42 protein-coding genes are annotated in these 50985 nt (G+C 36.4%); 15 read left to right on the top strand and 27 right to left on the bottom strand.

Annotated features, from left to right (window positions below):
• Window positions 1-597: 597 nt before the first annotated feature.
• From F6K27_RS15315 to F6K27_RS33660, 4 genes are all read left to right on the top strand, one after another.
• Window positions 598-921: a hypothetical protein gene (locus F6K27_RS15315; RefSeq protein WP_287277211.1), complete on the top strand. Its 324-nt coding sequence runs from the start codon at window positions 598-600 to the stop codon at window positions 919-921.
• A gap of 630 nt (window positions 922-1551) precedes the next feature.
• Window positions 1552-2670, top strand: a complete 1119-nt coding sequence (locus tag F6K27_RS15310; RefSeq protein WP_287277210.1) for an LLM class flavin-dependent oxidoreductase — start codon at window positions 1552-1554, stop codon at window positions 2668-2670.
• Window positions 2667-3440 (top strand): DUF120 domain-containing protein, encoded by a 774-nt coding sequence (locus F6K27_RS15305; protein ID WP_287277209.1) that lies wholly within the window; start codon window positions 2667-2669, stop codon window positions 3438-3440. The genes F6K27_RS15310 and F6K27_RS15305 overlap by 4 nt, the downstream gene beginning before the upstream one ends.
• Window positions 3441-3653: 213 nt before the next feature.
• Window positions 3654-3932 carry a flavoprotein gene (locus F6K27_RS33660; protein ID WP_353735989.1) on the top strand — a complete coding sequence of 93 codons (279 nt, stop codon included), beginning with the start codon at window positions 3654-3656 and terminating at the stop codon, window positions 3930-3932.
• Here F6K27_RS33660 and F6K27_RS15300 read toward each other — a convergent pair.
• From F6K27_RS15300 to F6K27_RS15230, 15 genes are all read right to left on the bottom strand, one after another.
• Window positions 3904-4371: a transposase gene (locus F6K27_RS15300; protein WP_287277207.1), complete on the bottom strand. Its 468-nt coding sequence runs from the start codon at window positions 4369-4371 to the stop codon at window positions 3904-3906. The two genes, F6K27_RS33660 and F6K27_RS15300, sit on opposite strands and share 29 nt — an antisense overlap.
• A gap of 143 nt (window positions 4372-4514) precedes the next feature.
• Window positions 4515-4751 (bottom strand): four helix bundle protein, encoded by a 237-nt coding sequence (locus F6K27_RS15295; RefSeq protein WP_287277204.1) that lies wholly within the window; start codon window positions 4749-4751, stop codon window positions 4515-4517.
• 90 nt (window positions 4752-4841) lie between these two features.
• Entirely contained in the window at window positions 4842-5504 is a 663-nt protein-coding gene (locus F6K27_RS15290; protein ID WP_287277203.1) for a Na(+)/H(+) antiporter subunit B, read from the bottom strand.
• Window positions 5504-6064 (bottom strand): DUF4040 domain-containing protein, encoded by a 561-nt coding sequence (locus tag F6K27_RS15285; RefSeq protein WP_287277201.1) that lies wholly within the window; start codon window positions 6062-6064, stop codon window positions 5504-5506. Before F6K27_RS15285 ends, F6K27_RS15290 begins: the two co-directional genes overlap by 1 nt.
• Window positions 6057-6335, bottom strand: a complete 279-nt coding sequence (locus F6K27_RS15280; protein ID WP_287277199.1) for a monovalent cation/H(+) antiporter subunit G — start codon at window positions 6333-6335, stop codon at window positions 6057-6059. The genes F6K27_RS15285 and F6K27_RS15280 overlap by 8 nt, the downstream gene beginning before the upstream one ends.
• On the bottom strand, window positions 6332-6583 hold the full coding sequence (locus tag F6K27_RS15275) for a hypothetical protein (RefSeq protein ID WP_287277197.1): 252 nt from the start codon (window positions 6581-6583) through the stop codon (window positions 6332-6334). Before F6K27_RS15275 ends, F6K27_RS15280 begins: the two co-directional genes overlap by 4 nt.
• On the bottom strand, window positions 6580-6975 hold the full coding sequence (locus F6K27_RS15270) for a Na+/H+ antiporter subunit E (RefSeq protein WP_287277195.1): 396 nt from the start codon (window positions 6973-6975) through the stop codon (window positions 6580-6582). Before F6K27_RS15270 ends, F6K27_RS15275 begins: the two co-directional genes overlap by 4 nt.
• Window positions 6976-7287: 312 nt before the next feature.
• Entirely contained in the window at window positions 7288-8025 is a 738-nt protein-coding gene (locus F6K27_RS15265; protein WP_287277192.1) for a class I SAM-dependent methyltransferase, read from the bottom strand.
• Window positions 8026-8035: 10 nt separating this feature from the next.
• On the bottom strand, window positions 8036-9244 hold the full coding sequence (locus F6K27_RS15260) for a DUF3419 family protein (protein ID WP_287277191.1): 1209 nt from the start codon (window positions 9242-9244) through the stop codon (window positions 8036-8038).
• Between the two features lie 42 nt (window positions 9245-9286).
• Window positions 9287-9901 (bottom strand): hypothetical protein, encoded by a 615-nt coding sequence (locus tag F6K27_RS15255; RefSeq protein ID WP_287277190.1) that lies wholly within the window; start codon window positions 9899-9901, stop codon window positions 9287-9289.
• 229 nt (window positions 9902-10130) lie between these two features.
• Window positions 10131-11585 carry a cation:proton antiporter gene (locus tag F6K27_RS15250; protein WP_287277188.1) on the bottom strand — a complete coding sequence of 485 codons (1455 nt, stop codon included), beginning with the start codon at window positions 11583-11585 and terminating at the stop codon, window positions 10131-10133.
• Entirely contained in the window at window positions 11582-13018 is a 1437-nt protein-coding gene (locus F6K27_RS15245; RefSeq protein WP_287277186.1) for a cation:proton antiporter, read from the bottom strand. Before F6K27_RS15245 ends, F6K27_RS15250 begins: the two co-directional genes overlap by 4 nt.
• A gap of 321 nt (window positions 13019-13339) precedes the next feature.
• On the bottom strand, window positions 13340-13678 hold the full coding sequence (locus F6K27_RS15240; protein WP_287277185.1) for a cation:proton antiporter subunit C: 339 nt from the start codon (window positions 13676-13678) through the stop codon (window positions 13340-13342).
• A 950-nt stretch (window positions 13679-14628) separates the two neighbouring features.
• Window positions 14629-14835, bottom strand: coding sequence for a hypothetical protein (locus F6K27_RS15235; RefSeq protein WP_161564332.1), 207 nt, complete (start codon window positions 14833-14835; stop codon window positions 14629-14631).
• Window positions 14810-15124 (bottom strand): VOC family protein, encoded by a 315-nt coding sequence (locus F6K27_RS15230; RefSeq protein WP_287277183.1) that lies wholly within the window; start codon window positions 15122-15124, stop codon window positions 14810-14812. The genes F6K27_RS15235 and F6K27_RS15230 overlap by 26 nt, the downstream gene beginning before the upstream one ends.
• A 1151-nt stretch (window positions 15125-16275) precedes the next feature.
• Here F6K27_RS15230 and F6K27_RS15225 point away from each other — a divergent pair.
• From F6K27_RS15225 to F6K27_RS15215, 3 genes are all read left to right on the top strand, one after another.
• Window positions 16276-16482 carry a hypothetical protein gene (locus F6K27_RS15225; protein ID WP_375339685.1) on the top strand — a complete coding sequence of 69 codons (207 nt, stop codon included), beginning with the start codon at window positions 16276-16278 and terminating at the stop codon, window positions 16480-16482.
• A 691-nt stretch (window positions 16483-17173) separates the two neighbouring features.
• Window positions 17174-18415 carry a serine hydrolase gene (locus F6K27_RS15220; RefSeq protein ID WP_287277181.1) on the top strand — a complete coding sequence of 414 codons (1242 nt, stop codon included), beginning with the start codon at window positions 17174-17176 and terminating at the stop codon, window positions 18413-18415.
• A 1048-nt stretch (window positions 18416-19463) separates the two neighbouring features.
• Window positions 19464-19682 carry a DUF4327 family protein gene (locus F6K27_RS15215; RefSeq protein ID WP_287277180.1) on the top strand — a complete coding sequence of 73 codons (219 nt, stop codon included), beginning with the start codon at window positions 19464-19466 and terminating at the stop codon, window positions 19680-19682.
• A 936-nt stretch (window positions 19683-20618) separates the two neighbouring features.
• Here F6K27_RS15215 and F6K27_RS15210 read toward each other — a convergent pair.
• The 10 genes from F6K27_RS15210 to F6K27_RS15165 form a co-directional block, all read right to left on the bottom strand.
• Complete coding sequence (locus tag F6K27_RS15210; protein WP_287277178.1) at window positions 20619-21839, bottom strand: FHA domain-containing serine/threonine-protein kinase; 1221 nt, start codon at window positions 21837-21839, stop codon at window positions 20619-20621.
• A gap of 586 nt (window positions 21840-22425) precedes the next feature.
• Complete coding sequence (locus tag F6K27_RS15205; protein ID WP_287277176.1) at window positions 22426-24690, bottom strand: serine/threonine phosphatase; 2265 nt, start codon at window positions 24688-24690, stop codon at window positions 22426-22428.
• A 488-nt stretch (window positions 24691-25178) separates the two neighbouring features.
• Entirely contained in the window at window positions 25179-25310 is a 132-nt protein-coding gene (locus F6K27_RS15200) for a hypothetical protein (RefSeq protein ID WP_287277174.1), read from the bottom strand.
• A gap of 202 nt (window positions 25311-25512) precedes the next feature.
• Window positions 25513-27894: a single-stranded-DNA-specific exonuclease RecJ gene (recJ, locus tag F6K27_RS15195; protein ID WP_287277173.1), complete on the bottom strand. Its 2382-nt coding sequence runs from the start codon at window positions 27892-27894 to the stop codon at window positions 25513-25515.
• A gap of 951 nt (window positions 27895-28845) precedes the next feature.
• Window positions 28846-30042, bottom strand: coding sequence for an ATP-binding protein (locus F6K27_RS15190; protein WP_287277171.1), 1197 nt, complete (start codon window positions 30040-30042; stop codon window positions 28846-28848).
• Between the two features lie 649 nt (window positions 30043-30691).
• Window positions 30692-31513 (bottom strand): PD-(D/E)XK nuclease family protein, encoded by an 822-nt coding sequence (locus tag F6K27_RS15185; protein ID WP_287277170.1) that lies wholly within the window; start codon window positions 31511-31513, stop codon window positions 30692-30694.
• A gap of 2227 nt (window positions 31514-33740) precedes the next feature.
• Entirely contained in the window at window positions 33741-35540 is a 1800-nt protein-coding gene (locus tag F6K27_RS15180; protein ID WP_287277169.1) for a DUF3685 domain-containing protein, read from the bottom strand.
• A 449-nt stretch (window positions 35541-35989) separates the two neighbouring features.
• Entirely contained in the window at window positions 35990-38158 is a 2169-nt protein-coding gene (locus tag F6K27_RS15175) for a hypothetical protein (protein WP_287284391.1), read from the bottom strand.
• A gap of 500 nt (window positions 38159-38658) precedes the next feature.
• Entirely contained in the window at window positions 38659-39102 is a 444-nt protein-coding gene (locus tag F6K27_RS15170) for a Fur family transcriptional regulator (protein WP_287277165.1), read from the bottom strand.
• 104 nt (window positions 39103-39206) lie between these two features.
• Entirely contained in the window at window positions 39207-39368 is a 162-nt protein-coding gene (locus F6K27_RS15165) for a hypothetical protein (protein WP_161564461.1), read from the bottom strand.
• Window positions 39369-39572: 204 nt separating this feature from the next.
• Between F6K27_RS15165 and F6K27_RS15160 the strand changes: the two genes are divergently transcribed.
• On the top strand, window positions 39573-40058 hold the full coding sequence (locus tag F6K27_RS15160; protein ID WP_287277163.1) for a CRR6 family NdhI maturation factor: 486 nt from the start codon (window positions 39573-39575) through the stop codon (window positions 40056-40058).
• A gap of 101 nt (window positions 40059-40159) precedes the next feature.
• Window positions 40160-41077 (top strand): RNA-guided endonuclease TnpB family protein, encoded by a 918-nt coding sequence (locus F6K27_RS15155; protein ID WP_287277161.1) that lies wholly within the window; start codon window positions 40160-40162, stop codon window positions 41075-41077.
• Here the strand turns inward: F6K27_RS15155 and F6K27_RS15150 are convergent.
• Window positions 41048-42013, bottom strand: a complete 966-nt coding sequence (locus tag F6K27_RS15150) for a glycosyltransferase family 9 protein (protein ID WP_287277159.1) — start codon at window positions 42011-42013, stop codon at window positions 41048-41050. The genes F6K27_RS15155 and F6K27_RS15150 overlap by 30 nt on opposite strands.
• A gap of 188 nt (window positions 42014-42201) precedes the next feature.
• Here F6K27_RS15150 and ispD point away from each other — a divergent pair, with 188 nt between their 5' ends.
• The 6 genes from ispD to F6K27_RS15120 all read left to right on the top strand — a co-directional run bounded on the left by ispD (window position 42202) and on the right by F6K27_RS15120 (window position 49708).
• Entirely contained in the window at window positions 42202-42921 is a 720-nt protein-coding gene (ispD, locus tag F6K27_RS15145; RefSeq protein ID WP_287277157.1) for a 2-C-methyl-D-erythritol 4-phosphate cytidylyltransferase, read from the top strand.
• Window positions 42922-43803: 882 nt separating this feature from the next.
• Window positions 43804-45117 carry a nucleoside recognition domain-containing protein gene (locus tag F6K27_RS15140; protein WP_287277156.1) on the top strand — a complete coding sequence of 438 codons (1314 nt, stop codon included), beginning with the start codon at window positions 43804-43806 and terminating at the stop codon, window positions 45115-45117.
• Between the two features lie 1186 nt (window positions 45118-46303).
• Window positions 46304-47266: an NAD(P)-dependent alcohol dehydrogenase gene (locus F6K27_RS15135; protein ID WP_287277155.1), complete on the top strand. Its 963-nt coding sequence runs from the start codon at window positions 46304-46306 to the stop codon at window positions 47264-47266.
• A gap of 236 nt (window positions 47267-47502) precedes the next feature.
• Window positions 47503-47952: a secondary thiamine-phosphate synthase enzyme YjbQ gene (locus tag F6K27_RS15130; protein WP_287277154.1), complete on the top strand. Its 450-nt coding sequence runs from the start codon at window positions 47503-47505 to the stop codon at window positions 47950-47952.
• Between the two features lie 540 nt (window positions 47953-48492).
• Window positions 48493-48639, top strand: coding sequence for a hypothetical protein (locus tag F6K27_RS15125; protein WP_287277153.1), 147 nt, complete (start codon window positions 48493-48495; stop codon window positions 48637-48639).
• 235 nt (window positions 48640-48874) lie between these two features.
• A complete protein-coding gene (locus tag F6K27_RS15120; RefSeq protein WP_287277152.1) occupies window positions 48875-49708 on the top strand; it encodes an urease accessory protein UreD in 834 nt (277 codons plus the stop codon).
• A 778-nt stretch (window positions 49709-50486) separates the two neighbouring features.
• On the opposite strand, the gene nadE is transcribed toward F6K27_RS15120, so the two are convergent.
• On the bottom strand, window positions 50487-50985 hold a 499-nt coding region (gene nadE / locus F6K27_RS15115; RefSeq protein ID WP_287277151.1), incomplete at its 5' end, for an NAD(+) synthase.

Below are 50985 nucleotides of genomic sequence, written 5' to 3'. Positions count from 1 at the left end.
GTAAACAATTTCAAGCTATAAACTGTAAATTATCAATACCATTACAGACATCCTTAAAACTTTAAGGTTTAGCGATCGCCTAATTTATGAAAAATACAGCTCATACAGTTACTTTTATATTACATTGCAAATATCTATGTAACATGTAAAGATGCCAGCGCTCATTGCTATAATTATACTTAAACAAGTGACAGATGAAACTAGACAAGAAATAGCAAGATTTCTGGCAAGGTAACTGGCAGCAAGGACAGTAATTCCCCAAAGAAGATCGGGAAAAGGTTTTAGGAGGTTTAGTCAGTTCAAAAGAGTTATTGGTACGGCGGGCAATCAACTAGCTTGGCATCATCTTGTCGGACAAACTATTTAAAATTTACAGACTTTTGGTGCGGAAGCAATTCATAATACGGGGAATTTAGTTTGCTTAGAACATGGTTCTGGATCTATTCACCAAGAAATAACCAATTTCTATAATTCGATTCAACCAGAGCTAACTGATTCAGAAAGGATGAAGGTGAGAGAATGGATCGGCAAACAATCTTTTGAAGAACAACAAGATTTTGGTGTCAGAGTAGTTAGAGCTTTCGGAGGTACAATTTCATGCTGACTTTAGATGTAGAAGCAGTTTTAAATTCCATTCCTAATGAGGTTGCTTGGGAAGATGTGGTGCAGTTCCATCAACTTGACGATCGCGTTGCTATAGCTAATGATTTTTGTCCTAATATCATTGGTGTTAATGATGGCTCTATTGAGTGGTGTCCGAATGAGGAACCGCCAAACTATTTGGAAAAGTTGGTTTGGTTGTGGGTGGTTCGTCCAGATATGGGGGCAGCGTTCGCGGAGCGTTGCGGATGCAACATCGCTCTGGAAACTCCATTGGAACTAAAAAAGATTATTGGTAATTATATTCTGGTGGGTGATTGAGGCCGATCGTCTTTCTGTTTCAAGCCAAGGATTTCAATCCTTGGGTAATAGCTTAAGTCATCTTTAGATGACTGAATTACCTATAGAACCCATTTGTTATCTTTTAGGAAAAGACTATACTAATGAGCGATATAGCTGCCGCTAGGCTCCGCCAACGCTTGCTTAGGATGAAAAAATGCCATATTCAAGCAGCTTAACAGATAAACAATAGGAGATTATCGAACCACTACTAGCCAAGAAATAGAAAGAGCAAAAGACCTACCTAAAATCTTAAGAATTGCTGAAAAAACAGTGGAATTTCTTAGGTCTAGAGTAGTGTATATACATTCAAATGTATTTTTTAAGATAAAAATAGCTTGATGGTGTATCTACACAAAGATATGACTATAGAGATAGACCTTAACATTTAAGTTTAAGAGTTATTTGAATTCTCAGTCAGAAGCAGATGCTCCCATCAGGATTCCTGTACTTAGAAGTAAAAATTTTAACATAACTTTATTCCTTAGTTTTCTTCCTGAAAGAACATTATTGATATGAGTATTACTTCAAGAGTAAGACCATGTACACTCCCCATTTTATGTCCGTTATTTCTAATGCTTGTCTTCCATATCTTTAGTGAGGTAAATTGAGATGAAATTTGGTAGTCTCTTGATGCCGTCCCACCCACCGGAAGTTACAATCAGGGAAGGACAAAATGCAGACCTCGCTGAACTCGAACGCCTGGACGCTATCGGTTTTGACGAAGCATGGATTGGAGAGCATTTTACTGCTCAATGGGAGCCATGCCCTTCGCCAGATCTGCTAATTGCGCAAGGGCTATTGCGCACACAGAATATTCGTCTCGGGCCTCTTGGCCATCTGCTGCCTTATCACAACCCAGTTGAACTTGCTCACCGAGTTTCCTACCTTGACCATATGGCTGCAGGTCGCTACCAGCTTGGTGTAGGCATTAGCGCTCTTCCTTCAGATCGGGCACTTTTCAATGTTCCGTCTGGCGGTGGGCAAAATCGCCGCATGACCTTTGAATCTCTGGAAATGATGACCAAACTCTGGACTGAAGGTCCTAGCGATTTCACAGGGGAGTTCTGGTCGATGGGCAAAGCCGAAAGTACGCTGCCAGAACTTGGCTATCACCTCGCCCCCTATCAAACCCCACACCCACCAATTGCCATCGCTGGCCTCACTGCCGGTTCTGCCAATCACAAGCTGGCTGGTGAGAAAGGATATTTACCAGTCAGTCTGAGTGTCGATCCCGATGCATCGATAACTGCTCAACATTGGGACGCGGTTATGGAGGGGGCAAAGCACGTCAATCGGCAACCCGACCGCAATGACTGGCGCATTATCCGCGATGTGTATGTGGCACCGACTGATGCAGAAGCTCGTGAACTCGCTATCAATGGTGCAATGGGTCGTTGCTGGCGCGAATTTTTGCTGCCAATTTACCTTGGCCTTGGCCTCGGACCCATCCTTAAAACCGATCCAGATATGCCAGATGCGGCAATTGATCTTAATTATCTTGCCGACAATCTTTGGCTAGTGGGCTCGCCAGACACTGTAGCAGAACGCATCAAAAGACTTCAGGAAAAAACAGGTGGTTTCGGATATCTTCTGATTATCTCTTACAATGCTACCAATGAGATTGACTCCTGGGAGCGTAGCCTTCGCCTTTTGATTGAAGAGGTAGGACCTCTTGTCCGAACAAATTTAGGAGTAGAGGCTGTTGCTGCCTCTATGGCTGGACAATGAGTTATGTTGCGATCGCTACTGAGCAGTTCGATACTGTTGTGGCCTTCTATGGCGATCAGCTTGGTTTCCCAGTTGTGGAACAGTGGGACCGTCCAAATGGCCGTGGAATACGTTTTGACTTGGGTGGTATGCGGCTCGAAATTCTTGATAATCAACGGGAACGATCAGCACTATCTCTAGGCCAACCAGGCGATAGCTTCCATATCGTGATCGAGGTCGATGACATTGAGGCTACTCAGCGTCAACTTGCCATTGATACCCCTGAGCCACAGTCTACTTCTTGGGGTGCCAGGCTATTCCAACTTCGAGACCCTGACGGAGTGCCTGTTACCTTTCTAGAGTGGGTTGATGCCACAGGGGCAATGCAAGAAATTCGCGGTCAGTTGGCCAGTGGTGTTGGTCGGGGGTCTCATTTCACTCGCTTGGACTGGGTGCGTACACAGTTCATAGATTCCGTTAGTATTGACCCTTTTCCAGGGACTGCTAATGTCATCGTCAAAGATCCAACATCACTAAGTAGATGGAACCGCCTACGGTGCCAGCCCGGTATCAAAATTGTCAACCCCAACTCAGGACCAAACGATTGTAATGCCCGGTGCTTTCCTGTCGTTGTTGACGGCATAGTTGACGCAGCAATTGTATTACCTGATGTTGAGGGTTATGCAAAAGATCAGATTGAAATTATTGCGTCGGTCAACTTACGAGATACACTCGGCAAAAGCGACGGGGATATTATCGTCCTTCGGATAAAGGAACCGGATGTCAGTTGAGATGACTCATATAAAATCCGGATAATTACTATACCTAAGTCATTGCGACGGTCACTGCGTGGAAGGAAGCAATCTCCTAAACTTCTGCGATTGCTTCCTCTCGTCGCAATAACGACTGTTCAACCGGATTCTATATCAGCAGCCCAGAATTACGATCCCTGGTTATATGAGATAGAGCATAGTTTGTGCAGACAAAACGTATGAAAAGGCGAAATGTATCAAAAGGTTAAACGTATGAAAAGGCTAATAGTTGGTATTTCTGGTGCTAGTCGTGTCATCTATGGTATCCGGCTCCTTGAGCTGTTGCGCGAAACGAGTGAGTTCGAGCTTCATCTCGTTATGAGTCGCTTTGCACGGGTAAACATTGAGATCGAAACTGATCTCTCACCCAAATATGTTGAGAGCCTAGCTGACGAGGTACACAGTAACAATAATCAAGCAGCCACAATTTCAAGCGGGTCATTTAAAACTGAAGGGATGATTTTTGGTTGAGTTGATAGTAGTTTAAATCGTAAGTACCTTTCAATTTTAAAGTACCTATATTTTTCTTGTCTGAGAAAGTAATTGCTTTTCTATTCTCTGACAGTTTCCAGCCAGAAGTTTTATATTCTACAGAGCGACAATGTTTTTTAAATTTAGGATAACCCTTTTTTCCTTTAATTTTTTTCTGGCAGTTGTCATAAAATCTAGATATTGCAGACCAAGCTCTTTCCGCAGCCGATTGTCGAGCCATTGAATTTAGTTCCGAGGCAAAACTAAATTCTTGAGCTAATACTTTGCAATATTTATTTAGGTCATATTTGCTGACACCTTTGTTATCCATCCAATATCTTAAACACTTATTTTGGATGAATTGAGATGTTTTAATGGCCTCATCTATTGCTTTGTATTGCTCTGGTTTAGCTTTGACTTTGAACTCGTAAATTATCATTTTTGCTCGACCTACCTTTTGATCTTTATGCTATCATAAAAACCCTAATTAGCGGAGAAAATGTCAAGGGGAAATTAGATATTTTTACAGGCGACTAAAGTCGCGCGTGAGCTAAACGTCCACGCACTAAAGCGACGTGGTTTTCAAGCTCTCATCCCAATAGATAAAAATAAACCTTTATAACGTCTTCTCCTCCATGCTTCTGCTAAATTAGCACATACAGAACGGGAGGAACCCCTAATTTGGTCAGTTAAAGAATATGTTTCTTCTTGGGGAAAAATTTTAGAAATTTCTAAAATTTTCATAGCAGTATTAAAAGCAATTTGATACACCTCTAAATCTTCATGATTATTAATTAAATTTTCGCGACTTTCAGTCATATATTTTTCCCACTACAACAACAATATCCAATCCCGCCATCTCCCCATCTCCCCATCTCCCCATCTCCCCATCTCCCCATCTCCCTACTCTCACAACAACCCGCGATAACGAATAAACAATAAAATAACTGCCCAGGAACCTAACGCTACTTTTATTGCCACTAAAATATTAAGTATCGGCAAAATTCCCCCACTAACAAGAGTACCTAACTCTCCTTTAGGTAATTCCAATCCCATCAGAGTTATAGCTGCCAATACAATGAATATTAAAACCGAAACCTTTTCCCAAGTAGCAGCATTCCATGTTTTATAGATTTTCTCCATATACTCAGATGATGAAGTAATGGCAATCAAACCAATAGCAGTTCCTCCAGCAACCCCTGCCGCAAACCCACCACCTGGACTTAGATGTCCCCTAATTGCTAGCTCAATACTCACCAACGCCGTAATAGTAGCTCCCAAACGCGCTAGCACAATTGAAGGTTGATCGCTAAATTGATAAACTTTTTCGGTGGGTTTTTCATTTGCGAGGAGAAAATTCACGCCCAAAATAGCTATCGTAAATACCACCACTTCAAAAATTGTGTCGTAGAGTCGATTTCTAAAAATGATGCCAGAAACTGCATTTGGTACTCCACTATCATCTACGATCGCTCTCACAATAGAAATTTCCTCCCATTCTGCTTGTGGGTTGGGCATAATTAGCACTTTGACTAACAATGCTATTCCAGCTATAATATAAATCCATTTCATTAATGTTTGCCCTCCAAGTTTGGTATAGTAATGTATGTCACAATTGTTTTTGCTGAAGTTAGTTCGGTTTCCATAATCTCAAAAAGACGATGCACTCTAATGCTAGTTTGATAAGTGGGTTCGTTTTCTGGTTCTAATTGTTCTGATTTACTACAGATAGCGTGAACCTCTTTACCTATCAATGCCCATTCTAAAGCTTGTTTGTTGGGATATTCAACTAATTCAAGACGCAAATGATATTTATTAATGGTTTGTCTGATCTTAGATATTAATTTGGTAAAATCACTGTCTGCTTCTACCTCTACCCCTTTAACTATTCCCAGACGCATGACTAAAGAGGAACGAACTGCTACAACATAAAGAGTAATAGCTAACATTGTACCTACTAAAGCTTCAGTTAAAGCTACATCCGCAGCTCCTAAAACTGCATATACCAAAGCTGCTACTGCTCCTAAAATAGCTCGGATAATCAAAGCATCATAAGGATTAACTTGAAATAACAGTATAAAAGCTGCTAAGGGTAGCAGGGCAATGATCACATAAATATAACTATCAATCATTTTTTTCTCCACTACTAGAGCAATATGCTAAAACATACCCCAAAACCGTATTCCAAATTGCCAAAGTAATCAGTGCTAGGAGCAATAACGGCCATTCAAAAGGAATTTTCAGTAGTAAACCGACAACAATACTCATCGATCCAAGGGTATCAGCTACCGAAAGACTATGGAGTTTAAATAAAACCGATCTATGTCCGAGTAGGGGGAGTGTTCCCCAAAACCACAAAATAATTCCGATAACTATCAAGCTATAACTTAAAATGTCAATCATACTTCGTTTAACCTTTTGATTAAATTTGCCAGTAGCATTAATCCCGCATTACCCACACTCAAGATGATAACTGCAACTACTCCAATTGACCAATCATCTCGCAAAACGGATACCACCAACATCATAATCGAAGTTTTGGTGGCAATACTAGCAAAGGCTAGTATTTTCTGCCAAATATTATTATCCTGCCAAGCTTCATAAATGGGTATGAGCAAAGCTAAAATCATAGCAATCAAAATATAGTTCATTTGTTTTTCATCCGTCGCACTACGTGTACTTCATACCAACCTTGTTCATGGTATTTCAAAACAATGCTTTTAGGGGTAAAAGTAATCAAAAATATATCCAGAAATATCAATCCTGGTGTTCGTTTTGGTTTAACTTTTTCGCAAACCAATACTTCATCATTATGGGGGCGAAGCATAATTTGTATTGCTTCTATATAGGCCTGGGGAATTGCTACCACAATTTCCCATAACACGTCTAACCAATCTTTTAGAGCGCCTAATGATTTACGACTGCGGGGTAATAAAAAGGCGATACTGACACCAATAATAATATTTGCCGGACTTAAGTCGGCGGTTAGTAAAAACCATATTGTCAGTCGTAATACTATATTGAAAAATCCGATTGTGTCCATACTATCCAGCAATTAAAAAGTAATCAGTTATAACTATATTTATATTTCTGCTATAATAAGCTTTTATGCCATAAAATTTTCAATTTTTTTCAATAGACATCTCCGGAAAAGAGGGAGTAGGGAGTAGGGAGTAGGGGGAGATAATTGATAATTTATGTGCCATAATTGATTTTATTTTTTATTATTGGAGACATCTAATAGTCGATAATGTTTTTCCTCGCCCACAAAAGATTCTGAATCTTCTATCTGTCTAGTTTAAAGCAAAATTGTAATTTACTAAATCCTATAATTTTAAAATTTGAATTATTTTTGTCATTTTTTTCGCCCAATAAACAGATAATAAGGTACTTTGACCCCTGGTAAAAAAGGAATGGTTGACATCCTTTCCATAAATTGAATACTTTCAAAACGGTAATGAAGATAAGGAGCGTGTTCAGGAGATAAAAAGACATTATCCCTGCCAAACCAAGCAGGCCAAAAATGACGAGATAACCAGGAGTGGGAAGACCAGTGTTTTATAGGATATTTACGAGAAATATAAAAGTCAACAACTCCAATAATTCCACCAGATTTTAGTAAATTGTAGGCTCGATCTATAGCTGCAAACCAATCTGGAATCATGGTTAAGGAGTAGGAGAATGTTACAATGTCAACAACTTGTTCTGGTGGGGTAAATTGGGTAACATCAGCTTCCACAGTCTCAACGTTAGACCAACCATTGGTAATAATTCGCTCCTGTGCTATTTCCAATAAAGAAGGGCATAGATCTACAATGTAGAACTTCTGAAATTTGCTTAATTTATCGCCTATTGACTCAAGATTAGCTCCGGTACCACCTCCTAGATCGACCCAAATATCTCCCGGATATTGAATCAGGGATTGATACAGGTCTTCTCTCCCTTGGAGCAGACGTTTGCGAAATTTGTCATAACCCTGAGCTTGCCCTTGATAAAAGCTTTCTAGTCTTTCTTGATGATTACTACCCTGAATAGGTTTAACTAGATGGTATAATATATTCAGGTCTTGAGCAAAATTACTAAAAAATGACACTTTTACCTCCTTAAGCTGTGACTAGATCAGCAATATAAAAACTGCCATAAGTACGGACTCGATCTTTTTGATGGAGTTGTTTTGCTAAATCCTTTTGGTATTGCAGCAGTTCACCTAAATTATACTCCTGACCTTGGGTAGAAACACAGATAGGATCGACATATTCTACTTCAAAACCACCACTCCGAAATAAAATACGCGACTTTTTCTGAGAACGATCGACAATAGCTTGCCATTCTCGTTTTAGCTCTGCATATTCATAATTACTCAGCCAGTCCATATGATCGAGTAAAACGAAATGAGAAATCTGAATATCATTATTACGCTCTAAAAATTGAGCTATTGTATCTGTATGAACTGAGATGCGATCAACTAATCCCGCTTTGAGTAATTGAAAATTTTCCGGTTTCAAATATTCTGGGCAACAATTTGGTGTATACTTGCCTTCCAGAAAAACTCGCCAGAAGTAATTATCCCAGATCGGAATTTCGCTAAAAACTTGCTGACAACAATCTTCTACAAATCCCGACACTCCATTTTTCAGGTAGCGCTCCATTTGTTGTCGTTGTTGAGGAGGAACACCTAACATCCACAGCGTCAAGTTACTATCCATAATCTGACGGATAAATTTTTTCCAAAACCTATCGTTAAGCTTTTCATCATAATATATCTGACGTTGCTCTTCAAGAGTTTGAGCTTTAAGCAGTGCATTGATTTCATCTCGAAGTTGCACAACACGATCGATGTAGAAATTAATCAATTGAGCAAAGATACCTGTTGTACCATGAAAGAAAAAAGAACGCTTACCTGCAAAAAGTCTCGCTCCATGATTATCCCAATATTGTTGAGCAAAAGGAGATAAATAACCACGAAGTTTTTGCTGATAAACCTCTTTAAAGTTAGATAAATGTCCTTCGCCAAAAAGTTGAAAAAAGCTAGAATAATCAAGTTCTCGAATCCCAGCTATTTTTAGTTCAAGTAAGGCATTTTGTCGAGGGTTAACATCAACTGCATAAATATGCACTGGATAAACCAGTGCATATTCAATAGCATTACATCCTCCTGAAGTCAAGACCAAAACTGTATCATCTTTGGTCAAATTCATAGCTACTCTGTCTAGTCTAGGGTCTTCCCAACAAGTTACATAAACTAGATTATTTCGATGTACATAATGAAACCCTAAATCTAACCAATTGTCAATTTTTGGAATCAAAGTCATTTGTTATTACCTAATTTAATTATACAGAATAATTGAATGAATTTATGGTAAAATCAGCATTGGTTCTTGAAAACATTCAATATTCATTAAATCTTTGGGGGTGTGCGCCGCAGGATTAAGTTTGGGGTCAATCATCCCAGCTATTTGTAGAGCTTCAGCAACAAGTTCAGAACAAAAAAAACCTGCCGAAGCACTAGGTAATTTATCCTTGGTTTCTGCATTAAAATATTTATTCTGTGCTAACCAAGAACCTATACTCTTACAAAAAGCATAAGGAGTATGACGATCATTAAGATGCCAGAGCCATGATTGCATTTGAGCAATCCTATCATAGGACAACTTTTTTTGCAAAGGAAACCACCATGCTTGTCCACAAGTTTTATAGATATCAAGCCAATTGCTTAACCAATGAACTTGAACCCCCTTTAAGCGCTTCTGTTCTTGAAAATCTGGTAATACTGTGTAAGCTGTCGATTCTGCAATGAGAATATCCTTTCGCTGTTTATTTAGATATTCAGTCTCTAATACAATAGCAACATGACTATAGAGACTCCTGGTAAACCATCGAATAATTTTGGCATCTAGTCCATTACCTGAAAAGGCAATGACATCACCTGGACTTATGTGAGACAATATTGCATTCATTTTGTTACTCATACTTACCTTAGTTATCGTATGATATCAAATCCGCTAGGGTTCGGTATAAAAAAAATTTCATCCTCAGCGCAAATGTGCAAATATTTCGCGCATTCTCTTCCCTCCTGACTCCTGAGGACTTACTCCTAGATTAACTATCTAATTATACCGATGCTACCGGATTTGATATGACAGTTCTCAATCGACATATTTGAAAATTAGGGTAAAAACCATATTGTCAGTCGTAATACTATATTGAAAAACCCGATTGCGTCCATACTATCCAGAAAAGTAAAATTAACATGAAGCTCATAAACCCAATCAGATGGTCGAATTCTTCGACCACACGGGGGAATTTAATCGCCAACTGCTTAAAAATCAATAGATATGCTAGCCAACCAATAGCTATACTTACCAGTGGTTTGATTATATTCTTGAGGGTGTAAGCTTCATAATAAACAGCATTTGCCACAATTAATCCACCGAGTAAGACTATCATTGCCCACCAAAAACCAAATTTTACTTTGATTTTTTCCTCGTTTTTCTGGTGAGGAAGAAAAATGAATTTCGCAAAAGAAATGGCTGTTCCCACTGCGGCAATGTTCATCCCAACAACCTGCCAGGGTAATAGATTTTTAGAAGTTAACACTTTTGCCCCAAAACCAGACAATAGTGGGAAACCAGAAATCGAAAAACTAGCGATAACTAAAGCCACCCAAATCTGATTATCAATGGGTTTATAATGCAATTCTTTAAAATTACGGCTTGGTAAAATCCCTGCAATTAAAAACAGAGCAGATTTAACTAAACCATGGGTCAAAGCATAGAAACCAGCTACTACTGGCGCAGCAAGTACAAAACCTAACTGAGAAATGGTATGAAATGCCAGCATCCGTTTAGTATCTTTTTCAAATACAGCATAACCCACACCTAAAAGTGCTGTACTAACACCAAAAAATCTCACGATCGGATCGATTTCCTCTAACATTAGCGCACAACGCACTAGAGGAAAAACACCAGCTTTGACCACAACTCCTGACAACATTGCTGATACAGGACTCTGTGATTCGGAGTGGGTTAAAGGCAACCATAACCCTGAGACAAAGATACCACCCTTGGACAATAATCCCAAAAATATGAGGGCGATCGCCTCGGGAGGCGAACCACGCAAACCAGCAAAAGAAAAGGAATGATGTGCCTTATATACGATTACTGCTCCCACCAAGTAAAACAGCATTGCCGTATTACTTACAAACAGATAGCGCAATCCTACCCAAATCGATCTATCTGTACGCGGATAAGCTACCAGGAGGAACGCAGCAATACCGATAACCTCTAGTGCTACATATACGCTCATAAAGTCTGCACAGATAAAAGTAGCATTAACGCTACCATGCAGAATCACTATTTGCATATAGAAAAAAGCAGTTCTTTCGCTACTCCAACAGTAAAAAATAACTGCGAGTGTTACTATAGCATTAGTGATGATAAAAAAGCCACTCAGTTCGTCAATGATTAAAGTTACACCGAAACTATCTAGTAACTGTATTGTCGAAGAAGACTGTTCTAAAAATATATTCAAGGCATAGTTAGTCGAAACCAATGCTATCCCCACTGCAAGAAAGCGGTCTAGTTTGGGTAATAGATAGATAACGAAACCAGTAAAAAAGGGTAATGCCATCCAGAGGATAGTAATATTGGTCATATCTGTACCATCCAGAAAACTAGAATCAACATTAGACTCATCACCCCAATCAAATGATCGAATTTCTCGACTCCACGAGGGAATTTCAGAATTAATTTCCTAAAAATCAAAAGATATGCCAACCAACCGATACTAATAGTTATTAGAGGTTTCAGTATATTATCTAAGGTATAAGCTTGGTAATAAACAGCATTTGCTACAATCAATCCGCCTAGTAAAATTACCATCGCCCACCAAAACCCAGATGTTGCTTTTCCTTTTTCTTCGCTCTTTTGATGGGGGAGAAAGATAAATTTAGCAAATACAATTGTCGTTCCTACTGTAGCAACATTCATTGCCACAACCTGCCAAGGTAATAAATTTTTGGAGGTTAATATCTTAGCCCCAAAACCAGACAATAGGGGAAAACCAGAAATTGAAAAACTGGCGATCGCTAAAGCTATCCACATTGAGTTATTGAGCGGTTTGTCTCGCAACTCCTGAAAATTACGACTGGGTAAAATACCTGAGATGAGAAAAAGTGCTGATTTCACCAATCCGTGAGTCAAGGCATAAAATCCTCCTACTTCTGGTGCCGCCATGATAAAACCCAATTGAGAAATGGTGCTAAATGCTAGGGTACGCTTGGTATCTTTTTCCACAATGGCATAACCTACTCCTAACAAAGCTGTAGCTACACCAAAAATTCTCACAATTGGATCTATCTCCTCTAATAGTAGGGCACAACGCACTAAGGGAAACACTCCAGATTTGACCACCACTCCTGACAACATTGCTGATACTTGACTTTGTGATTCGGAGTGGGTTAAAGGCAACCAAAATCCTGAGACAAAGATACCCCCTTTAACTAATAATCCTAGAAATATCAGAGCGATCGCTTCGGGAGGTGAAGCACTCAAACCCGTAAAACTAAAGGAATTATTTGCCTTATATACCAGTACTGCTCCTACCAGATAAAATAGCATTGTCGTATTACTGACAAACAGATAGCGTAATCCTACCCAAATCGCTCTATCTGTACGCGGATAGGTAATGAGAAGAAAGGCAGCAATACTGATTACCTCTAATGCTACATACAAACTAATAAAATCTGCACATATAAAGGCAGAGTTGACGCTACCATGCAGAATCACTACTTGCATATAGAAAAAAGCAGTTTTTTCGGTACTCCAAGTGTAAATAATAACTGCGGTTGTAACTATAGCATTAGTGATAATAAAAAAGGCACTTAGTTGGTCGATGTTTAAAGTTACACCAAAATTATCTAGTAACTGTATATTTAAAATTGATTGGGTTGAAAATATCGCTAAGGCATAGTTAAGCGAAAGTAATGCTACTCCCAGTGCGAGAAAGCGGTCTAGTTTGGGTAGTAAATAAATCACAAACCCAAGAAAAAATGGTAATGCCATCCAGGCGATCGTAATATTAGTCATTTCAGTTATCAGTTATCAGTTATCAGTTATCAGTACCGACCGCTAATACCGTTTCACTAAAGTCAGAAGTCAAAACTCAGAAGTCAGAAGTGATATTAATGGAACTTAAAAACTCTACTCTACAGTAATTTCAGTTTATTATTTGACTTCATCAGTTACCAACTATTTGTGACATTTTTTGAGTGAATTGGTATAAAGTATGAGGCTCCAAAATACTGAAGTTTACTTTGCTCTTAGTCTTATGGATATGGCGAGGTCTCCTCACCATTCCTCCACCGCTTTTCATTCTTAAAAGGGGAGACTTGAGACCTGAATTTTTGGTCATGATGGTGTGTTATTTTCTTCAATTGCGCTAGTTTCCAAAGTGGGATTATCTTTTGACAACTTCATCACACCCACCAACATCAAAGCTTGAATTGAAAAGCCAATTACAATTGCTGTTAAGATAACTGCCTGGGGAACGGGGTCGGAATAAGCAACATTTTTGGTTTCGTCGGCAATTGGTGTAAACAAACCATCTAGGGATGCTATTAGCACATAATAGGCAATAACTCCCGTACTCATAATATCCATTGAGATGATTTTCATCACCAGATTTTTCTTAAAAATGATGCCGAAAAATCCACATAATATGGTTGAAAATATACAAGCTTCTAACATGAAAATTAACTAATTAATTGTTATTTTTTTGCAGAAAATTAATTTTTAAATCACAAAAAATTAAGGATAAATATCCATAAATTAAGGTAGTATAAGAATGAATTTTGCCAATAATCAAAGACTTACGCCAGTTTAAATCAACTGACTAAATTGACTTAACATGAGCATATTTTACAATTGCCCAAAATAGATGAGAAAACCTCAGGTTAAAGTCGCCTCTTCTTTGGTCAATACATAAATTCATTTCTATTTCCCTGGCTAGCTATTATATTTTATTTTCAAATGATCTAAAATTCATAGCAGTTTGGACTTAATGAAGTACAGAGTTCTTAGATGTTCAGCAAATTGCTTAACTAGGATTAAGATTAAGCTGTACTAAATTAGCTACCAATATGCTATACATTATTAAACATGAAATTGGGTCAGAAGAGAAGAGACGTTAAATATGAGTTCTGATTGCTGGTTGGATGAAGCATTAATTATGCTTGGGGTGCTTAAGAAAAAAAACTATTATTTTTGTTGTCCTTGGTTAAAAGTGGCCATATTAGTATTAATCAATTCAATAAATTAGAAATTTTCTCAGCTAGCTTCTACAACTTGACGCATTGAGAAAAAACCTGAGTTTACTTGTTGGCCATAACTTTCCTCTTCTGATTAGAATTAGTTCTGATACCAAGGGTGAAATTAAGAATTTTATTAATAATTAAGAGTGATTGAAAAATTTTACATATAATATTTCTTTAACTAATACCAGCTTGAAAAAAGAATGTTATAAATACAGCAAAGCTATGCTATTAAATTATTTTAAGATCTATAAGATCTATTTGACTAAAAGAATAGATTTGATTGCTCCTGACTACTAAAAACACCTTAAGTGTTTTCAGACTGTCCGTCTCCATCATATGCCTTCCCTATTGCCAGATGAGCTGTTGCCTTTAACTAATACTAAATCAAATCATAAATAGTGTTCCACGTAATTTGTGTTGTGCTTCAATTGCCCCAAACAAAGACTTAAAGTTACCTGCACCAAAGCCATTATAATTGTTGCGTTGCATAAACTCAAAAAATAAAGTAGGACGAGCTTGCAACGGGCGAGTAGAAATTTGCAGAATGTAACCTTTTTCATCGAAATCAATGACTATATCTAACTCCTGCATAACATCTACAGAAACCGATAGCTTCCTCATCTTTGAAAGCTCTAGGCAGAGAAACACTCTTTGCTCCTTGTGCAATTGCATATTCATAAGTTGCTTGAGCATTTTCTACACTAAAAGCTACATCATAAACTGCATCGCCATATTGGGTTAAAAACTGATTGATTTTTGTCTCTCCTGGGTTTAACGGAGATGTAAGAACAAGGGTGACTTGACCTGCATGCAAAACGTGGGAAGTGTATTCACGATCGCCAGTTTCCAAACCCTTATAGGCAATTGGTTGGAAACCCATGTGTGTTTAGTAATAAAATGCTGCTTGATAAGCGTTACAGACCCAGATTTCGACATGATGGAATCCATTATAACCTCCAAAGGTTGGTCTAGAGTTTGTCTCTTGGTATTTGACACCAGCATCTAGACCAACCAGGTTATCTTAGATTTATGGAGTAATTTGCTTGAGGCATATAAAGAATTCTTAATAATTAAATGTATACTTTTTTTATTAAAACAAATTTAATATATAATTGTCAACTACTCATAAAAACCTGGCAAAATATTTCCATTTTATGAATAGTTTTGGTAGTAGGACTTATGTCAATTATTAAAAATTTTGCTATACTTAAATTTCATATTTATAAATACTATTTATTTACTTAATTTGATTGTTTACTAATCTCTGTTATTTTGACAAAAAATAAGGTCTTAAACCTCATTTCAAGCCTCTGGTTTCAGCGGTCGGTACTGATAATACCATTTCTCAAAAACCTTTCTACTCTACATTTTATGGGTACATCTCAATTTTGAATAAAGCCAAAATTTTATTGCTTTTAGGCAACAGGCAATAGGGAATAGGGAATATATAGGAAAAAAGTATTTTGCAAATATGAGATGCACCCCATTTTATTGAGTAGGGGAGTAGAGGAGTGAGGGAGAAGTAAGTATAATAATAATTAATATTAACTTGGCTGCTAATTACCAAAAAGGTTCCATGCGCCCTTTTTAATTACTTAATAACTGAAGTGTTACCTCAGTTAAGCATTAATGCATGGGAATTTGTATAACTGATAACTGATAATTGAAATGATGACCTTCCCAGGGTAGCATGATTTTTGATAAATTTTACTATACAAAATAGTGCAATTGAATAGACTCAAATTTAGACAGGAAAGATTTTTTAGGCAAAGAAGGTATCAATCAATGAATGGCCATAGTTTCAGATTCTTTTAATTTTAGGGCTTACGCAGTACAATCTATTTTTGTCATTGCGACTGATAGGATTTGCGGAGTATTCCGGAACGGAAAGCAATCTGAAATTCTAGTTTTTCGTACCTCATCTGTAAGTTCTGAATTTAATATCTTTAAAAATACATAAAAACTCTGAAATTATTATTCCTGTTCCCTAATTCAAAAATATTTTATTCACAACCCAAATATTACGGGTATATGGAAAAAACGATTTTCAATAACCGTTATCGCATCATCAAAACGTTAGCAAGTGGAGGATTTGGCGAAACATTTATTGCCCAAGATACTCAAATACCCTCCGGTCGTCTATGCGTGATTAAACAACTTAAACCCATAGTAAATAATCCTCAAATTTATCAAATCGTACAAGACAGATTTCAAAGAGAAGCAGCAATTTTAGAATAACTAGGGGAAAAAAATCATCAGATTACTCGATTATACGCATACTTTACAGAAAACGGAAAATTTTATCTAGGACAAGAATGGGTAGATGGATTTGAAATGTCATTTCCTGTAATTGAAGAAGGAGACAGGAGACAGGAGACAGGAGACAGGAGGAAAATTACATGGGGATTCGCTCCCCCAAGTAATGCGTGAACACCCCCGTTGACGGTGGGGTATTAAACCCACAAAGAAAATGATAATTCCCAAGGGATAAGTTACGAACCTTGACATTGGCGGTTCATAAAATTATCTTCAGCAACAGCGGCATTTGCTAATGCTAAAAAATCTAAATTTTAAAATTTTTCAGTATCCTTAATCATCCTGAATTTCAAGTATCAAATTAATGCCATATTGGTCAATAATCCTGCGAAAACAGGTATTAAATTAATCTAATTTACTGTCTTGTTTTCCCATCATAACTAATGGCCTTGAAATTAATTTCCCAGCCATAGTTGAAAATTTAGCACTATTTATAGTAAAGTCCTGAAAACCAATAAAATTATTACTACTGCCATGACACAGCTAAAATAGTTCATTATTATAGAGTCCGCCATTACGGCTAAAATATTAAGCTGTGAAAAGTATTTAACAATCCGTCGCCAGGCACCATTTTAGCTGTCTCAGTCCACTACTTATATTTCTTATTATTCAAATGCACGCAGAAAAGTTACCACCCCAAACATTTCATCGAGTCCGTCCACCATATCGGGTAGCCAAGCGACGTCCAGTTAAAATACGTCGGCTAGTTAAAACTAAAAATACAAAACTAATATTACCCCAGTTAAAATATAAAAATATCCTCATATTAGTCGCCATATTAATGACCGCGAGCTGGGTTATTACCCTACCTTTCAGAGGTCGCACAGCTTCACAGACCCCTCAACCTACTCCTCAAACTTCAGTATCACCTACTCTCGTACCACCCTATGTACGCCCAGTTCCTCAACAAACTCCTGAAGACTTAGGATTTGCCTACAATGTTCGTAGACAACCCCCTCTACGTTATAATCCTCAACTACAGGAAATAGTTGATGAATTGGTTAAAATTTCTGAAGAAAAAGGGCTACCAACAGAACCTTTATCTATTAGTTTAATAGATGTTAGAAGCCAAGATGTTCATACATTTGCTGGATATCAAAGCCAAGAAGTGAGGTATCCTGCTAGTGTATCTAAATTATTTTGGATGGCTGCATTTTATGGGGCAGTAAAAAAAGGTTTAATTGAAGATGAATCTAAGTTTCATGAAGACTTGAGAGCAATGATGCAGAAATCTCATAACGATTCTGCTAGTAAAATTTTAGATGCAATTACTGATACTAAATCGGGGAGTAAATTAGAAGGGAAAGATTTAGAAAAGTGGTTAGACAAAAGAAAATCCGTTAACAATTTTTTTCATAAAGCAGGTTATAAACATTTAATAGTTAGTACAAAAAATTATCCTCGATATTCTCCTAGTCAAGAAGGTCCAGTCGGTCGCGATCGCCAACTCAGGAAGAAAGATGGTAAGTTTCTCAGAAATTTGATTTCAACCGATCATGCAGCAAGACTAATCTATGAAATATATACCAGGCAGGCAGTTTCACGGCAATATAGTACAAGAATGGCTTATTTGTTAACCAGAGATTTAAGACCCGAAGCATGGCAAAATGACCCCTACAATGGAATCAAAGGTTTTCTCGGAGAATCTTTACCTAGCAAAATTTATTTCGGTTCTAAAGTTGGTTTCACTAGCAAACATCGTATGGATGTAGCATTTGTGAGAACTTTGGATGATAAGGCTATTTATATTCTGGCGATCTTTGCAGAAGATATTGCTTATGCCAGAGATGAGGAAATATTCCCCAAACTGTCTCGTCATGTTTACGATCGCATGATGGCATTGAATGGACAATAGACATCTCCAGCAAAAGAGGGAGTAGGGAGTAGGTAGCAGGGAGCAGGGAGCAGGCAGAAAGAATTGATGAATAACAGTGGAATGATTGATTTTATTTTTTCCGGACTTACCCATAACCACTACAGATAGTAGGGGTTAACGGCCGTTGACCCCTACAAATGGTGTATATTTTTGTATGCGTGCGTAAGTCCTGTTTTTATTATTGGAGATGTCTAATTTATAGCGGTTTTCATTAACAGAGAATACAGCTATCAAGTTTGTAACTTATCAAACTTCAAACATACTTATATTTTTCTGTAGTCTACCTTTGTGAAAACCGCTATAAGTAAGCTAATTTGTCTCATTGTATACAGATGCAATGACCTCATTTCAGTTAGCCTCCTGTGGTTGGAGCTACGCTAACAGTTAGCCTTCTAAGGTCAGAACTACGCTAGCCTCTTATCAGAGGAATTGCGGACTTCAGTGCCGATCGTTGAAGCCTGATGCTTGAAAATACTGAACTAACTATCAGCTTTTAGCGCTGAAACGCTTCAGCTTTTAGTAGCTCTGGGTAAAAATCCCCGGCTTCCGATAAGTCTAATGGCCTTCAGAGGAATTGAAATCTCCTTTCCGTTCCGCAATCATCCGCAAACGAGGGTGTCTCAAAAAAAATCTGCTTGATTGCTGATTACTGACCGCTGACTGCTTCTTTAATGTTTGGTGATTGATAGGGAGATAAGGAGATAGCATATATGGCTAAATTTATCTGAATATATATATAATTTTATGTTACATTTTATAAAAAAATCTAATAATAAAAGTTATAGTTAATATCATATTACTTACTTTTTTTCAAGTATAAAAACTTGTAATAACTGACTTTAATAAAAAAATCTCACTATTGATTTTTAATTATTTAGTTTTACTTATAATACCTTGTCAAAAGTAGGTATGTTAAACTATAAATCTAGAAAGTAACTTACCCAAAAGCACAAAAAATCCACGAATCGGTAAAAGTGAGAATCGGGGAGTTAATTTCTAGAAGAATTTAAAAAAATTAAGAGGTATTATGAGCCAAAAGGTTATGCACCAGATGGAAAAATTTCAGCGTCAGGTGAATTCCCTCGTAGAATCTAATATAATCAAGCCAACAGATAGTATCTGGAAAATAGCCCTACTTTTTGGGGATAAGTGGCCTTATTGGAAAAAGCAACTTCAAGACTTTGATTTTTCTATGCAAGATCCAATAGGTGAAATTTTGGTTGTAGAGGTGTGGGAAGAAGATTAGTCTAATTTCCTAATCAAATAAGACTGATTAGGGTGAATAATTCTGGAGTTTAAGCGATAGAAATTGGTAGAATGTAGTCGATTAGCCCCAACATCTAGGCAATAAGACTGAAAGTATAGAATAATTAGGCGATCGCACTACAAAATCAAACAAAAATAAAACAAAACTTTTTGGTTTCTAAGGCTGTAATCAGGAAACTAAATTGATACCAAAGCAATTTTAAAACTAATAACTAAATAACTGAATACAGGTTTATTAGGATTTATTAGAAAAAAAATCTGCTAGTTGTTTAATGTCAGAACGACTCATCTCAAGTTAAGTTCATCATAAACTTTCGGTAAGTGGGAAACTAGTAAGTTGCTTCCTAGGTCTGAGCTACGCTATCAACGGCTGGATGGAAACTAGGGTAATGATTTTAACCATTAATCATGCACATTGCAAATTTTGAATATTTTTGCTATAATGTGAGGAATAAAAAGCAACCTGAATGGGTTTACCCGGGACAAACTAGAGGAATCCTTACTTATGTCATTAAGGGTTACATTTGAAGTGACTTTAGTATGGCAAGTTTGTGACTCTTAAAAATCCACGCGGATAGATCCCGCGGAGTTTCAATCCCATGAACATAATTGCTCACTTTTAAGCGCGTACCATGTGGTTGAGTACAACTTTAGCTTGTCAACTTACCAAACAAACTCAGTCAATTCTTTGAGCTTAACTCTGAGTCGGTTCATTGAGTAAACATCTAAATACATTTGTTTTTTTTCAGAAGTTTTTTTGTAATATAGCACTACACAAATAGATTAGGGCAATTATAAATACTCAAACGAGCGTCAGGGATTGCTTCTGACTTGCACGTAGCGCTATATCTCTACCAATAACTCAAAAACCCTTATACATAGTGAGATTGAGATATTCCAATATTGATGATGTGCTTCAAAGGCAATCTTTTAAAGCATCTGCTAGCTCTAGAGCAGTTTGATAGCGATCGCCAGGCAATGGTTGGGTAACTTTTTCAATTACCTTTCTTAGTTGTGGTGTAATAGTGGGAACATTTTCCACATAAAACCGATAACCATTACCACGATTATCATAGAAGTGCATCGGACTTTGAGCAGTCAACAAAAAGATCGAAGTTGCACCCACTGCATATAGATCGGATTGAGTCAAAGGTTGCCCGCGGTCTTGTTCGGGGGCACTGTAACCTTCTGCGCCGATCCGCGTACCCAAAGGCGTGCCAATCTCTTTGACTGCCCCAAAATCTAGAACTATTATCTGATTATCGCGACGACGCACTAGAAGATTAGCAGGTTTAATATCCCGGTGAATCAGTGGAGGATCTTGTGAGTGAATATATTCTAGAACCTCGCAAGTCTGAATCATCCACTCAGTTGCCTGTTTTGGTAACACCGGTCCTTGTAAAGAAATACGTTTTTCCAAATCCTGACCGTGAATCATCTCCATAGCTAAATATTTCTTGTCTTCTTCAACAAAAAAGTCAAAAAACTTAGGAATTCCTGAATGATTTAATGATTTCAGGGTTCTAGCTTCTCGTTCAAATAATTCTTGAGCTTTGCGGATCTGAGCCATATCAGCATTCATTTCTTTTAAAACCACCAAAGCAGCAGCAGGTGAAGCGCCTACTTGTAAACCATTGCGATCGCGATCCCAAGCCAAATAGGTAGTACCCATGCCACCTTGACCCAATATTCGTAACACCTGATACTGACGGATGCTGCGTTCAACTGTAATAGGTTTTCCACAATAAATACAAAATAAGTTTCCTGGTGGGTTATCACTAGCTCGAGAACAACATTGTTGAGGAGCATTAGCAACAGATGAAACTTGAATTTGAAACTTTAAAATAGGGCCACCTCTGGCTAACTGAATCAGGAAACCATCAGAAATAATTCCCTGAGACATCAAAACTCCATTCACAAAAGTTCCATTTGTACCTTGACTGACTAATCGCCAAATATTTCCAGATTGGGACTTTGGTATTTTGTGTAGCTCCAGATGATATCGTGAAACTAAACTATCAGATAAAACAACCTGATTATCAGGAGAGCGACCAATCTTAATTATTGATTCACTCTGAAAATCCCAATTTTTTAAAGGAGTATTTTTTTGAGGGTCTAGGAGGGTTAACCTAATCACAATCTATGTTTGAACTTCAAGTTTTTTGTATAGCGCTACGCGCTAGGGAATAGGAAATAGGGAATAGGGAATAGTAAACTGTTAAAGGGTTTTCGGTGCGGAATCCGTCAGGAAACAGGGTTAAGACATTTCTAAACCTTAATGCGTAGCACTATAAAAGCATAACTTATATAGCGATCCGCGCAAGATAAAAGTCGAAAGTCAAAAATCAAAAGTTAAAAGTTAAAAGTTAAAAGTTAAAAGTTAAAAGTAATCCCTAACTTAGTTTGAGCCTTTATAAATGTCCGCCCCCTTTGTTTCGACTGCTATACCAATTCACTTAAAAAATGTCACAAATAGTTGGTTATTTCAGTTATCAGTTATCAGTACCTCTAGCTGTTTGCGCAGCATTCCGTAGGAAAGCACAAGGCTTGACATAAGGAATATTATCTTTTTTTATCCCTTTAATAAGGGGAGGCTTTAGACCGAATTTTTCGGTAACTGATGAAGTAAACTAATAAGCTGAAATTAGTGTATAATAAAGGTTTTAATTAATTAAAATATCACTTTTGACTTCTGACTTTTGACTAAGCGTGAAACGGTATTGCTAATTTTTTTGTGGCTTCACTAAAGCACGAATCACAATTGCTGTAATATTATCATGACCATTATACTGATTTGCCAAATCAATTAACTGGTTTACACCCAACTCTAAATTAGCTTGTTTGTTTAAAAGAGGTTCCAGGAGATTTTTCCAATTATTTTCCAGAAAATCATTATCTGTTAAACCATCAGATGCCAGGATTATTAGACTATCCTCATCAAGCTCGAAAAATTGCACATCAGGTCTGACAAAATTTTCATCTCGCGGTCCTAAAGCTTGAGTTAGTTGATAAGCATCTGGGCGACCATAAGCTATTTCTGGTTCAACTCCACGATTAATTTCTCTTTGCCCTACTTCATGGTCTAGAGTGATCTGCTCTAACCCTCCCTGACGAGAGAGGCGATACAAACGACTATCACCCACATGAGCTACAGCTACTTTTGTATCGTAAACCATTGCCATTACTAAAGTAGTACCCATCCGACTACTGCCAGAGCGGACTTCTTGTTGATTAATGTCGTAGATTACCTGATTTGCCTGTATAATTGCCTCGCGAATTATTTCTTCAGAGGGCAAACCTACAGACCAACTACTTTCCACTTTAAAGTATTGTTTAATAGTGTCTACTGCTACTTGACTCGCTATTTCTCCCCTAGCGTGCCCTCCCATACCATCGCAGAGCACATAAAGTCCTTTAGCTTGAATAATTCTTTCTGTAGGTGTTTCTTGGTTTTCTATCTGAGTTTGAATCCCAAAAGAATCTTCATTATGATCTCGTTGACTGCCTACATCACTTTTACCAGAACTGTCCAAATTTACCAACTGTATTGGCAAAAGTTCAGTGTCTTGAGTTTCTATATTTTCTACTACCTGTGGGGAAGCATCATCAGTTTGCAAAATTGTCGGTGCTGATGTAGGAGGTGGTTGGGGTTGTAAGTTTTCTTCAGTAGTCATTAGATACGATCGCAATTTTTCAATAGTTTGTATTTTACCATCCCGCCAATCTTGCATTAAAGCTGTTACCCAACCAAACTGTGTCCGTTGAGATTGCTCAAATAACGATTGCCAGAATTTCATTAAATCTTGGAGATTTTCACTCTCGCCAGGTTTTGAGTACAGACGTTGCAATTTGATATAATTATTGTCTGTTTGACTTACCCGCAAATTTTCATATTCCAGTATACTTTGGCAACAATGCCATGGTGCTAGAGCTACCCAAAGTTCGGTCATTTGTTGCAACCAGGATAGAATTTGTAGTTGGGAAAGGTTTTCGCTTCCCCAAAGGTTTACTAATAATGGCAAACTACTGTAGTCTGCCACAAGTAATATTTCTTCGTTTTGCGACTGCCAACTATCTTGAACAGTAGGAAAGTGTTGAGGTAGTTGGGTATATAATGTTAAATATGGTTGAGCAATTGCGGGAAAAATCAAAGCTTCTATCTCCGTTGCTTCTCCCTGTTGGTTTGAGGTAGGGAATTGACTTTCTTGATTTTGGTAACCCGATAATTCATTCTCTTGAGAGCTAGAAGTGGGCGGTCTAAAATTACCGGAGTTATTTCGCAACCAAGCTTTGAGGGGGGTTTGTTCTAGTGGGTTACAGTCTAGTACTTGCACTACTACTGTTTCACCTTGGTTTGTTGGTGTTATAGTTTCCAATAGTTGGTAGCGCTGTTGGGGATCTAAATATTTTTCTGATGCAGTGGAGGAATTTTCTAGATCGTCATTTGGATTTGAGGATAATTTATTCTCTGTGTTTGCTGCTTCAGACATTGGACTGAGAATGTCTGCGGTAATTGATTCAGAATTATCTAACTCCTCTAATTTTTGGCATCGATCGTCAACTTCAGTTATTGTTTCTGGTAAAGTATCTTCTGATTCTACTTCGGCAGCAGGTTGTGGATCAACTTCCATTTCCGCCTCCAAAGGTTCGGAGGATTCTAAAATCTCTTCGGGTTCTTCTGTAATGATATCTGCTGCTGACTCCGCCGAATCTTTGGCCAAGGGACTTGCTCGGATCATTACTTCTTCTTGCCCCATTTCCTTGAGATTAATTTCAGGTGAGTTGGGGAGGAGAACTTCTGCTTGAGTAATTATAATTGCCTTCCAGACTTGAGCTATATCAGCACCACAGTTGTGACATTGTCGAACGCTGAAGTACACTTGCGCTCCACATTGATGACAATTTTTGTAGGTTAGGGATGTACCACATTTTTCACAGAATTTATTCTGGTTCGGGTTTTCAAACTCACATTCGGGACAGATGAGCATAATAGGGGGTTAATTCAACAATTAATAATGAATAATGAATAATGAATAATTAGGGTTTGCTGAAAAAGTCTTATGGGCAAGGGTAGGAGACAGGAGACAGGAGACAGGAGACAACCCACCCCTAATTTCTCCCCTCCCAGGAGGGGAGAAATGGGAATGAGCGAGGAGGTAGTCGGAAAAATTGTCCCAAGATTGTTCTGCCCAACTATGTGCCTAAAATACGCTCCATGCATGAGCATCAAGAGCTGAAAACCAGGCACTTTTTTCAAACCCAAAAAGGCTAAAATCTTTATATGTCAATGCTTTTAGATTTAATCAGCAAGCCCTAATTAATAATTAATAATTACCTCTCCTTGAAAAAAAGAGGATTGACTAATAATGAAAATTTTCTTTATTATCCCCTTAAGAGGCTATGCTTTATAAACATCTTTCTTAACATAAAAATTGACAAAATATACGAGTTATGTATTGGTATTGGGGCGACTTTTTTAGGAGAAAAGTGTATTGAAAAATACATTTTTTTGATAACTGTAGATAAATTTTTTGCCCCCACACTCCCCCCATCTCCCCATCTCCCCATCTCCCCATCTCCCCATCTCCCCATCTCCCCATCTCCCCATCTCCACATCTAATGTGTGTCAGTCCACTATTGCAGGATGGCAGAAATAACTAACCAGTTACAAAATCCTAAGAGCCTTACCAATCAATACTTTTGACTGTCTTGAGTGTGTCTTACATTCTGAGGGGACCTCAGAATTACACACTCGATGCATGACTTTTGAGTTTTGACTTCCGCTGACTTTTGACTTCCGCGTAGCGGCACTAGAAGGGAATAGAGATAGTAGTATCTTCTAAGATTGTCTGGGCAGCGATCGCTTCTATTATCTTTAATGGTACTTCACAGAAATATTTTTGCCGAAATTGTTCTTCTGATATTGCTGCTAGGAACTTTCCGATTATTTGGGATTGAGTTTCTAATTTTTGGTTTTTGATTTTATTTTGAGTTATGTAAAAACCTTGGTCTTTATACTTGACATTAAAACATAAATATTGTATCACTTGAAAACCTAATTTGAGAGTAGTATCGCCAATACCTAATTTTTTTAGTAATTGATAACGGGTGACAGGTTTAGCTGTGCGACTGAGATATTTTGCAATACCCAAAAGTTGTTGCCAGATATCTGTCGGAGGGACAATAGGAGGTTGTGAGTAGGCGATCGCTAATTTCTTTTGTTGATTTATTGCTCGCCGAAACCAGACTCGTAAATCGTTCCAGCTAGTGGGACATTCTTTGATAATCAGAAAATCTTTTTGGCTATTAATTCTTATTTCTTCTAGATTACCGACTGTCTGACTATTACGCCAGTCCCAGATCCAATCTACAAGGTTTGATGTTTTTAACTGGGTATTTTGGAGCGATGGTTGTACGGCAATAAGTCTAACTTCATAACGTTTTTTATAGGCATTGAAGTCTAACTCTACCAAAGCATCACATTTTTCTTCAGGAATTTCATCTTTATAATGACCCCACCAAACACCAGGGAACCCTTCCTCCCCAGACTCATCCCAAATTTCAAAATCTGTTTTGATATATTGAACTTTTTTTCCGTTTAAATCTTTTTGATTTCTGTGCCAAACATTACTAAACCTACAATTTTGGACTAAAAGTTTAGGAACAGGGTTGCCCATTCCACAGGGTTCTAAAAGTTTAAGTTCTTGAAATAAATCTCTACCCAACTCAGAGACAGTCACAATTAAATCTACTTCTATTGTTGAAGTCTGGTTAACGGTCGTTCCTAATGTTTGTCCTAATAATTGATTAATAGCATCTGTAAATATGGGGATATTTTCTACTGGCAAGCTTAGGCCAGCAGCAAAAGGATGGCCTCCAAACCTATGTAATAAATGTTCTTGATTTTTAACTAACTGGTATAGGTCTATTTGACCAAAGGAACGAGCGGAACCACGAGCTAATAATGGTTCCTCAGAGTTTTTGACCGCCTCAGTTTCCTCGGTCAACAAAATAGTGGGACGGTTGTATTCTTGAGCTATTTGACCTGCTACTAATCCTAACACACCTACAGGCCATTGAGGGTCTGTGAGAACTATGACGTTAGTGGTAGAAAGGTCTAGTTTGGTCAATTTTTGGGTAACGTCTCGAACTACTTCTTTTTGTAGGGATTTGCGCCTAGAGTTGGCCAGTTCGGTTTCTATGGCGAGTTTTTGACAATTTTGGGGGTCACGACTGGTGAGTAATTCTACACAAAAGCTGGCATCTCCGATGATTCTACTTACAGCGTTAATTCGAGGTCCAATACCAAAGGAAATATCTGTGGGGCGATCGCCTGTTTTTTTACATAATTCTAATAGTTTGGCGACTCCTGGTCTGGTGGTTTTGTGGAGTTGTGTACTTAATTTTTCAATTCCTATTTGTGCTAAATATCGACTTTCTTCTGTTAGTTGAACTAGATCGGCAATTAAACCAATGGCTACTAAATCTAATAATTCTTTTAAGGGTAGTTTAGGTATTTCTGGATGGGTTAAATAAAGTGCTTCTATTAATTTATAAGCTACTCCAACTCCGGAGAGATTATATAGGGGATGAGAGGGGGATAAATAACGAGGATTAATAATAGCTAATAAGGGCGGACGTTGAGGGGGTAGAGTGTGATGGTCGGTGACAATTATGTCTATTCCCTGGTTATTTGCATATTCTATTTCGGCAATATTTGTACTACCTGTATCGCAGGTAATTATTAAGCTATAATTTTTTTTTGCTAACTGTTCAATTCCAGGAATATTTAAACCATGAGATTCTGTAAATCTGTTAGGAATGTAATAAGTTAATTGATGATTTTTCTGAAAAAAATCTCCTAATCCATCCCAAAGTACAGATGTTGAGGTAATACCATCAGCATCAAAGTCTCCCCAGATAGCAATTTTTTCTTGATTGTTTTTAGCATCAATAATTCTTTCTATAGCTTTGTTAATTTCGATGCCAAATTCAAAGGGATTAATGGGTTGATATTGTTTTGGGTCTAAAAAACCTGCTAATTTTTGAGTATCTTTAATTCCACGGTGCCATAATAATTGTGGTAGATATTTTATTGATAATTTTGGTGCATAATTTTTGATAATCTCAACAAATGAATTTGGCGGATTATCGGAGGCATAAATTTGCCAATAATTTCTGGTTTCAGACATCTTTAATAAATTTAATTTATCGTCACTATACTGCCGTTCTTTGTCAGGTATTAGGTGGTAGGTTTTAGGTGTTAGATTTTATATATAATCTGGTTATAAAGTATATGTTTATAATTCTATCCACACTTCAATATTCAATATTAAATCAGACCATCTCCCCATCTCCCCACCTCTGCCAACTATATAATAAGTATTCAACCAGATTTAATATTAGGTGGTAGGTTTTAGGTAGTAGATGAAAAAAATTCATCTAATATCAAGTCTCATTAATTAGCCATAATAAAAATGTTCTTCTCTTAAGAGGGAATATTTTTTCAGTCCGAATGCTGGGTAAACAAATTTCTCCTTCTTCCCTACTCTCTACTCCCTACTCCCTAAATTTTTTATTGGGGTTATTTAAATAGACATGATATAAATACTTGTATGAAATAGATCCAGGGTCATTTCATTCTAGATTTTGGCAATTAATTTATTGCTTTTCAGACAGGGAAAGATCAATTCCCTAAATATTGAAATAATGTTGTTTAGTCAATACATAAAATGGCACAGTTTAGAATGAAACAACTCTAGAAATAGCCCTGATATTTGTTACAGATATTGGTTGATGGGAAGATGGCATAATTACTTGTATTTAATATAAAATTGCTCTTTTATTATCTTGCTCAACTTTAATTTTTTGTGAAGTAACTTTAGCGTTATTTTATTTTTCGTATTTCATCTTAGTACTGAAAAATCTGGGTAAAAAAACACTATTTTTACATGAAAATTGTGGTCTAAAGCCTCTATTTTAAGGAGATAAAAAGCGGTCGTTAGCGCAGCTTCCCGAAGGGTGGGATGACGGATTATCGTCGCCATCTCCAATCGAGAAAGAGAATAAAAAAAATACTTCGGGTCAATCCTCTTCTTTTCAAGGAGAGATAATTATTAATTATTAATTGTTGAATACCTTCTTCAATAAAATAATTCTTCGTCGATAAATTGTTCTTTGATAAAAGGAACTTTGACAGTAAATATTGAACCTTTATTAACTTCACTCACTACACCAATATCCCCACCCATCATTTTACAAAAGTGACGACTAATAACTAAACCCAAACCAGTACCTCCATATTTCCGTGTAGTTGAATTATCAGCTTGAGTAAATGGTTTAAATAAAACATTCATTTGATTTTCTGATATACCTATACCAGTATCAGCAACACTTAAAATCAACATTTTCTTAGGGGTCAATTCCTCACTTTGAACAGTACAATATTCATCATTGCTAATAATTTTAACCTTCAAACTAATGTTGCCATTTTCTGTAAACTTCGCTGCATTGCTCAGAAGATTTAAAATCACTTGGCGCATTTTATTAGGGTCAGCTACTATTAATTCCTGATGATCTTCGCAGATAATTTCTAATGTATTACTATTTTGCTCAATTAATGGTTGAATAGTAGCTACGACATTTTCAATTAATGCCATTATCTTGAAACTTTCCAAGTGGACATCCATTTTACCTGCTTCAATTTTTGAAAGGTCGAGAATATCATTTATTATTGTTAATAAATGTCTTCCCGCAGTATGAATATTATCAAGGTCGTGAACAAAGTCTTCATAACCTAAATCCCGAGCATCTTCTAATAAAATTTCACTATAGCCAATAATCGCGTTTAATGGTGTTCGTAATTCATGACTCATATTTGCTAGAAACACACTTTTTGATCGGTTTGCTGCTTGTGCTTCATCTTTTTCTTGTTTTAAACGTTTATTTTCTTTGAGTTGTCTAACATTTTCTAATGTTTTTTTGATCGTAATTTCTAAATCTTCAAAATCTATAGGTTTAGTCAAGAAATCAAAAGCACCTCTATTCATTGCCGACCTAATTTTTTCCATATCGTCATAAGCAGAAATAATTACTGCTTTAATATCAGGATATTGATCTTGAAGATTATCTAATAAAGTTAATCCATCCATTAAAGGCATATTAATATCAGTTAATACGATATCTATATTCAATTCTTCTGACAATATTTCTAATGCTTCTACACCATTTCTAGCAAAAATAAACTCTAGTTCTTTTTGTTTGATTTTTTTTCTAAAGTTACGGACGATCAGCGATTCAAAATCAGGCTCATCATCTACAACAAGTATTTTTGATAACATAATATTTTAACTAATAAGCCGATTACTTTTAAATTTATAAATTACTGATAATAAATCATCATAAATATTATCAAGCTTCTTATGCAGGTGATGTAAAGTATTTTATGCATCTAATGATGCTTTTTGTGTTGACTTAGGGTGAACTACAAAGGAGTAAACTTTAACTATTACTCTCTGTTCGAGTCCTTTTTCCTAAAGTCCCAAATTTTCAGCCAATCTCTCATTCAATTGACAAAAAGCTGCAATAAGTTACAATGAGTATGACTTAGGTATCACTTACACACAAACTTTTTGATTTTGAGATAATAATAAAGTCTTTTTTTCTATTAAATGTTAAACTTCTCCAGAAGCATTGCTTTCTTTTTTACTTATTTTATACCAAATTCAAAATTAGAGCTATACAGGGAGTGTCTGACTAAATATAGTAATAACTATTATATTTTACCAAAAAATATCTATAGTGACTGGAGCAATTTTGAAGCTCATACTAAATCCTGTTTATAAAGCATCCTTTGATGTAGATGGGGAGACAAGTTGTAGGGGAGATGAGGAGAGGTTTGAATCTTACATCCTATAAAATGTCTTTAATAACCGGATTTGGTATTATTTCTATGGAATTGTACCTAGAATTTAATTCAATAATTTTCAGCTAAATTGATATTTCTGGAATACTATCTATACTTAATATTAAGTCAGCAGAAGCAAATGTAGACTGAATATCTACTTCTTTGTCCTGAACTTCTAAAAAATTCTGACAGCGAGTAGTAAATTGACAAGAATGACAATGTTCAATCTTCTGAACTTGAGGAAATTCTTCACCCTTTTCCTGATAATTTTTTAACCAATCATTTAATCGATATAATATTTGCTTTAAATCTCGCTCAGTTTTTTTGTGTGCCTGTTGATTATAAGAAAATTTTAGTGTAGCAGGTAACTTTTGACTTTTTGGTTCGATAAACCAATAGGTCATCGAAACTGCATCTGGCAAATATTTGCTAGTTTCAACTAGAGTGTAAAGATATAAGCGTGTTTGCCAATTTTGAGCTAACTTTGTTTGATTTTGAGGAAAGCTATAAGTTTTCCAATCAAAAATTTGTGCTTGTTGAATATCGGCAATCAATAAATCGTAAATAACCGTCAATATATAATCATTAAAATTAATACTAATACTATGTTCAGCTTGACGCAAAATTATATTATCTTGAGTTTCAGGATTTAATATTTCTGGTGCTGCTTGAAAAAAAATTTCAAAACAGTACTGCATTTCTTGATTTTCTAACATTAAAGATTCTATTGGTAATCCTAGTTCTCTTTGCTGCATTAATAAGTGAAACTGACTACCCCAATTTAGTCTTTCTTGTTGTGCTGGTGTTGTTGGTACGCTCAGATTATCAAGATAGAGATGTTGAAATTTACGGGGGCAAGTTGTAAGTAGGTTCAGGTGTTGTTGAGAGAGTCTATATTTTGCCATTAGTAATATTATGTCCGGTTGAATAGTTATAGGAAGGAGTCAGAAGTCAGGAGTTAGAAATTAAGAATTAGGAAGAAAGAATAGAAAGTTTTCAGGTATAAAGAGGAGAAAGTTTTTTTGTCATTAGACATAGGCGTGAAAAAGATATAGACTTTTTGCGCATAGTAGGCAACAGCTCATCTGACAACAGGGAAGAGATTTTTAGGAAAAAGGTACGAAGAATGATTTAGGGAAGTGAATTTTACAACTCTAGCTGATGTTAAACAAAGGGCAAGTTTATTTTCTGAAGATATAGTCATTCTGAATAAGACTGGAACACTTTTTTAGCTGAAACTCTTTCAAGGTAAGAAACCCTTGTCTCAATCTTAACTGGAATGACTATATCTATTAATTATCTGGAAATGATATAGGGTTTCTCAGTAAGAGTGAGGTACACTCTTATCTTTACTTAACTATTGCCTGTTGCCTATTGCCAGATGAGCTGTTGCCTAAAAGACATCTCCAATAATCAAAAATCAAATCAATTATCATACATAAATCATCAATTATTTCCCCCTACTCCCTACTCCCTATTCCCTATTTTCTGGAGATGTCTAAAACAAACGAATTTTGTACCTCACGCTTCTTGGTAATTCCTATATCAACTAGTGCAGGATGGCGGAAATAACTGACCAGTTACAAAATCCTAAAACAATTACAAATCAAAAATGATTGACTTTTAAATACTAGACTTTTAACTTCCGCGTAGTGGCACTAGCTATCAGCTTTTAGAACTCTGGGTCAAAGTCCCCTGCAACTGTTGCCCAGGATTGTTTAGGAGGGGTTGAAATCCCCTGATAAACTTTAGAAAAATGATCTTGCTAAGTGCTGAGTGCTGATCGCTTTTTTAATTATTATTATGTTTACTTCTCCCCCACTCCCCCACTCCCCTGCTCAAGATATGGGTTGAAAAGTTTTTGAGAAATGGAATAAGTCCCAATAGCTTCTTTGTCAATCAGGAAAAAAATCCAGATACAAGTATGAGCATTATTTATAATTACTATTATTTTGACTTATTTAAACTTGTCTATGTCTTGGATAAGTAGCTACAAATACTCAAATAATTAAAATTTATCAAAAATTTAATTAAGCATTAGTTATTTAAAATAAAATTAGCAAAATTAGTTCAACATCCCTTTTTAGGGTGTAATTTAGGGCAAAAAAAGAAGCGATAGCGCAGCTAAACGTAGTTATCGCACCTCTATTTCCTACCCCTCTAGAAAAAGCTGAAAATCTTGATAGATAAACAATACAGCCTTGATTGCTCAAAAGTAAAATTTAGTGTATTTTGGAATTAAGAATTTGGCTATGCCTAGAGGCTTAATAAAATGATTTGATTGCAATATGATTTCTGTTTTGTCGATCTACTTCGATTTAATGCAGAGATAAAATGCTGGAATATTCCAAGATTTTTTCCCACTCTCATCCTTCCTTTCTCCTTTCTCCCAAGTACTATAGCTCTACGCGCGACTCACAACTCATATCAAATCCGTTGGCTTCGGAGTAATATATGTCTTACCGATAAAATATCAAAGCATTGACAAATAAAGGTTTTAGCCTTTTTAGAAGGAAAAAAAGTGCAACTTTTTCAGCTTGAGCAACCAAAAAGTTAGGATAAAAGGCAGAATAATTGCAAAAAAATCAAGGGATAAATATATCCGACTACCTCCTCTAAATTTCCCATTCCTCCTGACTTCTGACTCGGTCCTCCTGACTACTACCCCTACCAAAAGACTTTTTCAGCAAACCCTAATATAATTCTGTCGATCATCATACAATGCGTAGGGGCGAATGGCCACTTGCTAACGTACAAGCTCTCTGCTTTATATGTTGCGGAGCAAAACGCCCCTACAATATAGACTCTTATCTTAATAATATTGAATAACCCTGATGCTACCGTATTTGATATCAGGACTCAGAAAGCACGAAGTAATCCCTTAGTATAATTTTTGTCAACTCAAGGGTGAATATCTACAGGAAATTTAAGTTTTTTCTTGCTCTTAAGCCTTCTTCCCTCTTCCCTCTTCCTTCTTCCTTACCTTGTAATCCCTTAGTATAATTTTTGTCAACTCAAGGGTGAATATCTACAGGAAATTTAAGTTTTTTTCTTGCTCTTAAGCCTTCTTCCCTCTTCCCTCTTCTCTCTTCCCTCTTCCCTCTTCCTTACCTTTCTACATTTCTACATTTCTTAGTTATTTCTTCCTGTTTCTTCTCTATTATTGTTTCTGCCGAGTTTAGTATCTTGAAAAGAATTACCAAGACCCTGAAAAATACCTCTCCCAATTAAACCGATACCACGTCCAACTACCTGAGTGAGTAAATACACAATTCCACTACCAATAAAAGAAACAGTTGCACGAACACCAGGAGCTATTGCATCACGAGTTTCTAGAAGTAATGTTACGGTAAGTGGAATACCTGAAAGTTTTGCTAATTCATGTCTGCGGGGTGAATAAATAGCCATTTTTTTAATGCCAGTTTCATTCAAAACAAACAAAGAAAAATTACTCTCAAAAATCGCTTTTGGTTCCCCTACATATTCTTCTATACGATATCTCCAAGATAAACTATTACGGAATTTTTCAATATCTCGTGTTGATAATAACTGCCGACTATAAAAATCTTCTTTAATTTCTTCAACATCGGCAAAATTATTTAGTAAAGGGTACATCACAGCATTAGCAATTGAAATTAATAAATTTTGCAATAGAGCTTCAGAAAATTGCATAGCTTCAGGAGTACCTACAGCACAAGATTTATTATCGACTACTAAAGGAACTTCAAATAATAAATACGCTATTAATTCTTCAACTAAAGGAATCTTATTCAGAATAAAATTATGCACATTCTCTACATCATTTAATAAGACTGGTATCACTTCTACTCTAATTTTTTCTGCAAAAGAATTGAGTGTCATTGTTCTACTACTTATTTCTACTTGATAGTATTTACTAAAAAAAACTTGGGTTGTAACTTCCCACAATTTGCTGACAATATCATTTCTTTTTTGTGGTATTTCTTCCCGCAAAATAGGAGTAATACGCAGTTCATCAAGAATATCTTCAAATTTACATAAAGCTATACATATTAGTTCTTGCTTCTTAGTAGTTCGCAAGATATCAGTTTCCATTGGTAATCTACTAAGATTAATTAAATTAGAATTTAATTTAGCGATTGTTACTTCAAATAATGCTGTTTTTATATTTATTTCTTCAGTAGGAGTCGGAGAAATAACTTCTGATTTTTTTATTGGTACAAGAGGATTAAAAGAACTAGGTAATAGTTGATTAATAATCCACCTAGCTGTTAGCAATTCTCGACGTTGCCCAGAGTTAATTGCTACATTAAAAAGTACAGAAGTTAAATTCTTTCGGTCTAAATTTTTTACACTTTCATCTAGTTGAGAATTAATTTTTGCAAGAGACAAATCTATCTGTTTTAGTCCCGACTTACAAACATTGTAACGAAGAGTTTTGAAAAAGTTTGCTGCTTGAACTTTTAGATTTGAAGTTGTCACTTTGCCATAATTTTCTGGCACATCTAGAGAACTATTTTCCCAATAATACTCACCATTTGCAACTTTTCGAATAATAGTTACTAACTCAGAAATACTGATTCCTTTAGGGCAGTATCCATTAACACCTAATTCTTGCATTAAAACTAATAATGCACTTTCTTGTAAGGATGTTAATAATAAGATTGGTAATTGAGGATATGAAGTTTTTAGCTGTTGACAAAATTCAATTCCAGAGATGCTGAAATCTTGTGTAGTTTGAGCAGACAAATTCTGGGTATCTATGTCTAAAATTATTACAAATTTCTTTTCTTGTGTTATCAAATTTTCAATAACTTTTATCGCTTCTGCTCCTACCTCTGCCTCACCTAATATTTCTATGTCTGAAAACTGCTCGCAGGAAAATTTTAACCCCATCCGAAAGATAGGATCGTTATCAATGAGCAGCAATTGTAATGCTGATTCTCCATTCATAAATTGATTTGGAATTGAGATATTTAAGGGCACTACTGCCGCTACGCGGAAGTTAAAAGTCATGCATTTAAAAGTCAATCATTTTTGATTTGTAATTGTTTGAGGATTTTGTAACTGGTCAGTTATTTCCGCCATCCTGCACTACTAAGTAAAATTATGACTTTTAGTAGTCAGTATAAATATAAATACTAAAAGCCCCCTTGCCTGATACTAGATATAATCTTTAGAGATAAAATTATCTCTATTTTTGTTGATTTAAATGAATCTTGATTAACTTTCTACTCCAGAGTTCATACTTTGTTCAGCAAAGCCGACTTAAAAAGATATTTCTACACATACCAGAACTTACACATTTAGGCTAGATAAAATTTTCTCTGCTTCTGCTTCCCCTCTAGCGGAAACTCTTTTTTTGAGTTTAAATGCCTAACTGATAAATATTGATTGGCTGATCATTCTTGTAGTAAATATGCATCTGAACTTGAAGCTGGAGCTGGAGCTGGAGCTGGAGCTGGAGCTGGAGCTGGTGAATAAGCCCTCTGTGGAGCTGGTGAATAATATTGCGGACTAGGTGCTGGTGAATAATATTGCGGACTAGGTGCTGGTGAATAATATTGCGGACTAGGTGCTGGTGAATAATATTGCGGACTAGGTGCTGGTGAATAATATTGCGGACTAGGCGCTGGAGCTGGTTGGTACTGTCGCCGTCTGCGAGCTTCTTCCGCCTGTTGTTCTGCCCATATAGCATCTCGTTCAGATGCCCATTTAGAGATAGCACCTTGAGCTTCATAATAGAGAGCGCGACCATAGCCAATTTGATAAGCTGTATTAATCGCAGCAGTAAGACGGCCTTGCTCGGCTAGACCATAAGCTTGATTGAGAATTGGCCTGTCTTGGGCAATTTGTAGCTCTGTACTCCACTTATAAATTTCATCCTGAGCTTCTTCGTACAAAGCACGACCACTTTCTATTTCATACGCCACATCAATAGCTTGTCCAAGCTTTCCTTCTTTTGCTAAGACTCTCGCTTCTGCTAATAATGGTGAATCTTCAATAATTTGCACTCGTTTATTCCACTCAGCTATTAGAGTCTGAGCTTGTATTCTCAAGGGACGCTCCAAAGCAACATAACTAGCTTGTTTAATGGCTGAATTATAACTATCGACAGTTTCTTGTTTCGCTAACTGTTTCGCTAAGAGGACATAAGGTTGGTCTTCTATCTTCAGCAGGTCTTTGCGCCATTTAGCAATTAAAGTTTGGGCCTGAATTCGCTTTGGTTGTTCTAGGCCAACCATTTTAGCTTGGTCTATAGCTAACTTTAATGTTGCAGGTTGACCCACACTGGCGATCGCTTTAGCTAGCTGAATATGAGCTAGGTCGTCTAACTGTTTTTGCAGCTGTTGAATTTCAGTTTGGGCTTGTTGATAGTAGGGGCTATTGGAAGTAATTTGAGTTGCTGCGGCTTTTCCTTCTACTAGGACTACTATATTACCCACTTGAGAGCCTTCTATAGATTGATTCCATGTTGCTGCTTTAGCATGGCCGAGTAAAATTAACTCTTTGCCCTCTTTTTTCAGTTTATAGTCTGAAGGAATATATTCAATGGCCGCGATCGCTCCTTTGAGGTCTTTTTCTTCTATCTGTTCAGTTGCTATTTCAATTAAACTACGACTCCACTTTTGAATATCTTTCTCAGCTCTGTCTCGAATGTAGAGTTTTGGGTCTATTTTCCTAGCTAGAGCGATCGCTTCTCCATACTCATTTGCTGTTTCCTCATAAATTAGATAGCGAGCATCTTTTAAGATTTGCCAACCTTTTTTTTCCAAGGCTATGCGCTCTAATATTTCTCTAAATTTAATACTTTGCCAGTGAACATTGTCTAGTTTTGACATTGCTAGGGAGTAAGCGGAGGCTTTTTTCCAGTCTATAGCTTTGATGGCTTTTTCCGCCTCCTCATAAAGAGATTGACCTTCTGCCCATTGTTTTTTCCAACCTGCTACTGCCTCTTCTACCCTAGAATAAGCTGGACTGCTTTTAGGAATTTTCGCTACTGTATCTAGAGCTGCTTGTAAGTTACCCTCTCTAATTTTTTGATGAGCAACAGAAATAATTAATTTTGTCCATTCTCCTGTCATTTGCTGACCTAGTTGATAGAGAGGATGTTCTTCTGGCCAATTTTCTACTAACGCCAGAGCTGTTTCCAACTGTTCTAGGTTCCGTGACTCAGCAGCTTTGTGGGCACAATATAGTCGTTCTCCATCTGCTGATAATGGAGAAATTTGTTGGCAGTTTGGTTGGGGTGGGTTAACCAGTAACCATAGAAGTGCTGCACCACCTGTTATTCCAAAGCCTGCTGCAACACTCCACCATATTAGCTGCCATCCCCAATAAGTTTTTGGTTTTCTATTTGGTTTTGGAGCTGTTGATATTTGGGAATTTTTTTCTGGTTTAACTTCTGAGGTATTGTTTAGCTCTCGATCTAAAGTTTGTGAGGTAGAAGTAATAGGATCTGCTAATTCTTTTTTGATTAGGGAACTACTACTATAGCCATTTTCTCCATTTTTAGAATAGTTATGGGAAACCGCCAATTTTTTTTGTTGGGAAATATTTTCTGATGACATAGTAAAGTTTACTGTGCTAATTGTACTAACTGTTAAGTAGGTTAAGATTATTTTTTCAAATATTATATTTAGGTTTTTTCATTACCTAGAATGTTTTTCATCCCTCCGAAGGAAAATTTTAACTTTAGGCTTGAGCTTGACCTAGAAATATTAAATATTAAAGGTTTCTTAGCTCAAGCTAACATATAGTATCGAAAATTTTATTGTATATATATCTTATATATTTCAGCACATTTACTAAATTTTTCATTTAAGCTAACCTCAGCCAAAAGTCTTGATTTTAGTAAATTTATTTAATCTTTTATCTGGGCATTTTCTTAACTATTGGATAACCTGAAAATAATTTAGGTGAGTAGCTTTAAACTGCATTTTTAGTTTTTTGGACTGGTTCACAGGCAGTAGATGTTTATTATAAATGATGCTTAACTTTATGGCTGATGAGAATTAGGTCTATTCGAGTTAATTTACTGATACTTCTGAGTCAAATAGCCTTTTATTTTCTAATCTTTTATCGTTCTACTGCCAAAATTATGACTGTAGTGACCATAAAAGTCTATACGATAGTCAGTAATTTTAACTCCTATCTGTGTTTCAATTTGCTCAAGCAACTCTTGAGGCAATTCTACATAAATATCCATAATTTGTCCCGTATCCAAGCAGTTAATATGAGAGTGAGATTCGCTTTTATGGCCATATAAGCAAGCATCAGCACGTTCAATACATTCAATAATTCCCTCTTTTGATAGAAATTCAAGATTTTGATATACACAAGTGTGACCAATTTCCTTACCTTGGAGATTTAATCGATGGTAAATTTCTCTAGCTGATAGATGTTTTTTCTCTTGCCACAAAATTTCTAGTATATATCGACGCTGACGACTCAGGCGCATTCCCTTAGCCTTACAATAATTTAGAGCATCTTCTAATGAGTAAATTTGTTTCACAGCGCCAACCTTTCTCCAAATCAATTGCAAATTATTCTATAGCAATTCGCACTGAAACGTATCAACCATCAGTTTTGCTATCGGGCTAAATTATAGGGTAGTTATTATATCAGAGAATAGCCAGTAGGGAGTAGGGAGTAGTGGGAAAAACTTCGGTTCATCATCAGCGTAAGTCCTAACTGTCCCGTTTTGGTGGTGGTCGTACATTGTCCGGCAATGTTTGTGACAGGAACAGTGGGAGCATCTTGATCCCGTGCTAAGTTCACGCCCTACCTGTCTATTGCTATAGCAGTCGCTATTACTGTATTTGACAGATAAAAAGCTGAAAACTTAGACAACGCAAAATTTTTCCTTCTCTCCTAGATAACTAAACGCCTTCTTCCTTCTTCCCTCTTCCTTCTTCCCTCTTCCTTCTTCCCTCTTCCTTCTGCTATATAAAAATACATTGACAATTATTTATACCTTAAAAGATGGCAATTACGATCGCCGTTAATACCGAACACTTCCATAACTTGGATGTATCTCCAGTTAAAAGTGTCATATCTCAACTGCTGACTGAAGGAGCGATCGCCTCTTCTGAACAGCAGCTAAATTTTACTATTAACTATAATCGCGACCCCCAAGACCCACGAGAACTTTCAGAAATTCCAGAAGTACGTTTATGGTTTATTCGTTTGGACAGTATTTATCCTTGGTTGCCATTTTTGCTTAACTGGAAAGAGGGTGAATTAGCTCGTTATACTGCTATGCTTGTACCTCACCAATTTCATCGCACTGAAGGTGTCCAATATAACCCAGAAGCATTAGAAATATTTCTGATGCAAAAAATTTTTGTCTTAAGAAAATGGCTACACCAACAAGGTATTTCTAGCAAATCTAGACTGATGTCCATGTCTCAAATGTTGGGTTACGACTTAGCAGAAGAATTTTTTAGCTCAATTCCAGAAGAAGATTAATACCTTATGGGATCTAGGAGTGTGGTGAGATGGGGAGATGGGGAGATGGGGACAAATTTCCACCTTTTTCCCTGATCTGATCAATTCAATATCCTCAGAAGGTGGAAATTATTGATGATGGCCTAAGATTTTCGGGACCTGTAGGTATTGTCAAAGCCAAATTACATCGCCCGATCGTCAGGACAATCAAAACAGTGACCATCACCATGACTCCATCAGGAAGGTATTTTGCTTCAGTGTTGAGTAAGCAACAAGCTGAAAAGCCATCGCCAAGTACTGAGGGGAAAGTAGCAGGTATTGACTTGGGTCTCAAGAATTTTGCTATTGTCCATGACGGGTTCAAAACATCCAAGCACCACAACCCCAAGCATTTAGCAAGACATGAAGGAAATTTGGCAAGAAAGCAAGGCAAATTAGCCAGGAAACAGAAGGGGAGTAACTCCAGGGATAAAGCCAGGAAACTGGTAGCTAGAGTTCACGAGCGAGTTAGTAATGTCCGTCAAGACTACTTACATAAGCTTTCCAGAAAGCTGGTTGACAATAACCAAGTCATGGTAGTCGAAAGTTTACACCTTCTGGACATGGTTAAGAACCACAAACTAGCTAAAGCAATATCTGATGTAGGGTTGGGAATGTTTGTTAATTTTGTGGCATACAACCTAGAAAAAGAAGGCAAAGTGCTTGTCGAGATTGACAGATGGTTTCCCACTTCTAAACTCTGTTGTAATTGTCACGATCAAGTTGACGAGATGCCGCTAGATGTCCGTGAATGGACTTGTTCTAGCTGCGGAACTCGTCACGATCGAGATGGCAATGCTGCAATCAATATTAGAGCAGAAGGTATGAGAATGCTATTGGTCTCAGGGACTGGGACTGCTACTCATGGAAAGGAGGTAAGACCAATGCGAGGACGCAAGTCGGAGGTTAAGGCACTCCCCTGTGAGGTCAGAAGCTTGTGCTATACCCGTTCAGGGTTAGCCTCGGGTACTTCACCCTTCTCCACCCCAAATTTTATTTAAAACATCTTGGGGTGAAATATCGCTCATTTTACCAGTAGGAGATTTGACCGCAATTACCCGATCGCTCTTGGGTAATAATTTTTCTGGGTTAGTTGGACCAAATAAAGCAATAGTATATGTCCCAACTGCAACTGCTAAGTGCATTGGAGCACTATCAGTACATAGCATTAAATTAGCAGCAGCAATAATAGCCGCCAATTTACCTATATCCCCAGGCATCACTACTTTAACATCTGGACAAAATCGAGTAATTTCATTGACCCAAGTTCCATCTTCAGGACCTTTGACTACCACTACTGGTAAATTAGGTTGCTTCTCTTGTAGTTCTGTAATAATCTCCTGCCAATAATTGGTAGGGTAGATTTTATCAATACCCTTAATCTGAGCTAGTTCGCTAGAACCGCCATGAATCAGAACATACCCACTTTCGGACACTCCTAAAAGTTTTTGTTCAGCTTCTGCCCAATCAATATCTGCTTTAGGTACATTAATAGATAGTCCAGGGAAAGGTGTTACAACATCCATTCCTTGCAATAAATCATGGTACATCTGAGCAGCATATTGTTCAGTTTTCAGGGGTATAGGGTTGGTGAGAAAGATGGCCCCATTACCTGCATAACCTATCCGTTGAGGAATTCCTGTTAACCACAGCAATAGACCAACTGTCCAACGTTGTCCAAGAGAAATTACTGCTTCGTATTCGCGATCGCGCATAATACCTAACAAGTTTCCCCAGTCAGCGAGACTATTGGCATCTTTGAAGTCATAGGCCAGGACATCCTGTACGGACTTACAAACTCGGTATGCACCCTTTGAGCGAGGTTCTACAATTACATCAATTTGTGATTCTGGATAAGATTTTTTTAGGTCATCCAGAGTAGGAAAGAATAAGATTTGGTCGCCAATTCCACCAGGGACAAGGGCTAGTATTCTCATATTTAAGGAATTTAGTTTAATTATTTAGTTGAACACAATACCAACCATATCTTACGATTCTGATTGGGGGTTATTTCTTTAGTAGACATTCAATTTTTACCGAAAAATTGGGTTTAAAGTCTGCCCCTTTTAGGAGGACTATATACCTATATTGAATTATTAATTAGAAACATAAAACACAAAATTAAATGTATTTATTGATTCCTGCTGCTGGTATGGGGCGACGCATGGGAAGCGAACGGAACAAGCTTTTGCTGACTCTATTGGATAAACCGTTGCTAAGTTGGACTCTTGAGGCTGCTTTCAAATCTCGTTATATTAATTGGATTGGTATTATTGGCCAACCTGTTGATTTTCCAGATTTTCAAAAGATGATTTCTGGTTTGTCTACTAATAAGTCTATAGAGTTGATTGAGGGAGGATCGACTCGTCAGGAGTCTGTTTATAAGGGTTTACAGGCTTTACCTCTGGAAGCGAAACAGGTGTTAATTCATGATGGGGCCAGGTGTTTGGCTACTCCGGAACTATTGGATAGGTGTGCGGAGGAGGTTGTTAAGTGTCCTGGTTTAATTGCTGCTGTGCCAGTTAAGGACACGATTAAGGTTGTTGATTCGTCGGGTCTAATTCAGGATACACCAGATCGTCGCAATTTATGGGCGGCTCAGACACCTCAAGGTTTTGAGGTGAAGTTATTGAAGGAATGTCATGAAAAGGGACATCAGTTGGGTTGGGAAGTTACTGATGATGCTGCTTTGTTTGAAAAGTGTGGTTTGCCTGTAAAGGTTGTTGCGGGGGAGGAGACTAATCTTAAGGTGACAACTCCTGTGGATTTAAGAGTAGCAGAATTTATTTTGACGGAAGCATTGAAGAAGGAAGAAGGAAGAAGTAAGAAGGAAGAAGGTGTTTAGTTATCTAGGATAAAAGATGTTTAGTTATCTAGTAGAGAAGGAAAAATTTTATGTTGTCTGAGTTCTCAGGTTTTACTCTATCTGCGTCTTTTCCTTCAACTACTATAATTATTTATTAGCTAAGAAAAAAAGTGCATTTATCCTAAGTAGTGATTTGTCGGTCAATTCAGCTATTAATTATCAATACTTCCTGCAATAGATAAGCTTTGAGAATGCAGGATTTTATTTTTTATCTCCTTAAAATGTGAGGGTATAAGCCTAATTTTTTGGTCATACGAAAATGATTTTGATAAAAAATATGCTGACAAATACTACCTAATTTTCTACATATTTTTTCGATTCATTTTTAATTTAATTAGATTGATAATTTATCTTATAGCAGTCGAAGCAAAGGGCGTGGATATATAAGTTTAAAACTCAGACAACGAAGATTTTTTCTTTTCTCCTAGATAACTAAAGGACTTCTTTCTTCTGCTATAAAAATAACTATTTACTAAGTAATACTTCGATTTAGCTAATATCTTTTATAGTAGTTGAAGCAAAGGGCGTGGACATATAAGTTTAAAACTCAGACAACGAAGATTTTTCCTTATCTCCTAGATAACCAAAACCTTCTTGCTTCTTACTTCTTCCTTCTTCTCTTTAATTATTGGGTATAAAAGCTAGTATTCAATAATTAATAATTAACAATTACCTCTCCTTGAAAAAAAGAAGATTGACGCTTAAGAAAAAAAAATTCTTTTTCCTCCTTTAAAGGAGAAGCTTTAAACCTTAATTATTAGGTAAAGTTAGAAGCTATAGCGTTTCTCAGACTAATGAAATACACCTATCTTTATTTCTATTCTACTCCCTACTCCCTACTTCCTACTCTCTAAAAGTTAAATGAATAAATCACAAGTATCACCAATTAATAGTCTTTGGCTATTTATGATAGTTTCAGCTACAGTTATAGCAGCATATAACGGTAGGATGACAGAAATAACTGAAGCATCGTTTGAATCTGTAAAAAATGCTGTTACTTTAGCCATTGGATTAATTGGTAGTATGGCATTATGGCTAGGCATAATTCAAGTAGTTGAAACAGCAGGAGGAATGATTGTAATTGCTCGTTTAATTCGTCCTGTAATGGTGAAACTTTTTCCTGATATACCTGCATCTCACTCTGCAATGTCTGCCATTATTTTGAATATAGCTGCTAATGCTTTAGGGTTAGGAAATGCTGCGACACCAATGGGTTTAAAAGCAATGGTAGAAATGGATAAATTAAATCCGGAAAAGGGAACTGCTACAGATGCTATGTGTTTATTTTTAGCTATTAATACTTCTTCAGTTACGATTATTCCTATTAGTGTAATAACTGTTCGAGCTAGTGCTGGTGTTACTAACCCTGGAGATATTATTTTACCTGCAATTTTTGCTACTTTTTGTTCTACAATTACGGCTATTTTCGCAGCAAAGTTTTTCGCACGTCGGCAATCTATACCTAGTTTAAACCAATCTATTTCGTCAGAAGATTTAGACGGCAATGATTTATTAGAAGGCGAGACAAACAAATATGAATTAACTCCACCTAACAGAATTGGCAAATTAATTTTTGCTAGTTTAATTGGTGCCTTTTTAGGTGCGGTAATTTATCACTTAAATCTCAAAGGTATCACCTATATTTTCAGTTTTGCTTTTCTAGAGAGTGTGTCTAATTGGTTATTGCCAATATTAATTTGTTCTTTTTTACTTTTTGGCTATTTCCGAGGAGTTAAAGTTTATGAAAAAATGACGGAAGGAGCAAAAGCAGGATTTGAAGTTGCCGTCAGAATAATTCCTTTTATGGTGGCAATTTTTGTTGCTATTGGAATGTTTAGAGCTAGTGGCGCTCTAGATATTTTGGCTGTAATTTTATCGCCTATAACTAATTTAATTGGAATGCCGACTGAAGCACTACCTATGGCATTGATTAGACCTTTATCTGGCAGTGGTGCTTTTGGTATTATGTCGGAAATAGTGACAAATGAACCGAATAGTTTTCTTTCTTATTTAGTATCAACTATGCAGGGTTCTACTGAGACTACTTTTTATGTATTGGCTGTTTATTTTGGTAGTGTTGGAATTAAAAAAACTAGATATGCTTTACCTGCTGCTTTATGTGCTGATGTCGCAGGAATTTTAGCTTCTCTTGTCGTTTGTCGGATGATGTTTTGATGATTAAACAAGCATTGAAGAAGGAAGAAGGAAGAAAAAATGGATGGGGACTCAAACCCTAACCAATTGTCAACACCGTGTAGACGGCGGGTTATTAAACCCAAAATAAAATGATAATTTCAATTGAAATTTTATTTCTAATCTTATATTAGACATCTCCATAAAAGAGGAAGTAGGTAGTAGGGAGTAGGTGAAAATAATTAATAATTTCTGTACGATAATTAATTGGATTTTTTATAATCGAAGATAGTCTATTTATGAAATATAGTAATACACAGCTAGGTTACGACTCAATTCGGTTCAGTTAAGGATTTTTTTTGGCAGTTATATCATCTAAAGAGCTACTCTAGTCGAATGATGTTTTGATGATTAAACAAGCAATAATATCAATTAAAATTTTATTTCCAATCTTATATTAGACATCTCCATAAAAGAGGAAGTAGGTAGTAGGGAGTAGGTGGAAAGAATTAATAATTTCTGTAGGATAATTAATTGGATTTTTTATGATCGGAGATGTCAATTTATGAAATATAGCAATAGACAGGTAGGTTAGGACGCAATTCTGTTCAGTTAAGAATTTTTTTGGCAGTTCTGTCATCTGAAGAGGTACTCTAATGGTTCGATAATTTATGAGTTTTGGTCTTATCTATTTGCACAGCATTCCGTAGGAAACCGTATTTGTTGAGGACTTATGTAGATGATGATCTGAATAAGGGTAAATGTTTTTCCCACTGTTCCCTGCTATAAGAAAAAAAAGAGAAATCAAAAATATCAGATTTTTTATCTGAAGTAAATCATGGCAATTTTCACAAATATAGTAATTTTAGATAACAATGAAATACTGTTTCGCCTGGAAGGAATTCAAGGTAAGAAGACCTGGTGTCAATCTCAACTGAAATGACTATAATTCTACAAATAGCAAATTTTCTACCTGCATATCTAAATTATTCCTCTTGATTTATTTTTCCCTTTTTCTGATTTCTTCTTGCTGCAAAAAACGAATTATCAACTGATGGATATAATTAGCTGCTATCAAATCCTATTTTCTACCTATCTCTATCATTATTTCCTTTGATTCATTCTTCCATCTGAAATTTCAGTACATCCTCATTTCCAATTTTATACCTTGATAAACAAGGAAATTCTTGGTATTCTAATTCAAGTCCTAATTTTACAGAAAAACTCTATGAAAGCAGTCACTATTAATCGCTATGGTTCTATAGATGTCTTAGAATATTCAGATATTAACCAACCTCAAATTACACCCAATCAATTATTAGTAAAAATTCACGCTACAAGTGTTAACCCTGTCGATTGGAAAATTCGACAAGGACAACTACAATTATTATCAGGTTTTAACTTTCCTATTATTTTAGGTTCTGACTTATCTGGAGTTGTATTAGAAGTAGGGGAAGAAGTAGAAAGTTTTGAACCAGGAGATGAAATTTATACATTTATTAATCCATTAGAAGGAGGTGCTTATGCTGAATATATTGCTATACCTGCAAATACTGCGGCATTAAAACCAAAAAATATGACTCATTCTCAAGCAGCAACAGTTCCAGTTGCAGGTTTAACTGCTTTTCAAGGATTACTTGATTTAGGTCAAATTAGACCAGGACAAAAAGTATTAATTAATGGTGCTTCTGGTGGAGTTGGTATCTTTGCAGTACAAATTGCCAAAGCAATGAAAGCTGAAGTAATAGGTGTTTGTAGTAGTAACAATATTACCCTAGTAGAAAGTTTAGGAGCAAATCGGGTTATTGACTATAATCAAATTGATTTTACTCAAGAATTAGAGCAGTATGATATTATTTTTGACGCTGTGGGTAAAGAAACTTTTTCTAGTTGTGAAAATATCTTGAAACCAGAGGGGATTTATATATCTACTCTGCCAACTGTAGATAATTTACCTCCTACTTTCTTCAGCTTATTTGTGCCTGGTAAAAAATCTAAATTAATTCTTGCCCAATCAAACCCCCGGGACTTAAATGCTCTGCGAGAATTAATCGAAGATGGATTAGTTAAATCAATTATTGGTCGTACATATAAACTAGAAGAAATAGCAGAAGCTCATGCTTATAGTGAAATGGGTCATGCTGTAGGAAAAATTGCTATTACAACTGAAGAAACGAGTTTAGTTGACTAATTTTTTTCTAAAATTACTATAGATAAGTTCAACAATTAATAATTAATAATTAATAATTAATAATTACCTCTTCTTTTCAAGAATAGGATTGACTAAAAGGAAAATTTTTCTTCTCTTGATAGGTTGGATATAGCGAGGTTTTCTCGCCATGCCACCCTTCGGGAAGCTGCGCTAACGACCGCTTTTCTCCTTTAAAGGAGAGGCTTTAAACCTTAATTATTAGGTAAGAAATTGCTATGTCGATAAAAAATGAATTTCTAGAAATAGAAACTGCCCCCGGAATAGAAATATACAATCTTACTCCTCAAATTATTGATATCTTAAATGCGACTGGTATAAAAAATGGGCAAGTAATTGTCTTTTCTCGACACACGACTACAGCTTTAGCTATTAACGAAAATGAGGAAAGATTAATCACAGACCTAAAAGTATATTTGAGAAAGTTAGCGCCGGAGTCTGACAAATATCTCCATAATGATTTGCACCTGCGAGATGTTCCTCCCGATGAACCTATTAATGCTCATTCTCATCTGATGGCAATGACTTTAAATAATAATGAAGTTATTCCTATTGTGGATGGAAAATTAGCTTTAGGAACTTGGCAGTCAGTATTATTTTTTGAATTAGACGGACCTAGAAAACGAAATATATTAGTACAAGTTAGTGGAGAAGGGAGAAGGGAGTAGGCAGTAGGAAAGAGAGATAAATGTTAACTGTACTTCACTATCTTAAAAAGTTCTGTAAAATGTGAGGACTTTGAGTAAATAAGGGCTAAAAAATATCTGAAAATTATTTTTTCTACTTCTTCGTTTAAATCCACATTCCCCCTAACTCCTGACGTAAGCATTTCCTACGGAATGCTTACCTCCTGACTCCTACAAAAATACTTTTTCAGCAAACCCTAAATAATTGGTAATAGGGTAAGAAAAGCTCACTAGAAAACTTAACAGTAATTTTGGTTTTATAGTCATTTCAGTTTAGATTGAGACAAGCATTTATTGCCTTGGAATACTTTCAGCCGAAAAAGTGTTTCATTCTTATTTAAAATTACAATATTAATTTATTGGGGTAAGTTTTCAAGTCAAAATTTTGCTTGAATTATTTCGACCTGGGTATGAGACTAAGCCGCTTTTTTCCACGATAACTAAAACTAACTATCCCATACTAATGATGAGAATATTCTCTCTATATTATAGATATGAACAGTCTCTAAAAAAATCTCGATCATGACTAAAGAGTGGCACGGTAGTCTCAATTTAATTTATGGCAAGCAAAACAACACTACTCAAATTCTGGCAAGTAAAAATCAAGCACCATTAAAAATACAAAGACCTTTGACTGGAGTAAATTTTTCAAGTCAACATTTTGCTTGAATTATTTCGACCTGGGTATGACACTAAGTCACATTTTTCCGCGATAACTAAAATTGACTATCCCACAGTAAGTGATGAGAAGATTTTCTCTATATTTATGGATATAGAGGTCGAAGGAAATATTAGGGCAACTCGACAGCTTAAAACTCAGACAATGTAAGATTTTTCTAACTTCGGTTCTTTCTTCTTCCTTCTTTCTTCTCCTATATAAAAAGTCTCTAAAAAAATCCTAATTATGACTAAACAATGGCACGGTAGTCTCGATTTAATTTATGGCAAGCAACACAATACTACTCAAATTCTGGCAAGCAAAAATCAAGCACCATTAAAAATACAAAGACCTTTTTATCCAGAAGGAAATGAAGTTTGTCATAGTGTAATTTTACATACTGCTGGTGGTGTTGTAGGAGACGATCGCCTTTCTATTAATATCGAATTACAACCAACTACTCATGTTTTAATTACTACTGCTGCTGCTAGTAAAATTTATCGTAGTAATGGTCAGCTTGCTCAACAAAATATTAGTATTAACCTTGATAGTCAGTCTTGTTTAGAATGGTTTCCTCAACCAACAATACTATTTAATGGTGCTGAGTATCGGCAAGATTTAAAAGTACATTTAGGAGTAGAAGCAAGTTGGATGAGTTGGGAAATTATTAGATTTGGCAGGAGTGCTAGAGGAGAGAAATTTTTAACAGGAAATTGGCGTTCGTATACTGAGGTTTGGCAAGAAAATTATCCTATCTGGATAGACAGACAATGCTTAAAAGGTGGGTCGGAAATGGTTAATAGTCTTTTGGGTTTAGCTGATAATTCTGTAGTTGGAACTTTCATTTTTGTTGGGCAACCTGTTACGGCAGAGGTAGTTACAAAAGTTCGTGATTTGTGGCAAAGTTTAGGTATTGATATGTCTGGTGAAGCAGGTGTTACTCGTATTCCTAAAGGGATGATTTGTCGCTATTGTGGGCAGTCAATAATTAATGTGAAAAATTGGTTTAATTCGGTTTGGCATTTTCTCCGGCTTTTTTATTTAAAAAGACCTAGTTGTTCTCCGCGAGTTTGGTCTTAGTTAGTAAGCTTTCAGCAGTCAGCAGTCAGCATTCAGCTATTAACTTATTATCTTAGAAGGAGAATTCAAAATTATGTTTATGCGACATTCCGCACCGAAAGAAAAAGGTAACAAACTAACCTTATATTTGAGGGTTGAAATTGATAGCCATCCCCGGAGTCTTGTTTTCTAGTGGCGTTCAGAATGAGTTGATTGGTCAATAAAAATGACTATAACTTTTTAATTGCATTTTACCAGCTATCTATGAGACTAGAAATTAACTTTTAGCCAAATGAGCTTTCCTAATATTTGAGGGTTAAGATTGATTGCCATTCCCTGAGTCTTGTTTTCTGGTAGCTTTCACAATGAATCTTTATTGCAATCAAGATGACTGTAACTTTTTAATTGCATTTTACCAGCTATTTATCAGACTAGAGATGAACTTTTAGCCACATGAATTTTCCAATATTTGAAGGTTGAGATGGATAGCCATCTGTTGAGTCTTGATTTTCTGGTGACGTTCAGAATGAATTTTTACCTCAATCAAGATGACTATAACTTTTTAATTGCATTTTACCAGCTATTTATCAGAGTAGAGATTAACTTTTAGCCACATGAATTTTCCAATATTTGAAGGTTGAGATGGATAGCCATCTGTTGAGTCTTGATTTTCTGGTGGCGTTCAGAATGAATTTTTACCTCAATCAAGATGACTATAACTTTTTAATTGCATTTTACCAGCTATTTATCAGAGTAGAGATTAACTTTTAGCCAAAACTGAAAACTGACAACCTCAAATCTACAAATGACTTTTCTTAGCAATAGGCATCCGCCAACCAGTACCAAAAGCTCGATCACTAATTTTCAATCCAGGGGGTGCTTGTCTACGTTTAAATTCTGCCCGCATCACTAACTTTATAACCTTATTTACTACTTCTGAATCATGTCCTGCTGCAATAATTTCTGCCAAAGACTCACACTTTTCTACTAAGCGGTATAAAATATCATCCAAAACTTCATAAGATGGTAAAGAGTCCTCATCTTTTTGACCTTCTTTCAACTCAGCACTAGGAGCTTTAGTCAGAATATTTTCTGGAATAATATTTTGCTGTTCAGTAATTAGTAAATTTTCAGCTCCATAGAAATTTTGATTATTATTAAATGCCTGTTGATTCAACCACCGACACAGAGAATAAACACGAGTTTTCGGAACATCAGAAATTACTGCTAATCCACCATTCATATCACCATAAAGAGTGCAATAACCAACCGCCATTTCTGACTTATTTCCTGTAGAT

It is taken from the genome of Okeania sp. SIO2F5, from assembly GCF_010692685.1.
Classification (GTDB): domain Bacteria; phylum Cyanobacteriota; class Cyanobacteriia; order Cyanobacteriales; family Microcoleaceae; genus Okeania; species Okeania hirsuta.
Note: the sequence above shows the minus strand (reverse complement) of the source record. Positions and strands in the feature narration are given on the sequence as shown.

Coding starts and splice junctions, on each gene's coding strand:
- F6K27_RS15310 (WP_287277210.1), top strand. CDS start 1,552: ATGAAATTTGGTAGTCTCTTGATGCCGTCCCACCCACCGGAAGTTACA.
- ispD (WP_287277157.1), top strand. CDS start 42,202: ATGTATTTATTGATTCCTGCTGCTGGTATGGGGCGACGCATGGGAAGC.
- F6K27_RS15190 (WP_287277171.1), bottom strand. CDS start 30,042: ATGTTATCAAAAATACTTGTTGTAGATGATGAGCCTGATTTTGAATCG.
- F6K27_RS15180 (WP_287277169.1), bottom strand. CDS start 35,540: ATGAATGGAGAATCAGCATTACAATTGCTGCTCATTGATAACGATCCT.
- F6K27_RS15245 (WP_287277186.1), bottom strand. CDS start 13,018: ATGACTAATATTACGATCGCCTGGATGGCATTACCATTTTTTCTTGGG.
- F6K27_RS15275 (WP_287277197.1), bottom strand. CDS start 6,583: ATGAACTATATTTTGATTGCTATGATTTTAGCTTTGCTCATACCCATT.
- recJ (WP_287277173.1), bottom strand. CDS start 27,894: ATGTCTGAAACCAGAAATTATTGGCAAATTTATGCCTCCGATAATCCG.
- F6K27_RS15235 (WP_161564332.1), bottom strand. CDS start 14,835: ATGCAGGAGTTAGATATAGTCATTGATTTCGATGAAAAAGGTTACATT.
- F6K27_RS15300 (WP_287277207.1), bottom strand. CDS start 4,371: ATGATAATTTACGAGTTCAAAGTCAAAGCTAAACCAGAGCAATACAAA.
- F6K27_RS15255 (WP_287277190.1), bottom strand. CDS start 9,901: ATGAGTAACAAAATGAATGCAATATTGTCTCACATAAGTCCAGGTGAT.
- F6K27_RS33660 (WP_353735989.1), top strand. CDS start 3,654: ATGTATCAAAAGGTTAAACGTATGAAAAGGCTAATAGTTGGTATTTCT.
- F6K27_RS15135 (WP_287277155.1), top strand. CDS start 46,304: ATGAAAGCAGTCACTATTAATCGCTATGGTTCTATAGATGTCTTAGAA.
- F6K27_RS15225 (WP_375339685.1), top strand. CDS start 16,276: ATGGAAAAAACGATTTTCAATAACCGTTATCGCATCATCAAAACGTTA.
- F6K27_RS15160 (WP_287277163.1), top strand. CDS start 39,573: ATGGCAATTACGATCGCCGTTAATACCGAACACTTCCATAACTTGGAT.
- F6K27_RS15285 (WP_287277201.1), bottom strand. CDS start 6,064: ATGATTGATAGTTATATTTATGTGATCATTGCCCTGCTACCCTTAGCA.
- F6K27_RS15215 (WP_287277180.1), top strand. CDS start 19,464: ATGAGCCAAAAGGTTATGCACCAGATGGAAAAATTTCAGCGTCAGGTG.
- F6K27_RS15175 (WP_287284391.1), bottom strand. CDS start 38,158: ATGTCATCAGAAAATATTTCCCAACAAAAAAAATTGGCGGTTTCCCAT.
- F6K27_RS15250 (WP_287277188.1), bottom strand. CDS start 11,585: ATGACCAATATTACTATCCTCTGGATGGCATTACCCTTTTTTACTGGT.
- F6K27_RS15220 (WP_287277181.1), top strand. CDS start 17,174: ATGCACGCAGAAAAGTTACCACCCCAAACATTTCATCGAGTCCGTCCA.
- F6K27_RS15140 (WP_287277156.1), top strand. CDS start 43,804: ATGAATAAATCACAAGTATCACCAATTAATAGTCTTTGGCTATTTATG.
- F6K27_RS15315 (WP_287277211.1), top strand. CDS start 598: ATGCTGACTTTAGATGTAGAAGCAGTTTTAAATTCCATTCCTAATGAG.
- F6K27_RS15130 (WP_287277154.1), top strand. CDS start 47,503: ATGTCGATAAAAAATGAATTTCTAGAAATAGAAACTGCCCCCGGAATA.
- F6K27_RS15230 (WP_287277183.1), bottom strand. CDS start 15,124: ATGGGTTTCCAACCAATTGCCTATAAGGGTTTGGAAACTGGCGATCGT.
- F6K27_RS15280 (WP_287277199.1), bottom strand. CDS start 6,335: ATGATTGACATTTTAAGTTATAGCTTGATAGTTATCGGAATTATTTTG.
- F6K27_RS15305 (WP_287277209.1), top strand. CDS start 2,667: ATGAGTTATGTTGCGATCGCTACTGAGCAGTTCGATACTGTTGTGGCC.
- F6K27_RS15295 (WP_287277204.1), bottom strand. CDS start 4,751: ATGACTGAAAGTCGCGAAAATTTAATTAATAATCATGAAGATTTAGAG.
- F6K27_RS15185 (WP_287277170.1), bottom strand. CDS start 31,513: ATGGCAAAATATAGACTCTCTCAACAACACCTGAACCTACTTACAACT.
- F6K27_RS15260 (WP_287277191.1), bottom strand. CDS start 9,244: ATGACTTTGATTCCAAAAATTGACAATTGGTTAGATTTAGGGTTTCAT.
- F6K27_RS15240 (WP_287277185.1), bottom strand. CDS start 13,678: ATGTTAGAAGCTTGTATATTTTCAACCATATTATGTGGATTTTTCGGC.
- F6K27_RS15120 (WP_287277152.1), top strand. CDS start 48,875: ATGACTAAACAATGGCACGGTAGTCTCGATTTAATTTATGGCAAGCAA.
- F6K27_RS15150 (WP_287277159.1), bottom strand. CDS start 42,013: ATGAGAATACTAGCCCTTGTCCCTGGTGGAATTGGCGACCAAATCTTA.
- F6K27_RS15125 (WP_287277153.1), top strand. CDS start 48,493: ATGACTAAAGAGTGGCACGGTAGTCTCAATTTAATTTATGGCAAGCAA.
- F6K27_RS15270 (WP_287277195.1), bottom strand. CDS start 6,975: ATGGACACAATCGGATTTTTCAATATAGTATTACGACTGACAATATGG.
- F6K27_RS15200 (WP_287277174.1), bottom strand. CDS start 25,310: ATGGGGAGATGGGGAGATGGGGAGATGGGGAGATGGGGAGATGGGGAG.
- F6K27_RS15205 (WP_287277176.1), bottom strand. CDS start 24,690: ATGCTCATCTGTCCCGAATGTGAGTTTGAAAACCCGAACCAGAATAAA.
- F6K27_RS15290 (WP_287277203.1), bottom strand. CDS start 5,504: ATGAAATGGATTTATATTATAGCTGGAATAGCATTGTTAGTCAAAGTG.